Here is a 57,671-nt window from a genome sequence, read left to right as displayed (position 1 = left end):
ACATACTGAAGAAACGCAATTTACTACGATCTGTTTGCGATAATACCATATCCGATATAGCTCTCGCGATACGACCATTTCCATCGTCAAATGGATGAATACATACAAACCACAGATGAGCTATTGCAGACTTCACTAATGATGGAACAATACTTTTATCATTAAACCATATAATGAATTTATCCATTTCATTAAGCACACGTTCCGGTTCCGGCGCACGATAATGGACTCTTTCCCGCCCAAATGCTCCCGATATAACCTCCATAGGCTCATTGCGGTAAGTCCCCACCATAATATCTGAAAACCCACTCTTACCTGTCGGAAAAAGTGCTGCATGCCACCCGAATAATCTATCATGATTCAATGGAGTATCATAATTCATCACGGCATCAAGCATCATTTCCACAACTCCATCAATATAATGTGTCGGTTCTTTTGTATCAGGTACGGCTACACCTAATTTTCGTGCAACGGAAGAACGTACTTCCGCAGTATTTAATGTGATTCCCTCTATTTCTGAAGATGATACCACATCATGCGTCACTGCCTCCACAGTAGCCGCCATCTGGTTATCAAATCCGATGGTACTTAAACGTCCTGCAAGATATCCGATAGCTTTGTTTGTCCGAGCTATCGGCTCCGACAAACGAACAGCATTCCATCTGAACGACGTCCAATTTTCTATTTCATGTATAAACATATCATTGGTTCTTTCCACAAAAATAGCTATTTAATTGGAGTTATAGACAAAGCTGCGGTTAAAATTGGAAGATAAGCCGCAGATTTTGCGGCTTATCTTCCAATTTTAACCGCATAACATACGATTATCTATAAAATGCAGTGATTTAATTACTCATCATATCCCAGTCTTTTATATGTGCCATTTTCCAATGAGCCATCTTTTATCTTTAATACATCTTTTGAAAATAAGCACTCCCACACTCGCTTCTGTCCTTTAAGCTTATTTCCATCATCAGAATAAGTTATTTGGATATTAATTTTATCACCTGAAATTTGATAGGTGAACAAATAGTTAGACACAAAGGTAGCCCCGCTAAGAAGCGCGTAATATCCAGTTCCATCACTCTCAAACTTAATGTATTTATGAGTACCCTCTATACCTGTTGACCAGGTTCCTACAATATCTTCCGGATTCAAATCAATCCAATCATCATCATCGGACGAACAACTACTCAATACGATAGGGAAAAACAAAATCATCAAAAATAAAATCTTTTTCATTTCATGTAATTATTTAGTTTGTAAATTTAGTCTGTGTTTACTGCGCAAAGGTACGGATTATATCAATATAACGTCATATATTATTAGAATTATCAAATTGACAACATGATTTTCATCCCAATAAATCACCACCCCACTTAATAAAAGCAGGGTGTTTTTTTCTACTCCCCATATTCTTCCAGCCCATTTACAAGTTTTCGTTCATTTTTTAATAGAACAAAAGAAATATAAAAACTTATCATTATTAAATATTATCATAAATCCTATTATTTATTCGTTTAATAATGATAATGCATACATTCTATTCGAGTATTGTCCCCACCAACTATCTTCTTTATACATATCTACAGAGGTATCCGGAACATATATTTTGCATTGCTTACTAAAATTATATCCAAAACTATCTCCTTCTACGGTTGGAGGAACTACAGATTTAACCATTAGTATCTCCATTGAATAATCATTAAAAAAAGCATTAGAATAGATGATAGTTACAGTAGATGGTAACGTAACTTTTTTCAAGGCAATACATCTGTTGAAACAACTGGATGGTATTGCAGTAATCCCCTCACCAATCGTTGCTTCTACCAAAGCTTCACATGAACTAAATAATCCGGATGCCAAACCTATATCATAATTTCTAGGAATATCAATACTTGTTAAGTTAGGACATTGATCAAAGGCTCCACTATCTATAGTTATGCCAGATTTACTTGGAAGAACTATAGATTCAATGCCAGCTTTTTGAAATGCGCCACGACCTATTTTAGTGATATTTGTTGGAATATTCACTTCTTTTAAAGAAGTGCAGTTTCTAAAGAAGTAGTCTCCTAACATATTGAAGCTCTCTGACATATGAACTTTTTCCAAAGAGGTGCATCCATCAAAAAACGCTCCAGAATTAGATTCTAAAATAGATGTATCAGGCAAATTTATCTCTACTAAAGAAGTACAGTAGGCCCAAATACTCCATCTCATAAGAAGAGGTTCTATCCTTTCTTCAAAGATTACGCTTTTTAAATTTATATTTTTTTGAAAAGCCGCTTGATATATAGTTGTTACAGTTTTAGGTATTACCAATTCTCTTAAGTCACAACCTGAAAAAGCACTATTGTATATTGCTATGAGATTATTAGGAAATTTTATAGACTTCAAATTGCTACAATTCACAAACAACTCCGAATCAATATTGTACAAAGAGGTTAAATATTGAAACTCATCAAACGAAGTTATCTCTGTATTTCCATTAAAAGGTCTTCCTAATTGAGCCTGTGTAATCGAAGCCATCTGAAGTTTTGTAATCCCAACGCCATCTCCAAATTTAGAAATCATATAATTCCCTGCCACAGAGTCTTTAAATCGAATATAATATTCACCCATTATATTCAAAGACAGTTTAGAAAATACATTTCTCAAAGTTTCTATAGAGTCTTCATAAGCATTTGCATAAATATTTAAAGTGCCGTCAAGTACTGGAAGTTTGTCTTCGCCCGCAATACCCTCGGAACTTAATCCTTCATATGTACCATCTGCCAGTATTGCAAGCTTATCCAACATATCTGAAGTATTATATGTCTCATTGAAACCGACAATACGAATACGCTTCAATGAATGAGTGATTCCCAGATCTGTTTGTGAATTCATAATATCAACTAGAAGCCGAATCGGTTGCATTTTTACACAATCAACAATAAAAAAGTCACTAATAATCTTCTTGCATAAATCTATTTTCACATCTTCGTTAGTCAAAAGAGGATAGTTAGACAAAGATATATATTGATTCAAAGAACTAAATTCCACCAATTCAAGCCCCCCACCCGAAGGCAATTTGATTTGAGACAAAGATGTTCCATCAGCATACACTTCTTTCAAATGCGTACACGCGGTTAGGTTCAGCGCACCACTCAATTGCCGGATATTGGATAATATCAGCTTTTGCAATGAGACACAATTGGATATTGTCAATGATGAAATAGAAATGGTTATCGGTTCTGTTTTATGTCCAAGACGTATTTCACGCAACATCTTACCCTGAATAACCATTGATCCTTGTACATTCTTATCATGCCAGTCACCAATATCCTGCAAATAAGAAGCTCCTTCAATTGTATTTTGCTGATCTCCAGAACCTGAAAGTTCTATTTCCATTTCACATACTTCACCAGCCTTCGTTCGTTTTCCTTTAATAATTGAAGTACCGTTGGAAATAGCCGCATACATATCCATAGCGGGTGTAAGTGCATATTTTATCGTATTTCCGGCAGCACGCACAGTTATAGTATCAGTACCGGCAGCAGAGAATAAACCAAACGAGTATTTACTCATCATATAAAGAATACGCTTCGTAATCCAGCGTTGTTCAGCCAAATAGTGATCGCCTAATGACTGGGTAATTGGATCTGTATCATTTGAATAGATACCTCTATTATATGCAAGCTTACCATTTTCATAGCAATATTTTGCATCAGCATTATAGCCATTTGCAGGGAAATACTCCTGCGCCTGGTCGAAGTAATATTTCTTATAGAAAGCATATATCTTTTCAAGATCATTTCCAGATTTTAAGCCACCGAGTTCCTGCATTGCACTCATAGACTTACGCATACTTGTGATTTTCTCTTCTGGGAAAGCAAGTTCCATCAAGTTAAAGAAGTTATTTGTCTCACCATTCCAAATTGCAGCTCCGGTTTCATCAAGATCATGGGTCTCAACACTATATTCTTTATCCGGAAGACCACGGTTGGTTGTATCAAAACGAGTATCCGCATCATCCACACGCCATCGCCATCTTGAAGTTTCAGTTCCAAAACAGTAAGGATATGTATTCTTTGCACGCTCATCTGTTCCGGCATTAAATTCAACATTATTCATAAAGTACAAACAGTCGTCAATATCCCAGTATTGAGCAGCTTCTTGCCTGAACTTAGCTATACGAGCATTAATAAATAAGGTATTCAATTCATCATTACTCTTTCCTGTCAGATCAGAAATAGAAAGTCCATACCCTTTATCAATAAGTTGGGTCTTCAAATTAATAGTGCCTTCACCGATATCCGAAGGAATGAATTTGCCTTCAGAAGCTTCATAATAATATACGTCAAATTGATTCGGATCACCAGACTTCGCAATCCAAAATTCATAAGGTTGCACACGATATTGAGACATATCTGCATTCAACTCATCTGGAGTGCCCTCAAATGGAAGCAGGCGAGGAGAACACTGATATACATGATTATAGGTTGGTATCCATCTACTTATATTCTCGACTTTGCCAGCTCCAAAATTAATAGAGTTAGCTCCATTATACTGCCATGCCTCTTTGTCTGCATTATATACGATTCTACCACTGTTAGTGTTCCAAGGCACACGAAACAGGGTCAATAATGGTGAGTTATCAGAGCCCTCAATACTTAGCAAACCCGGAAACAGATCCGTATCATAACCAAATGTATTCTTATCTCCTTTATCCGGACCAAATGTATACAAACCTCTGAAGGTATATACAGTTTTCCCTTCATCATTGATGGACTTCTCAAAACAGAAGAAAGGAAGTTCATACACTGATACACGTGCATCAGCATACTTTTCAGTTAACATTGCTTCGTTTCTTAACCCCACCTGTTTATATAAATCCGTATATGAATTGACAGCGCCAATCTTATGAGATTGCATACTTGAAGCAAAGTTTTTCTTTGCAGTAAACTTTTCTCCCGCAGGAATCCAAGGAACCATCTGCCAGGTCTTTTTGCTTGTACTCCCGTCTGCATGAGTAATCACTGAGAGGTTTTTATCAAGCTTATAACTGGTGTTCCATATCCAGTATTTCATAGAAGAGGTTCCCTGACCTTTAGCTGCTACATTACTGATAGCAACATTCCATTCCGGATGGTCATAGTAATAAACCTCCAACGTCCCGACACGTTGTGTTTGATCTGCCATACTCGGAATAATTGTATCAAACACAATAACGTTATACTGATCTACTGTATTGTTAAAATCAATTTCAGAACCATTCGCATCAAGAATATCATTAGCAAGCTTGAACTTATCTTTTTCTTCTGTAGTAGACATCCAGTTCACTAAGTTTGTCTGTACTCCCTGTGAAGTCAGTGCCGAATCATATTCACGAATACCATAGACATCCACGTCAGCAGATTCGGAACCTATTGCAATGATGCCGTTATGAGCAAAGTAATCATTATTTTCATAAGTGAATTCACGATTCTTTATGCCATTAATATATAAGATACAGAGGTTGAATCCTGAATTTCCATAAGCATCAGGCATTACTGTCAGTGTGAGTCGAGTGCGTTTTTCTTCAAATGTGTGAAGACTCTGCACATCCTTATCTTTCAAAGATTGAGAGTACATCACTACATCATCCGGATAAATATTCAGACCAATAAATGAATCATTTATCGGAGTAGATATGGTAATAATAGGTTTCGAAAAATCTGTCACATTTGAAATCTGATAGTCTATTTCAAAGGTTTTACCCGTTCGAGCACATTCTTTTGAGAATGGACTATAGTTAATATTCACACTTGAACCTGCAAGCATTCGGAGAGTTTTGTAGCCAAAGCTATCATCCACCCATCCATCATTTCCCCAGTTAACTCCTGACCATTCAGCTTCAATCAGGGAACCATCTATTTCATTAATCATATATTCACGATTACCTTGCCGGTTTGTTCTCGTCTTAGGATTAATATACACAACAGCTCCCGCAATAGCGGAATAGCCAAGAGAGTTGTTTACCCGGAAAGTCAGAGGGGCTGTTAGCAAGATGTCGCCACTCCTTATTGCAGCAATGATGGAGAAATCCTGATTATCAATAGTATCTATTTCAAGTGGCAATGAAAAAGAATATCTGGTAGAAGTAGAGATATTATCTTCTACTGAATTAAAGACCTCTTCACTATCCTTAGTAATTTGGAATATGGCATTAGTACTCACATTATCACCATCATACATCGTATATTCAAACAATGTGTTTTCAGACCAGTTCGTAGCTTTATCTGCTATATTATTAATTGCAATCAACTTTTCCTGTGTTCCGGACACAGCACAAATAATATTAAATGAGATTGTCTTGGTACGAATACTTCCATCCGCATTGGCTACATAAGCGGAAACTCTGAATACACCAGTCTTTTCAGGGTGCGGTATATTATAATTCAATGCTGTCTCTACAAACACATTTGTGCCAAGTGGCAATTCATAGGCTTCATTATAGTCTTTTCCTGAAACAGTTATAAATAAACCCTTAGAAACATTTCCTCCGATATTAAACGGCATAGTGATATCACCGGTATAAGCGGTCCACCATTTAAAGTTATCAGCACTTATGGATAGTGAAGTAAGTTGCACTGTATATACAAAAGCCGGGGTTGATTCCTCTGTCACTTCTCCGGTAACCTTCACCATGACGTTATTTGCACCCGAAGACAAATACTCTGCAATGTCAACCTTAATCGAAACGGCAGAAGGTATATACATCTCCTTGACTACTACGTACTCGGAATTTACTGTATTTTTAACAGATATTTGTAACAGCCCTCTCTCCCCCGTATTTTCGTAAGGGTCACTAATACTATATCGTTCCTGAGATACGAATGTTAAATCTAAAATACATGGATCTCCTTTACTGGCAGACAGGTTTTTTGAGTCCAAGTTATTTACCACACGAATATTACGTTGCACCTTATCACCTCCTGACATGGAAACAATAAAGCCAACTAAATCATCAAATGTCTTAATAGTAGTACCGTCCGTCATTTCTCCAGTGGGAATAAACATCTCCGATGCGGGAATCCACCTATCATCCTGCTTAACTAAGACAGAACCATTCCGGGGATCTTCTGTAAATTCAACATCCTCCAATTCGCTCAATTTAGCTACTCCTTTGGACTCTTCCCATTCACCATCACCTTTATAATGATACTCTTTACCCTCTGATACTACATACACTTTACAACCTACACGAAGACGCTCTTCAGGAAGAGAATCACGTTCTTCCAACGTTGAGACTTCCTTATATCCTCCCTTACCATATTTACTATCATGGGTTGGATATTTATCTTCATCAGTGCCCGGAACAATAGGAGCATATATATTTGTTCCTTTCAATTCTTCACTCATATCTACTACATTTTTAAGTTTTTCAATTTTACTATCACAATTATAATCATCACCAACATGGCAGTACCTCCAAAATCCAGTTTGAACTGTTGCCATTTAGACAGTTGCTTCTCCACCGGATAAGGAATCTGTATCGAATCTACCTTCATTAAAGTATCTGTTCTGTTTACGTACTGATATCTATACAAATACTTGTATTTATACTCACATACAGTATCTCCTTTCACTATCACATATACACTGTCACGATGATATATGCTGTCATATCGGATACTATCACGAGCCCGGTATTCGGTTCTTATCGTCTCGACAGGAATATATTGGGTTCTACAAGAGCTCAACCATCCCCCCAACGTGATAAGAATAAACAATATGCATGGAAGTAGCTTCATCTCTTATTTTTTTTCAAGTAATCTATTATTCCATCCACATGAATTTGTGTAACCATTAGTTTACCTTCATCAGATAATAAATATTCGACATCCTCCTTATTATCTTGAAAGAAGTTCTCCGTCAGTATAGCCGGACAAACTGTATCCCGACATATAGCAAGATTTTGCATCCAGAATAATTGTCCGGGCATTGGCTGACGAACAAAAACATCTTTTTTAATAGCTGTTTCCCCTAAACATACAGCCAAGCTCTTGCTATTCACTGATGCATTATTAGATACAAATACACTCCATCCATGCGCAGACAGCCAATCTGAGCCGGAACCGGCAGCATTGCAATGGATAGAAACTAATATAGCATTACCTCCGGTTTCTCTATAAATCGTATTTGCACGCCTACATCGTACAGATAAAGGTATATCTACCATTTCTTTAACGATCCTTTCGGCATCTATCCCTTTATTTCTCAATCCGATTATTACCATACCAGCAATCCTTCTTGTATATTCCCATTCTCTCAATCTTCCATCCGGTGAACGCTTACCGGGAGTATTCTCACCATGTCCGTTATCAATCAATACTTTCATTGTTGCACCTCCTTTATTCTATTTTTAAATTTAGGTGGAATTCTTTTCAGACATTCCCATAAATCGCATCTACTCAATTCTGCTTCTTTAAGTTGCAATTCTGCCACATATCTTTTATGTATATCTTCCAAATGAGCAGATTGCTCCTCTCGAAGTTCAACATAAATAGCATCAATCTTCGCATCCCGTTGAGCAATACGTTCCTCCAACCAGGCAACTTGATTACGTTCATTCTCATTCTCTGCCGCATCTGCCGCTGCATCCTCTTTCCTTGCGTCAGTCTTCCGATTAACGTAAAAGTTAACCATCCACTTGATTGCTTCCAAACCTCCTAAAGCTCCGAGTATAGTTAGCCAGTCGTTTAGTTCCATATATACTCTACTAATCTTGCCTGTTTAGTACATCGTACCGAAATCCATCATATTTACTAATAAGAAGCGTGAGAGTATCTCCTTTAACCATTGTTACATTAATCAAATTCGCATTCCAATCATATACGTTATTAATTGTTATGTCATAGGACCAAGGTCTTATATGAAGAGTGAACATTACTGAAAAATCACCAGGGAGTGATGTTAAACCAAAATAAGATGCGACGGTTGATTCGGTTGGAAGGTTTAAACTCATATTGCGATTAGATGCAAGTAAATAAACGCTGTATTTTGAAAAATCAAAATCCTTACCATCGTCAGAGCTGCCATTTATCCAATATATGGGTCTGGCTATTTTCATTCCAATGCACGAAGTAGCAACTATGGGCGCATCTGATTTGATCCCATAATTTCTTTTCGCTCCGCTCACATTTATCATCATACCATAATTAGCACCATTGTATGAATCATTTTTAGTATTATTAGTGAACCTGCACGTTGAAGTGTAAGCTCCACCCGCTGTACCAGGAATTGTATCACCTCCTAATAACGAATAACTATCACTGTTTCCTACACGAATAAGGTTATTATATATCGCAAGCTGTCCGCCGCCATATTCTGTATTCACTTCAGAACCTATGCGACCACTTGTAATTTCAAAACCACCAATAGAGCCTTTTTCCGCAATTATCGTCCCTTTAAAAGTGCCTTTATCAGCATTCACTGTCCCATTAAAAGTTCCGCTATCCGCAATTACCTCTCCCTTAAACTTATACTTCTTATTTATCGGGTCAAGTTCAAAAACGATTTCATCATCCACTAAAGCAAAAATTCCAGAATGTTTATTTCCTTCTTTATCTATAAGACAGTCTTTGCCTTGTACAATGCCAGTCAATTTTCTATCAGAAGAACGTACCCCACTAAACATTTTAGGAGTTACAATATAATCTTCCCCTAACTCTGTTGCATAGCCGTTCCATTTCTCAATCCACGAAAGAAGATTTGCATCCTTTCCAGGCTCCCCTTTAATTTTTATAGCTTCTCCCCATTCTCCATCAGTAACATTCTTCGCTACTTTCTGCGAAATCCAAATAACAGACGCAGTTGCATTGGTATGCCAACCTTCTGTTGTGCCGTCTCCAACTGGTTTTGCCGGTTCCTTTTCACTGTCATTATAGGTTATGTATACCCTCATTCCATCTTCACCGTCCGCACCAGGTTCACCATTCGTACCATCCACCCCGTCGTTGCCATCTGTAACCATTAAAGCCCATACTGCACCAGTATAGATATAAACCTGACCATTATCCGTATCCCGATATGCCCAGTTCTTTTGAGGATTGGCAGGAGGAGTTGAAGAGTCTCCTTTCCAAACAATATCAAGACCATCTTTACCCGGCTCTCCTTTTAGATTTTCTTTTGCATCATTATCCAGATTGTCCCAAGTAAGTACAACACCTTTCATTGTACAAACGTATTCCAGTTCCTCCTCATTCAATTCCCAAGCAATTGCTCCTCCAGCAATATATCCAGACTTATTTGGTTTGAACAAAGCTGATTTATCTCCCAATTCAGCAGTACCATCCGGATATAAGCAATAAGTAGTATGTCCTGATTTATCAATTCCCTTTATCATTCCATTCACACTATAAAATCCTCTCGCTCCATCACCACCTGGAATATCTCCTCCCAAACGAACTTTCAAGCAATCTGACCAATCTTTTGAATAAATTTCATCCAACACATCAATAGCCGGTTGCAATCCTTCGTTAGCATGCATATAAATAGCAGAATGGCGACCTACATATTTCTCATCGTGCGAACTATTACCGAATTGCACAATATCATCTCCCGGAGCCGGTGGGTTCAGCACTATCCCCTCTTCATCCAAATCAAATTCAGATAAAGGAACCCGAATGATTCCATCTGCTACTGATTCTATCTCAACATGATAAACCTTCTGACTTCCGGTAAACTCCTGACAACGGATAAAGTCATGTTCCATAAAACTCATATCAGCATCTTCCAGTGTGATAAGATAAGCAGTTCCATCTTTCGATAATTCAACAGCCTTTACCTTCCCACAACCTTGTGTTATAGCTTGTGCGCCAATAATAGCCCTCACTTTACTGATCAGCATTTCGAATACAGTAAACTGTCCGCGAACACGAATCGAGTCTATTTCCAACATCCATTTGCCTTTGGCATATTCCCATATCTTCCACCCATGCCCTGCAAATCCTGACACAAAATCTTCCACATATTCTTTCACTCCATTTGCTAGTTTCTGCCCGGTTTCTTTAGCAGAACAAAGGAAGCCATAAAACTTACCGTTACTCAATATTGCCATTATTTTATTTCTATATTTAATACACCCGTCTGGATGCTGTTTAACCTAAAAACTGTATAACTCTCCGTATATCCATAAGCATTAGTAATCTCCCGAATCTCCTCTATCCAATCAGAATTACGCAATCCTCCAATCCAAAACTGAATGCCAGCTACCATCGATGTAGGTAAAATGTAATAAGGATATTTACCACCTGTACAATCAAACACAGTAGAAGCTTGCGCACGCCCCGCCCATAGACTGGATAAAGCCAATACTTCTTCATCAGTAAGCATTTCACGAACAGAAACTCCATAATACTTTTTCAATCTAAATTCAACAGAAGTCGATTTCGTATAAGTTTGTCCATCAAATATAGCCGACAAAATATAAGTTGTATCAGTAACAATACCTTCATATTGCTTTGTACGCATATTAACCGCAATCGTTTCTCGATTAATTGATTGAGATATTATATCCCGATCATAACTCCAAGAAAGATTTATCGTTTGCATGCTACCTTTCTCATACGTAGCTCCCCCAGTGAAAGTCATAGTAAATGGAAAGACCTCATCCATCAATTTCGAAACATTTGAAAATAATGTTGTGTTAACCGTCCACTCTGAAGCTCCTGAAAGACGAACTATCAAGTCATTTGTTTCCGATATTTCATCTGCTTCTTTACTCACATTAGTTATTTCCCCAAGAGTCGTAATATCACTCCTTATTGATAATTCTTCTACCAGAGCATCATCTTCTTCCACTAAAGCCATTGGAGAAACTTCTATAATTTCCTGTTTACGAACAACAAGACCGTTGTTAGCTTCTATCAGTTCTTCAGAAATTAATCCTTTAGAAAAACTAATTAACCCGGTAGCTTCATCGTCATTAATTTTACTTAAAGCACGCTCCCCGATCTCATTAATAATTCTTTTTTGAAGAAAATGTATTTCTATCTGATGGCAAAGTTTTATCGTTTACTCCAATCACGTAGACACTAGTTCCACCTCCTCCATTTACACTAATTCCACTATATGTCTGTCCTTTATAAGTCAAAGAATCCACTTTACTTTCAATTGCTCCCAAACGAGAATAGGCAGCAGTCTCACCAACTGTATAAATTGGGTGATCGTAAGGAATATCCAAAGGCCATTCAAATCCGATAACACGGGATTGACGACCATCCTTAAAATATGCCTTATTGATAAGGTTCACTTTGTCTCCAACCTCAAATGTACGGAGATTACCGTTGTTGTAGATAAATTCCGGAACCATCTCACAATTATAAGTAGACGGATCAATCATCGACTTTTTTATATACTTTTTTGCCGTTTCAAACAACCTTTGTTCTGAATTAGGTAGCATCTGTTCAGAAATAAACGCAGTATCAAAGCCACTAAGAATATAGGTATCAGCCGGGACATCTTTTCCGTTTTCAAGATGAATCGCTTGAGGAAAAAGCGTATCATCTGGAAGATAGCGCCCGTAATTATCATTGCGGATAATTTTAAAAGTCGTTCCAGTAGCATCACTTTCTTCGATATTAATCACAAATTCAAGACCTGAAAGTTTACCTGTCTGAAATATTAGTGTAAGGTCTTTGCCCTTAAGTTTAAAGTCATATGTAAATTTCTTAAGTTCTGTATCCTTAAATGTGTAAACTGGATATTTGTTTTCGGTAGACTCCTTAGTTTCTTCATCTTTTTCCTCTATCCATTCAGGGTCAGGAACAACATTGGTATTACCTACATATTTAGGATATTCATCCTCAAAAGTAACAATCTCTTCAACTACTTCTTCTTTTGGCATTTCAACGTTATCCGAATCGTCATAACGTTCATCATCAATGTCCATACGTTCCCCTGTTGGACTATAACGATAGGCGTCAACATAAGGAATCCCTTCTGGTAACATTAATCGTTTCTGAACAATTCCATTTAAGGTCATTTCTTTATCGTCCTTGCTGAAATAACTATCAGGGACTTTGCCTTTGATGATGTTGTTGATGGTATATCTGTCACCTAAGGAAGCCGTTACTCCTTCGGGAAGACGGATAACATTTGAATTATCTCCTGTTAGCAAATCTGGGTTATAAACAGCATAGAATATCTGTCCAGCGTTTGAACCGGAAAGGAATGTCACCGAAGTATTGGTTGAAATTGCTTTATTTTCCAATATTAAATTAAATGAAATACGTGCAGAAACACCACGAGGAGCTATATCAGTTTGTGCATTCACTGTCAGTACTGCTTCCAAACTATCAGCATCTTCCTCTATATCAATAGAAGAGGGAAGATTAAGTGTATCCTTGAAGCCATTTACTGTATTATCAACAATATAGTGCTCTCCACTGATACTATACATAGTATGAGATGTACCAGATTTTATATAACATAAATCCAGCTGATAATTATACGTTCCTTTAGGGGGATAATACGCAGTTGAACCTGTACCAGTTATTCCACTAATCATAAACGGAATAGATGTCGTTAATACTGAATAAGCTCCTTTAGTTAATGAACTTATCACAGTATATTTAAATTGTTGACTTCCATTAGTGATAACTTTATCAATATCAATTTTCCCTTCTACAGTCTTTTTAGGGATTAAATCACGTGACGGAAAAAAAATATATCAAGCGCTCTTTCTGTATCAGATATATCCCGTCCATTAACCTTCTTCACGTCAAATATCAGACTTTTCCGATAGCTAGCGGGAATATTACGTGTAGAACCAAAAGCGTAAATACGAGTCGCATAAGTTGTCTGGCTGTCACTGCGTGTCATGCTGTTGACATTCACATTCTCGGTATCCGTCAGGTTGCCAGCCTTAAAATCAACAGGAGAACTATATTCACAACGCCCGAAACAAATCTCATGATTTTCTATCCACCATTCACACTCCCATGTCTCCGCCATTTGGGTAAGTGCGTCAATCAGATTCGTATTATCATAAGATACGAGTTTGGAAGATTGCTCTACTGTATCATCTATTTTAGAAATAAACTCCTGATCCCTGAATTTATAGCCAAGAGCATTCAAGTTGTCAATAAATACTTTTAAATGAGTTTCAAGAGTAGCTGTCATGTTCCATCCAGCTTCTCTTCCTGTATTCTTTGGAGTATAGAAAAACTTTTTATTCTTCCATTTCCAATAATAAGCATCAAGACGCAGTTCGTAATCATACCCTCCTGTTTCTGCATTATAAACAGGTTTGTAAAGATCTATAAGTTCAAATATCCCCAATTCATTATCTATTCCATCTCCTAAATTGAAATAAACAGGATTATCCAAAGAGAACTTTAAAGTTATATAGTCTTCTTGCATCAACGTGAATTTACGCTTTGATCCCTTGTTTATTGGAGTAGAAAAACGAATATTTCCGGTTACATCTTTAATATCTACTATCATATTGTTCTATCATTAGGATTTGGTTCATAAAGTTTAAGAGTGAACTTGCCAATACCACGCATAAACTGACTAAACTGGCTACACGATTGATATATTGTCCTGTACACAACATTCGGTTGATACTTAGTTCTAACTTCAAGCATTCCTGTAGCCAATTCTTCACAAAAGCTATTGTACCTTTCAAAAAACTGCTGTTCATTGGAAGCTACCAAGTTTATGTTAAGAGTCAAGTTTCTTGTATCCAGTTTAGATTTCGTCACAATAACTTGTTTTCCGTGTTCTAATCTACTTTCATTCTCAATAAACACTTTATTAGAAACAGGTGTCATTAATTCTGACAATGAGGTATCATCCATACTAATTCCCCAAGTAGTGTAGGCATCTTTGCCGTTAAGGTATAATTCATCTTTCATATCTTTATATTTTTTGTGTATTTCTATCTATATTATCCAATTTCTCTCCAAACCCTAGCATCACTTTAGTATATTTTGCAATATCCTCCAAATGCCCATTAGACATGACTGCCAAATTTCTCATTTCCATTAAAAGAATATTTCCATCAGAAGCAGTCGTGCACAAAGAAGATAAACTACCCAAAACAAACAACATCGAATTTTTAATTTCTTCATTTGAAATTTGTAAAGCAGTAAAGCGTCCGTTCAATTCTTCCCCTGTATCCTGTGACATAGCAGCAAAGCCTGTTTGGCTAGAAGATTGCGAAGACGAACTTTCAGAAGCCCAATCAAATTGCTCCATTAAAGCATTGCGTTCAGCCATAGCATCTGAAACGATAGCATTCCAATCACGCTGCAAATTTTCATATTCCGTAGTAGTTATCCCCGCATCATCATCATTAGCTTTAGCAAATGCTTCATACCATGCATTAATTCTAGATTTATACTTATCGACAAGCATCGAATTCAAAATGGCTTTCTGCATATATTTCTCAAAATTATCCGCAAATTCTTCAGAAGAGGTTCCCATATCAGAAAGAGCATCAAGAAAACTACTATAAACATCATCAAAAGACGTTTGTGTCAACGATTGGTTCAACAGATCATGCATTTCTTCGGTCTTATCATTACAAGCAATTATTTGTTCCAAGTAATCACTCACATCCCCATCTAACTTAGCCCAGAATGTTGGAGCTTCCATCTGAAGCTTCTCCAATTGTTCAACAGAGAGATCAAACAATCCGGTCATACGTCCATCCCTTATCTGATTATATGCACTCGTACCAATGGCTTTCTCCGCTTCATTCCATCCCTCTCTGGACATACCATCTTTTATGCGAACCCCAATAGAATGTGAACCGGCACTTGCACCTGCATTCAGACGTTCTTTACCAAGTGTCCGCGCGGCATTTGCCTGTTTCTCTATTAATCCTAATGCACTTTGCGAGGCCTCAACAGCAGCTTTCCCCGTCAATGTTTCTAGTAATTCCTTTTGTTTACCAATAACAACATCAAGGACTTTCACATAATTCTCATAATTCTCTTTTGCTGCATTATAATCAGAGTAATCGGCACCAAACATATTTGCAATCTTCGTAGCTATCTGCAACGCAGCTCCGATTATAGCTAAAATTACAGAAGCCTTCTCTACTGTTTGTATAGATTTCGATGCAGCTTGTGAAGTACTACTCATAGCAGACGCAGATCCTGTTGCCAAAGTCACTATTCCATCTATCATTTGGAGAGTAGATGATGTAATACCACCTGCAGCAGATATAATCTCTCCGGCTGTACCACCAACAGCAGCACCTATTTCATCAAATTCTCTCTCTACCTTACTTAGTGTTTGATATAGATTTTGCCATTCTTCTATACTTCGTTTTCCTGGAGAGGGTTTCGTCTCCCTTTCTCTCTCATTAACTTCATTTTTTAACGAAGTTATCTTTGATCGTTGAACAGCTAAATTGGGATCATTAGGATGTAAAAATTGAGATCGTTGAAGTTCTTGCTCGGCTTGAAACAATGATTTTTTCAGTTCCTCCAAACTGAGATTTGCGATATTATCAGTCCAAGCCTTAAAAGAATCTTCGCGCATTGCAAATTCACTATCAACAGCTTTTAAAGCCTCTTCTTTCTGATAATCATGTTCTCCCAAAGTTTCTTTTGAAGCTCCAGCTTTAACCAGCGAATCTCTTTCTTTCTTGAATTTATCTTCTATAGTCAGACGTTTCTCCGCATAACCTTGATATTTTGACAACAAATCTTTATAATACAAAGAAGTTTCATTTCCTTGTTTTTTTATAGTTTGGTTCTCTAAATTATTAAACATCCTTTCTTCTTCTTGATTCAAAGATATTTTCGACGAATCAAAAGATTGACCTTTATTCTTCTCTGGATTAGCCTCAAATATCGCCTTTTCCGTATCTATTTTCTTTTGAAGATAGTCTGCTTTAAATTTTTTAAGTTCATCTATTTCTTTTTGATGATTAAATTTTAGCTGAGCCAGTTTCTTTTCTTCCCCTTCATCCATAGCATCAATTTCGGCTTGGGCATTTCTATTCTTCATATCCTCCATGAAATTAACTTCATCCAAAGTTTGCTGTTCTCGTATTCGCTTTATTTTACCTTCATTATCATCCGATTGAAAATTCTGATTATATTTCTGTTCATAATCAAAACCTGTTTTAATCCTATAAGATTCTTTTAGTTCACCTAATTCTGTTATTCTCTCTTTCAAACTATTATCATCACCAACTCCCTTTTGAGCATTTTTTCGGAGCTCCATAATACTTTTTCAGTCGTTCGTATATTCCTTATTAGTTCATCAAGTGATTTATTTTTTTCTACTTCTTTTTTATTTGATTTATCGAATAATATTTGAGTTACTTCTTCATCTGTTATTTTAAACTTATCCTTATATTCATCAAGAATTACCTCTGTAGCCTTTGTTTCCTTTTTTATCTCTGAACGTAAATTGAACACATTGTTTTTGAAATCAACAATTCCATCTTCAGCATTATTTCCCCATTTTATCTCCCAAAAAGTTGCCTTTCTTAACTCCTCTGATACATCCGATGACAAAGCAGTTCCATGCATAGTACTATCAAAGAATTGATCATAAAGATTAACTCCTTTAGTTTTACCATACTTTTCAACCAACGTTTCATATGCTTTCTCTAACTTTCCGCTGACAATTATATCTAATGAATCTTGTTCTGCTTTAAAAAAGGATTCAAACTTTCGCTGTCCAATAGATAAACGCATATTTTCCACCAATTGAGAATATACAGTTGAAAGATTACCTACACGCTCTATTTCTTCATCAAGGCCCTTATAATATTGTCCATAATTATCTACTATAGTTTTTTTTATATTATTATATGCCTCAGAGCCTTTTTTCACTTCTACTAATTTCTTCTCCAAAGATGACAATTTTGACATTTCTGAAGAAAGACCTTTTTCTACATTTGTATTAGCATTTCCTAATCTTTTATGTGCTTTTTCCAATTCCGTTTCAGCAGTTGTTACTTTGTAAATTGAGTAACTCAATCCAACAATAGCAGCAGCTACAAATACATAAGGATTCTTTAAAAGTGCCGCTGTATTAGACTTTATAGCCCCTGTGAACAATTTAGTTCCTGCTGCAGACATCGCCTGTGACTTAGTCAGAATCTCTCCTGATCTTGCTGCTAGCACCATCTCTAACCTAGCTTGCTCTACCACAGTTTTATGTAACTTTTCCAATGCAGTTAGAGATATAAGTACCGCTTTATAAGTACCATATACTCCTGCTAACTCTAAGACTGTTCGCCCCAATTGCTCATAATTCTCTAATACATATTTAACTCCATCCAAAGAATTATTAATAACATCTTCTTGTGATTTTCCTACCGTATTGAGCATCGCATCCCATGCACTACTCACACTGTTTAGTTTTCCCGCAATCGTTTTTGATTGTTCATCCACTAATCCATAGAATTGCCCTCCTCCATTCGTTAAAATTTCTACAACTTTTTGTACTTCTGGAAAACCTATTTTTCCAATAGAAACCATTTCGTCTATTTGCTCTATCGTAACTCCTAATATGCTTGCCAAACTTTCAAGCATCGGGATACCCGCCCCTGCAAATTGATTAAGATCGTCACTATATAAATGCCCTTGTTCCACAACCATCCCATAAAGTCCAGCCAAGCGCTCCAATGGAATTCCTACCCCCAATGCAATATCACCTAATCGGAGCAAAGTTTCATTAACCTGCTCAGTCGCAACACCACTTTCAATTAACTGCTTTGCTCCAGCAGACAATGTTTTTAATTCAAATGGAGATTGCGCTGCAACAGCTATCATTTGAGATACCAAAATATCTGCCTTTTCTTTACTTTGCAGTAAACTTGCAAAAGAAATTTCAAGTTGCTGAATTTCAGAGCGTACACGAATTACATCGTCAGCAAAACCTTTTAATGTTTCCATTCCACCTATAACATCAAAAGCTTTTTTCATAGTATTTGTCCATCCATTACTTACGTCACTCGCCTTTTTTGTCTCCGTTGTTATAGCATCAATAGAATTACGCATTTGTTCCGCCTTTTGAATAAAAACAAAACTATTTCCTTCAATATTAAAACTTAAATTTTCCATATTTATTATTTTTCAAATTATTACTAAACAAAATTATGGTAAAGTCTGAATATTATTAAATGAAATCATCATCTATTCATGACTAATCTCTAATAGTCACAGTATTTATCTTTTTACAGATAATTCTCTTATTTCACGACCTCCCAATCATCCATTTCAAAATATATTCCGTACATTTGCAACAAATTCATAAATAAAACAACTATATGAAAAAAATAGCAACAGTACTTATACTTATATTGCTTATAATTAGCTGCAATCATAAAAATAAAGGACTAATAAATCCTCAAGATTCAGATTCTATTATAAGAGTGGAAAAAAGAAATCAAGAAATACAAGACTCGCTGAACCAAATCAGAACTGACTCCTTGTCGTTAATAGCATGGGGAGACGCTAAATTCGGAATGAGCATTAAAGAAGTTTTAGCAACAGAATCTTTCAAAAACGGATACAAATATTCCTCCAAGGACTTTAATTCAATTTCTATGGATTTTGATAAAATATGGAAGCTAAAAAGAAATCTTCAATTTAAATCTATCAGTAGGCCAATTAGAGGCTTATTTTCAAGAAGACGAATTGACTAAAATAGAAATTGAATCATACAAATTAACAGCTGATAAAATTAAGGAGTTAGTAGCAGATTGTGATATTTTCATTAATAATTTCACTAATAAATACGGGAATCCATCTTATCAATGCAGCAGAGTCAATATTTTAAATTTCGAAGCTGGCACAGTATTTACATATGCAAGATTCCGAATAGGGAGCAAAAGTATTACTATTAAACTAGGAGAAAGAAGTTCTGGGCATAAATATTATTACATCATATATATAGAAAATGATAAATTCCCCAAAAAGAAACACATTCAAACAGAGAAAGAAAAAAGGGAAGAACAAAAACGTATGGAAGAAACTGAAAAAATAAGAAATAATTCATTCTAAATAAAGTATTAGAAAAACAAAAGAACAATTATGTTTCAATATTGGTCATATGTTGTTCTTATTTAATAATGAAATCATGAAAAAAATATTATTACTACTTACAACGATACTACTAACAATTGGTTGTAACCAAAAGCAAAAAGAACAAGTAGTATCTCAAGAATCAAATCCACAGCTCACAGCAGCAGAAATAAGGAATCAAGAAATACAAGACTCTTTAAAGAAAGTAAGAAACGACTCGCTTGCCCTAATTGCATGGGGAGATGCTAAATTTGGGATGAGCATGAAAGAGGTATTAGCTACTGAAACGTTTAAAGGGGGAAAAAAATACGATGACAGTATTGCAATGGAATTCAGTCGCGAACAAAATTTTAAAAAAGCTTTTGGATTAGAAAATCCTTCAGGTGTTTGGGCTGAATTCAAGGATAAGGAATTATACAGAATATATATCAAATCAAAATATCTAACAGCGAGTAGAATTGATGATTTAGTGAAGGATTGTGATATATTTATCAAAAAGTTCACAGAAAAGTATGGAGCTCCTTCATATAAAAATAGTAAGATTGATATCTCTGAATTCAATCCCGAAGAAAATTTTGTATATGCTAAATTTCAAATAGGAGATAAGATGATAGCAATAGAATTAGGAGAACTAAGAAGTGACGTCAGATTCTATTACCATATATATATAGACAATAGCAAGTTCCCCAAAAAGAAGCATGTTATGACAGAGAAAGAAAAAAGAGAAGAACAAAAACAAAAAGAAGAAACTGAAAAAATAAGAAATAATTCATTCTAAATAAAGTATTAGAAAAACAAAAGAACAATCATGATTATACTCCATTATTATAACTATAAATAAATAATTCCATGAAAAAAGTATCATTATTGCTTTTAACAATATTACTAACAATTGGTTGTAACCAAAAGCCAAAAGAACAAGTAGTATCTCAAGAATCAAATCCACAGCTCACAGCAGCAGAAATAAGGAATCAAGAAATACAAGACTCTTTAAAGAAAGTAAGAAACGACTCGCTTGCCCTAATTGCATGGGGAGATGTTAAATTTGGGATGAGCATGAGAGAAGCATTGGCTACCGAAATATTCAAAGGGGGAAATAAGTATGATGACAGTATTAGTATGGAATTCGAACGCGAACGAAATTTTAAAAGAGCTTTTGGATTAAATAATCTGGCAGCTTTTTGGGGTGAATTCAAAGAAAATGAATTATATAGAATATACATCGACTCATATAATCCAACAGCAAATAGCATTAATGATCTAGTGAGTGATTGTGATATATTTATCAAAAAATTCACAGAAAAATATGGAGAACCTTCATATAAGAAGAGTAAAGTCAATATCTCCGAATTTAATTCCGGTGAAGAATTTGAATACGCCAAATTTCAAATAGGAGATAAGACGATAACAATAGTATTAGGAGAATTAAGCAGTGAAGTCAAATTCTACTACCATGTATATATAGACAATAGCAAGTTCCCCCAAAAGCAGCATGTCATGACAGACAAAGAAAAAAGAGAAGAACAAAAACAAAAAGAAGAAACTGAAAAAATAAGAAATAATTCATTCTAAATAAAGTATTATAAAAACAAAAGAACAATTATGTGTATGTCTCATCACCATAACTCTGAAAATAAATAATTCCATGAAAAAAGTATTTTTTCTTCTATTTATAGCTACTATAGTCTCTTTAGTTGGCAATGCCCAAAGCAGAACTAATAGTGATCCTACAGCGCTATCTTATAAATCTAAAGAAATAAAATCTGCCCTATATTGGCAACAAAACAGTAAAACGGGACGCTGGGAAAGTCGCAAAAACACAAAACGCATATATCTTGGCGAAGGAGTAGCTATCGAAAATTTCAACAGCATATTCATAGGAGAATATAATAATAAGCGTTATCTTTTTTTGGACTTTTATAGATATTCTTGGCGCTATCCTGCATTGAAAAAAGAATGGATGTATTCACGAACAATAATGGCAGCATTACTTTCTGATGATGATTATAGCCATTTATCATCGCTTGCTACCAATCAGACACTCTCAATTATACCACGCTTCTACCATAGTATGTATAAAGGACACGCAGAATACTCATTTCCATTCTTTTTGAGTTTAGGAGAAACGCTTCTCTCTGCCACAGAAACACTATATAAATCCAATAAAAGAGCATACGGAGAAGAATATGCTAACAAAGAATGGAAAAAAGACTATCCACCTATTAATTTTATAGTTTTGAAACGTATCACAGATTCTGACGGTCAGGACGTTGTACGATTCATTTTATATCCTAAGGCCTTACCAGAGCTAATAGACTACACATATTTCGAAGTTGATTATTCCGTTTATAAGAACCTACTCACAAAGGACAAGAAGGTAAGCTACAAGTAAAAACAAATAAGACAAACGAAATCGATAAAATAACTAAAAGTTATGGCATCAATCTATTTAGAAAGCACTGTTCATAATTTTGTGTAAATGAAAAACAGGATTCTGATATTTTGGGGACTATCCATTACATCATTAACTTTGAACATACTGCGCATATATGTCCAACGTATTGGACATATATATCCAGCACGTTGTGTATATATAGCCAATATCTTGGACATATATACACAACAAACACCTATCACTTATACAAAAGTGGAAGATTTAATATATTTTTTTTCAATAACGACTAAATTAGAAAATATATCACTACCTTTGTCTCAGGAAATAATTACATAATTATTAATACAATAAAACAAACAGATTTATACTCCAAAACTAAAAAAAATATTACTCAAACAAAACTAATTTCAAATATAAAACAATGAAAAAAGAACTCTTCCTATTGGCTCTATTGCCTATATTGATAACTAATTATTCAAAAGATGACGAATTAACTAAATAAAAAAATCACGTAAACATGTACACTAAATGGAAAAATTACGAAAAAGAAATATCAAAACAAGCTTTGTATATATCTTCGTGAATGAAAACAAGAGTATCGACAATAGCAAAAGTGCTGAATCTGTTACAGATGACGGAGTAATCACTTACACGGATGGCAATAAATCTTCAAAGCCTAAATATGGAAGAAGCTGTAAAATGGATTTGTTAGTAATGAATCTGATATAACTTCTTTATATAGAATCGTTTTAATAAAATTATTATTTACAAATAAAAACATAAAAACATGAGAAAAGTATTATTTTTATTACCTGTATTGGCATTTCTGTTCTTGTATGGATGTAGCAGCGATGATGATAACGCTAAACTATCATTGAACAAATCCACTGTCACACTGAATTATAAAACAACTGAACAGCTAAAAGCATCAGGGAAAGTTGAATGGACTTCAGAAAATGATTTTGTTGCCAGCGTAAATGAAAATGGAGTAATTGAAGGGAAGCATGTAGGAAAAACATTTATTGTAGCTTCTAACGGTACTGAAGAAGTAAAATGTGCAGTAGAAGTTGCTCCTAAATATAACACCTATAGCGAACCCATTTTAGATTTCGGAATAACAAAAGCAGAATTAAAAGGAAGAGAAAATAGAGAATTACTATCCGAAACAAGCACAACAATCAAATATCGTGGTAATAGCGGAAGCGCAGCAAGCGAAATAGCATATGCTTTCAAGGATGGCAAAATGAACGGAGCTGGAGCATTAGTGAAATCCTCATACAGTTCTGTTATTATGGATTTTTTGATAGAAAGATACCAGGCTGCATTTCAAAAGGAAGATGTTTTCTATTTTATTGATGGAAATAGCAGCAATTATAATAAATTTGTTTCATTATCAATCGGAGCGTCTGGCATTATCATAATGTATACACCGAAAAACTAAAAATGCATATAATCTACATCTCAAGTATTAATACTCAATGTGTAGACTATTAATACTTGAGATGTAGGCTATAATATCCAAGACATCATTCACTAATCATCTTCCTAATCAAATCCCTATTCTTAGGATCATCTGCATCAACCATTCTCCCATCACCACGTCCCAGTTTTTTTCGTTCTTCATCACTTAGATACACGGTGGTGATAGCATCTGCAAACAGCATATTTAGATTCACATAACTAATTCCCCAAAGCACATAATCCATTGTCCAGCCATAACGCTGGCAAGCAAAGTCAATTAATAGTCCATAGATACTTTTTCCTCCGAAAGTGATACTACGTAAGCATCCGATAAAGTACACTATAAAAAATGGCTGTATCTCCTTTCCTGGTAAGCAGCCATCTATCGTTGTATCTCCATCATTCTTTATTCTTTTCCTTCCATTTGTGTGGCGTAAGCATCCGATAAAGTACACTATAAAAAATGGCTGTATCTCCTTTCCTGGTAAGCAGCCATCTATCGTTGTATCTCCATCATTCTTTATTCTTTTCCTTCCATTTGTGTGGCAACATTTGTAGCAGTTCCTCATAATTTGCCTTCTGCATATATGGCATTCTTGCTATAACGTCATTCAGATAAGTGCGCGGATTTACTTTATGCGCTTTGCACGTAGCCAGTAACGAACAGACGACACTCATGCTGACGGCCGCCTGATGGTCTCCACAGAACAAGTAGTTCTTTCTACCCAATGTGATTGGTCGGATGGCATTTTCCGCCAGATTGTTATCAATATGGATACGTCCATCCTGCAGATACCTCATCATATTCTCCCAGCGGGTATAGGCATAGGTTATCGCCTTTCCGGTCAGGCTGTTTGGGCTGTATTTTATCCCTTCTGTTTCCATCCATAGCTTCAAGGCATCCATAATAGGTCCGGCAAGTTCCTGACGTTTTCCCATTCGTTCATTTTCTGTAAGCTGCTTCTGGTCACAGTCATGTTCTATGCGATATAGAAGCTGTATTTCTTTTAAGGCATGTTCCGCCATCTGCCTGTTTTCAGCAAGTGCCTGCTCAAAATACCTGCGTATATGAGCCATGCAGTTAACAAGGCGCACATTCGGGTTGACCTTGAAAGCCGATTCGTAACCCTCAAAGCCGTCACATTGGAAATAACCCTTGAAGTCTTTAGCCAGTTGCCCTATCACCGTACCTGACCGTGATCCTTTGTCATAATGGAAAAGCACCAGTCGTTCGACTACCGCCCTGACCATCCACAAGTATTCCTTGTTGGTCTGATGTCCTGCCTTGTCCAGTACAGGTACGGTCGTTTCATCCCCCTGTATGTAGTCGGATTTCATGATTTCCTGCCTGAGTACCTCGTAAAGTGGCTTGAGAAGTTCAACCGCAGGCTTGAACCATCCGTCTATGGTACTTTCACTAGCTTTGAAGCCCAGGTGATGCAACTGTTTCACCTGGCGGTAGAAGGGAAGATGATACTCATATTTCTGCAGGAGTATCTCCGCCAAAAGTGTAGGTCCCGCTATTCCTTTGTATATAGGCAACAGCGGCATGGCGGCTATCTCCACTCCTTTTCTGCCGACCGGTGGAAGTGAAGTGTTGTCTTTAAGGGCATATTTGGGCCGTACAATCTCCTTTATATAAAGTTGTCCGGGCTTATGTTCCACCACACGGGTCACTTCCTCACCAATCTTCCTGTACAGTTCCAGGTCAATGTCTTCCGGCTCGATGATTACCCTTTCAAGTACGGGAAGACCTTCCATTATCCTGCGGTTATTCCGTTCCCGTTTCTTGCTCTCCACCGTTTCTTTTGTGATTGTCTGCACCGCTACTTCACGCGCTTTTTCCAGTTCAGCCGCGTTATCAGGAAGAAAGTCACCGAACAGGTCAGGCTGGTTGGAATCAAGAGACGGGAGTTTCTCTGACTTGTGACCGAAAAGCTGGCGGTTCAGCCATGCGACTTGAGCCGTCAGCTCATTGAGACGGTTCTGTAAGGATTCATTCTGCCGGGTAAGCCTGATAATGGTCTCAGCCTGGGATGCGTTCACCTGCTGCAGGGACTGCAGCATTGAGTTCATCTGTGAAAGCATCTCTTCCTGAGTCATAATCCGTTTCTTTTAATTACACTATAAATGTACAAAATATATCCCGGACAGACAAGGAATACGACATCTATTTTTATACAGTATATACATTTCGTTCCGCCCTCAGACGTCTCAAACGCTGCCCGGGAGATTCACGGATTCCTTCCACCATAATGACAAGATCGCGCCATTCCATCGGATAGCTGCGCGATTTCTCGTCATATTCGGGAATCTTGAAATGACCGGCTTCAAGGCGCTTGACATACATCACCAGACCGCCATCCTCGGCATGGAGAAGCTTCATCAATTTACGGCTGCTGCCAATGAAGATGAATACATCACCGTTCCTGACACTGCAGCCCATACGCTCGTGTACCACACCGCAGAGAGAACTGATACCCTTGCGCATATCAGTCCTGCCGGGGCAGAGAAAATACCGCATCGTATCATTCAGGCAGAACATGGCAACAGGCGTATTGGTTAATCAAACGGGAAGCGGCCTCTTCCATACCGGCACCCAAATGGGCACGGACGCCATTAGGAAACAACAGGGTCATTCCGGAAACAGAAGAGGAGGAAGCAATACAGGGGGACGTCAGGCTGATGGGGGCTAAGACTGATTGGGGAGCAGATGTCTCGTGATCGGGAACACTGGAAGATTTACGTTTCCAATAATTGTACGTGGAGTAACTGACATGTTCACGTTGCAGAAATTTCAGAAGACTCAGACCGCTTAAACGATGCAGTTCCTGTAAAGAGGTAAATTGTTCTTTTGTCATAATGAAAATATGTTAGAAGTTCATGCAATATTGCACAGGCAAAGGTGCTATGAAAATATGACAGAGAAAACGGGTACTTTATCGGATGCTTACGATACTACTACCTTCCCCTTTAATCCGACTGATTTGAGTCTTCATTTCCCGGTCGGCATCTATCCCAAAATACTGAATAAACTCTTCAATCTTGTCATTTGAAAGAATAATAGTCAGAATCGTAGCCATGTCCTCCACCGATATATTATCCTCAAAAAACTTGGCACGATGAAGAATTTTCTCTATATCTAAAACACTTTTCTTACCATCGGACGTAGAATAAGCTATAATTTGACAAACTATATCTGATTTCTCCGTACAGACTCTCAACGTTTCAGCCAATGGATTAATTGACAAAAGCTTCATATTCACATCCATAGAAAAATACAGATTCTTCAATATTTGCATCTTTCCAAGCGTGGGCGGATAAAGGCATAATTTAGACTTGCCAACACTAAAACGAATAGGTTTCTCAATAATAGCATCGGATATACTTAATTCCATCTCTTTATTAAAACTCATAGCAATATATTTATATAAAAAAGAGCGCTGTGGCCAGCACTAGCGCTCTTCGTTAACAAAAAAAAATAAAATTACTTTCCTTCTTCAGCAGAAGGTGTGTAAGGTTTCACCTGATCGCCTTCGTTAGGTTTCAACACGTCTACGGTATATTTCCATTTCTTACCCTCGGCAGTGTCATAAGATTCCTCGAGAGAAACTACAGAGCGCTCTATCAGAATACCTTCGCAAGTTGCATCTTCCGGAGTAAGGCGGAAAGCGTATTCGCCCTCAACTACTCCATCTGAATCTTCGATCGGTTTCTGACGGCCTTTCGCTGCACGGATTTCAAACTCGAATGCATAGGTGTTTCTTGCATACTTAACAGCTTCATTTTCGCCTCCTTCTACCTTAGCTTCCTTCTTTTCACCTTTGGTAGGAGTTAGTTTGGTTGAACTTTCAACCGGGTCGTACGCAAGTTCTGTCCATGTTGTAGGTGCAGCTCCATTAGCTCCACATTTTCCAAACTCAATTGTGGGTTTTCCCCAAGATAATTGTGCCATAATTCAAATTGTTTAAATTTTTAATTAAATAAATTATATATAAAAAAGCTAGCTTTTGATCTTTCCTTTTTTGCAGTTTCTGCAGAAACCTCGTTTTCTAATTCGATGGTAAAAGTACTGCCATTATTAACAACGGAGCTATTTTCAGTCCTCCTAGCCGTGACATCTCAACAAAAGTCACAAAATAAGAATGTAAGGCAGCATTCCCCGATCTTCTAAACGACTCCGTATACTGGCATAAAGAAGATCTACCTCTTCTCTAAACATTCTATAATTATCATAAGTGGGTACCAGATTTTTTAAATGATTGGACACTGCGGACTTAGACTTATAACCTAATAATTCCGTCAATATATCCCGGATGCCATTTGGTATTCTATGCCCGGTCAAGCTAATAGGGGAATAAAAGAACATAATGATAATAAGAAATTGCATTTTTCTATCAGTATTAAGTTTACCTCCATCTCCACTATCACCAGATAATTCGCAGAACCATTCGAATATCTGCGGAATATGTTCCAAGTCAGTAAGCATTGGAGTAGCCAGCTCTGCTTCTTTCCTCTCTAATTCAGATTTCTGTATATGTACAGATATCAATTCTCCTATTCTAAAAAAGTCATTAATCATCATATTAGTTTTTAGTGTTATTACTTCATTAACTTGTCATTTTGCAGGGCTTCTTTTTCTTTCTCTTCAATACGTTTGCCCCAACCCCACATCATAGCAGAATAAATCGCAGTCGTGTACAAATGCAATTCTCTTCCATTTGTTATAAAATCAACCCGAAATGCCGCGTTTCTCGCTATTGCCCATATTTTTTCATTGTTTGCCATAATTCAATCATTTCTATTTTTTAATATTAAATTTCGCTCATCACATTCTTCCATTAGATTAGCTTTTATTCCGCCAATCCACACATGTATAGATTATTCAATGAAAGTACTACGAATATTTATGATTAAGAGGAATCTATCTGATCAAGACTTGACATTAGAGAGAAAGTCACAAAATTGACAAAACAATTATAAGAATGACACTTATTATGAAGAGTATTGTTTAAAAATATAATGAAGATATAGACAATGGTACTATTCTTGATGACAGAAAATGTGAAAACGAGATAGATAGGAAGAGGACATAAATTAGCATATCCCTCTAAAAAGAGTATAATAATATAATCTGCATATTTCTTACGAATGAAGAACAATATTGTTTGTATTTCTTATATTATCTACTAATATATAAATTTCTATACTTCTTTAAATAGAATAAACATTATTATCCCTATCTTTGTACTGTCTTAATCGACAAGATGTTTTTACCAATTCATAAGGAAGATGTAATTAGTTCTACTCGATATATTAATAATTCCCCCTTATCTTTTAGCAAATTCATCCGCATGAATTAATCTGTTGCACTTGAGCAACCATTCAGCTATACTTGTGCAACCACCCAGTTACACAAGTCCATTTCTGGATTTACTCAACTGCAATACATAATAGTCATCTAAAAGAAATTAGATTTATGAGCATACTTTATAAAACCACTCGTTTTGCGGATACTTTTACCGGCGACAAAGAAACGAATGTACGGGTACAACTATTATCATGGGACACTTTGGATACCAAAGCTTTTGTTGAATACTTAGCTGACAAAAACAATATCACCAAAGGCGACGCATACAAAAATCTAAGTATGGTACTGGAGGGAATAGAGGCCATTCTGAAAGATGGAAATATTGTCAATCTGGATGATTTCGGCAGTTTTTCTCTGAACGGCAGTTTCTGCGAAGACAAAGAACCAGGTGAAAACCACCGTGCAGAATCCATAGAGGTGAAGAATGTTGTATTCAAAGCCGAAAAACGTTTGAAAAAAGCGATAACAGCAGCCGGATTCGAGAAATATAATCCGGGAAGACACAACAAACGAAAATACTAAAACAACATGGAATACGATAGAATCTACTCCATCCGAAAAGGTGAATACTTTGCGGATGCATTGAAACGTGCCGGCAAAGACTTCATCCCGACCAATTGTATCATTAATAAACTCCTTCCCGGATTGGGAGCTACACACTGCGAATTGACGGCACCCCGAAAGTCTATCATTATTGAGCCCAACGTACCTGTTATTGAGTCTAAAGCAAAGGTACACAAAAATTCATTGGCTATCTATAAAGGAGTCAGCGTCCGGCAAATCACAGACTTTCTGGAGAAGAACCAAGACAAACATTACAAACTGTTGACTACTCCCGAAGGCTTCACCAAAATCAAAGAAGCCATGCTGGCTGTAAATATAGATATGTATACAGAGTGTTTCATCTTGTTTGATGAATGTGAAAAGCTAGTGCAGGACGTGCATTACCGTGATTCTATCCGCGAACCGATGAATGATTTTTTCCATTTTCAGCATAAGGCATTGATTTCGGCCACTCCCATCGTACCCGAAAAAGACAATCGCTTCGACAGTTTCATGCGGGTACTGATTCAGCCGGATTACGAATATCGTCAAAAGCTGAAACTAATCACTACCAACAATGTTCTGGAAACGTTGCAGGAGGTGATTGAAGCGAAGCGCGGCACGGTCTGCATCTTCTGCAACAGTATTGATTCGATAGATAGTTTCTACCGATTGATTCCCGAATTGAACAATGCCTGCACTTTCTGTAGTGAAGACGGACAATACAAACTATGGAAAGGCAACCGACGCAAAAAATCAATGATGATTACTGAACTGGAACGTTACAACTTCTTCACTTCACGTTTCTACTCCGCGGTGGATATCATATGTAAAAACCCGCCACATGTGATTCTCATCAGTGATTTGCATGGCGCAACCCAATCGGTTATCGATCCTACTACCGAAGCCATTCAAATCATCGGACGATTCCGAGGAGGAGTAAATACCGTGACACATATCGCTTCCATCCGCCCGGATCTGGAATGTATGTCAACCAATGAGATTGATAGTTGGATACAAGGCGCTTCCCATATCTTCAACGGATGGAAAACTCAACTGGCACAAACGTCCAATATTGGTGAACGTACTTTGTTGCAGGAAGCTATCGGAGAAAATTCATATCTCCCCTATCTGGATGCGAATGGAAAACCTGATCCGTTTCTAATAGCAAATTTATATGAGAAAGAGCAAGTGAAGCGACTATACACATCCACCGATCTGCTTTGCAGTGTCTATCAACAGACCGATTATTTTATATTCTCTCATGAGGAACGTCTCATGCCGGTTTCGGATAATGAACGTATGGCAATCCAGCATCGCCTGGCAAAAAGAAACGGGCAGAACTTATCGTCCGCAAACTGGAAGAAATGGAAAAAATGAGCCGCACTACTGACAAGAAAGTACAAAAACGCTACCAACGTATGCTGGGAAATCTGCTTACTACGACCAATGACAGGTATATATACGATTGTTTCTGCCGATTTGGAGGAGATTTCATTCGTGAATCTGACTATAATGAGAATAAATTACGGACTGCATTGAATGTAAGCAGTGAGCATACGATTAAACAATCAGGGCAGATGCGTAGCTCTATCCAACGTACTTTTCCCATAGGTTCGGAGCTTTCCGTTCAGGAAGTGAAAAGTATGCTGAAACAAGTATATAAAAAGATGGGACTGAATACGGGACGAGGAATCACAACCAAAGAACTGGAACAATATGCAGAAATAGAAAAAGGATGGAAACACGACAATAGAACAATCAAAATACTGAAATTCAAATAATTGGCAATAAAATGCAGTTTTCCTTCCGAAAAAAGCAGAAACTCCGTATATGTTTCCTGTAAACTTCTCTTATTTTCGGCTATTTTCAGAGATAAGTCATTGATTATATGATCTGCCACATTTTTGTTTCTCCCCGTATAATACTTAAAAGAAAGACGAAAATGTGGCAGAGAGTTTCTTTAAACGTCTGCGGGCAAACAACGCCAAAACAAGTACGAGGCATACACCCAATCCCCATATCCACAACAAGAAATCTCCTCCTTCGGTTTTTCCATAAGAATGCAGACCGCTCAAATAGTAGTTCACCCCAAACCAAGTCATTATAACCGAAAGGACGGCAACAACGGAAAGCAGATTAAAACACCAGGTGGTCTTTCCTTTCAGGAGAGGAATAAAGCGGATATGAAGCACCAATGCATAGACAACGATTGAAATCAATGCCCAAGTTTCTTTAGGGTCCCATCCCCAATATCTACCCCAAGAGACATTGGCCCAGATAGCTCCAAGAAATGTTCCGGCGGTCATAAAGAACAGACCGAGAATCATTGCCATTTCATTCAGTAGCGTCAGTTCACGGATACGGAACAAGAGTTTCACCCGGTTGGTGGCGGAAAGCAAACTCATCAATACAAGATTAAACAACCCTGTCAGCGCACAAAGAGCAAAAAAGACGTAACCGATCATAATGATAGCGACGTGAGACATCAGCCAATAAGATTGAAGTACCGGGACTAAAGGAGTAATTTCCGGATTCAGGTGATTTAGTCCTGCTACAAAAAGCATGATTCCGCCCAATAGTCCCGCCAATGCGGGAAGAATACGGAATCGGCGGGCAAACAGGAGTCCGCTACCTACCAGCATCCAGGAAGTACATATCATCGACTCGTAAGCATTCGCCCAAGGGGCATGTCCGCAAATATACCAACGTAACAAGACACCTGCCGTATGTGTGAGAAAAGCGATTGCCAGAAGAGCAATCAGAATACTGCTAATTTTTCTTCCCCATTTAAAGTCCGCAATCATCTCTCCGCAGGCAATGAAAAGTAGGATACCACCCAAAATCAAGTAAGCCAGACGACACCAGAAAAATAAATCCAGTTGATTATAGAGAAGTTCGGCTTTCACTTTCCGGTTGTCAATAGCAGGAACTTTAGCCTTTGCTTGTTGGTAGACATTCATCATTTCAACTACCTTGTCCGCTTCCTTCCAGTTGTTGGAACGAACTCCATTTCCTAGCTCATAGATATACCAGTCCATGATTTTAGTTACAAATAGAGAATCTTTCCCATGAAAAGCGCTCAAGTCATCACCTGGTGAATACCATTTTCCCTGCAAATCGTTTCCATCCGGAAAAAGCGGTAACAATTGGTGTTGCATGATGCGATATACGATGTTTACCGATTCATCCAGTTTTAATAAATCCGAGTCCAATCGTTTGCGCTCCGTAGCCGGTTTAGCGTAAATTGTGTTCAGTTCATTCGTCAGGATATAGTTACCGTCTGCATTAAATACATCTTGCCAGGCGATGTATTTGCCATCTCTGCCGAAGCGTTGAAGAAGTTCTTTATTATCAACTTTGATAAAAGGAAAAGCTCCCCATTCATCGGGAAAAGAAAGTAGATTCAAAAAGAATTGATCTGAATTAATGCCATTCAGTTTATCGGCTCCATACAATTTGCGTAAAATGGCAGATGTGTAACTGTTGACGGGTTCGAGACGTCCGTTAGGGTTAAGCACTACCAGATTGCCAAACTTTTCGGCATGTAAGGAAGAAACACAAGGTAATTGTGAAGCGACGAGAGATTGTTGTGAAGAGACAGCCGGTTGTTGTGCACGCAATGCCTGCATATTGGAGATGCCGGATAAAGCCAGAAAGAGCAATAAGCAGAAAGGGGTATTCTTTTTCATTTCTCCCAATTCTCTGCGCAACCGCCCGAAACGGGATTTCTTACTGAACAATGTCAAGACAAAACCTACCAGTAAAAGGAAATATCCCGTATATGTAAGCTGCATACCGGGACGGTCATAGCTCACAGATAACACAGTGCCTTGTTCGTCAGAATCGAATGAAGACTGAAACAGACGGTAACCATCCACATCAACCACTTTATTCATTCGTATGGTTGCCTGTAAAGGAGATTCATTTTCTCTTTTAATCACCAGGTCACTTTCATAAGACATCGGGCTATGAGAACCCGGATAGCGCTGCAACCGGAAATCATTCAGAGTTACAGAGAAAGGCAGGGAAGCATTTTCCATCCCTGTTCCTTCCTCTTTCATCATGCTATTTGCCGTTTCCCCTTCACGGATATGCATGATACCCGTCACCCCTACATAGTGAGTGACAGCAGCCCCCAACCAGATAAAAAGAAAAGCTCCATGAAAAATCAGACTGCCTTTACTAATTCTCTTAAAATAGTTTCCCTGAAGAAACATAGCCAATAAATTGACTGCCTGCAACAACTGCAACAGTATAAACCAGGGAGCATAATAAAAAGATTCACGGGCAACGGCAGGACCATAAGAGTTTTCCACCAAAGTGGCTACCGCCAATATCAGGGCATAAAGTCCCGCTAATATGTACATCAATACCGGTGAAGCGATCAGTCGAATCAATTTCATCTGTTTTTCTTTTATAATAAACAATGCTTTTATAAATGAGGCAGTTATAAATAAGCAATTCCTTCAATTTCTACCAGCAATTCCTCTCTGCATACATCCGCATAAAGATATATGATAGGAATATCCGGGCAGAGTTTATCCAAGTCTGCTTTCACAGCTGGCGCATCCTCTTCATTCTTGAGATATACACGAAGAAGTCCCAACTTACCGGAATGTTCCGGTAGTTTCTCCCCTACCCTCTTCCAAGCCGATCAAATGCTGGATATTTTCAAGAGTGATTTCCGTTTGAGAGAGAACATCTCCGGTCGTTACACTTTCCTCGCCACGGATAGCAGCCGTGCCGGAAATATAAATCACCTCCTGCCGACGGTCGGACAGCGACTTTCCTCTTTCAAATTTAGGAGTTCCCTTCTTCCCATCCGCCCGATGGCTAATCAACACCTCATCCGAATAGACATGAGCAGCCCGTTGCCAGTCGTTATCTAAAGGAGCAATATTCACTTCTCCACTGACAGCATTGAAATCAATCAGAACACCGCCATGCTGTGTGCCAATCCCCGTTGCTGCCGGATATCCCGATTCCCATTCCGAAGAAGCATAGAACAGAGTACGCACATCATTGAAATCCTGATAACACTGATTGCCATGTGCAATATCCGTGATATTTTCCAGATAATTCCACTGACGGACAATGTTGCCAAAATTCATCTGTTCCGCCTTTAAGATCTCTTCTGCCTTCCTGAAAGCTTGTTCCGATTGTTCGCGAACAGGCAGATTCAAATCATCCGCGTAAAGTCCCCCCACTATTATTTCCCGATAGTGAGGAGTCATGATCCGCAGGTAGCGGACAGAGAAAGAACTAATTTGTTCCTCTATGGTGACTGCCTCATCCGTAATCTCCACCAACGAATGTACCTCCAATACCAAGTCTGCTACCAAAGGCTTTTGAGCCACCAGCGAAACCACCGGACGGGGAGAAACGAAATGCCGCTCCACCCATTGTTCCAGAAAGGAACGCTGAAACTTGTATTCCTGATTATCCGTACAGCGTGTAAAGAGTACAAGACGGAGCACCCTCTCTTCGCGGACAGCGGATGAAAGTAATTCCTCCGCCATCTGTTCCCAACTGTTTCCTGTCGTTTTATACAAATTACATATGATTCGATGATACTTCATACTGCAAATTTCAATGTTTTTTCTGATGAACTATACTTATTAATGATAGGAGGTAACACCTGCCGGAACGTCCATGCTATAGACAGATGACATCGTCTTCAGCCCCGGAGTATTCTCCAAAGAATAAAGCACTTTCTTTTGACGGTCTACCAACAACATGTGTACTTTCTCTTTCGGATTCACATGTCCCGTCCAGTTCGTTATCAGGATGCGTCCGTCAGAAAAATACTGAAAACCTCCCAGAAACTTCAACGGTTTTCCGGGAATATCCGCATTCGATAATTCCCAAACAGTCTTTCCATCTGCCGTTACTTCGATAATTCTCGGATTCTGGTCTTTATCTGCTACGGCAATCAGCGTATGTCCGTTGGGCAAACGAGTCAGAGAATGCGGTCCGCCGGGAACATCCAGTTTCCACACCTCTTTGCCGTTCGTGTCATATTCCGTCACACATTGCGGTCCGTAATGTGCTACCAGAAAATGCCCGTTATCCAAGCGACGTGCATTACGCATAAACGCAAAACCTTTCTCTTTCACTCCCTCCGGCAGGATGCAGACTTCTTTCACAATCTTACCTTTAGGAGAGATTTCCAGCATACGTCCCGTGGTACATTCGCCCACAAACGTATTGCCGTTCTTCAACCGCTGACAGGCAAAGACCGGACTTTTAGACTCGTAATGGAAGATTGTATCGTTCTGACGGGTCATTTCGAGTACCCCGTGCCCAGTGGTGAAAAGGATATTGCCATTAGGCAATACCCATAAATCATTAGAGTCGGGAGCTTTGTGCTGCCATACAATCTGATTGTTTTCCATCACAAAGACGATTCCCTGTGAATAATCTGTTCCTGCAAACGTCCGGGTCTGTGCCAACAGAGATGCAGAGAACAGAAATATCAAAATCGCACTATATATTCTTGTCATAACTAATCATTCAAAATTACAAAGACAATACATATTCCTCCAACTCTTCCAGTTCTTTATCAGAAACAGGCTTATGAGGTCCGTGTACCTTTAACATATCTTTCATCGAATAGCTACGACCGTCATACAGATAAGGAGCCGTACGCCAACATTCATTCAGAGCAGGAACGTCCATAGCCAGTCCTTTATCAGGTCCGGTAGTCCAATCCACTTTATATTGCTTCTGATCCGTATAGTATTCTCCGGAATGGCAACTCGCGCAGTTTTCTTCAAATATCTTCTTCCCTCTTTTCGCTTTCGCAGAAAGTTTACCATTCTCAAGATAAGGGCTTGGCAGAGGCTTCAGAGATTTCAGATATTCGTCGATAGATTCGTAGATCTCATCATTTCCCTCCATAAACAGGATATATTTCACTCCCGAACGAACGGCTACTTCGGCATTTTTACGAATACCGGTCGCCATACAAGGCGGAGTCTGATGGGAAAGCAAGAGTGTTTTCGTATTCTTCGGATTACCCATGCCATCATTCAGCAAGTCCCAGTTAAGCCCGTCCATGCGTGCATCATTCGGATGACAGGTTGCACAACTTTGCCAGTTCTGGAAACAAATGGTTGCATCATGGAAGTACATATCTCCCTTACCAACTTTAGTGAATGCCAATGGAACACCCAAAATCTGCTTCTGCACATTCTTACCGTTCAAATCCATAGACACCAATTCCGACGTATAATAGTTGGCAGTATAAATTTTACCTCCCGTAGCTACGACCGAACGCGGCCCTTTTCCCTGTGTAGGAATGAAGTCACGGATGCCATACAAGAATCCCGCATCATTAGGTATATTGCCCCACGCTTTCATGGAAGGAGTAACCATTTCCCCTTGTTTCGCTTTCCCAAGACGTTCATGCAAAGCAATGCGATCGATACGCACCAATTCCTGACTACCGGCAGCAGCTACTATGATCTGCTTATCATCCGGGGTAACAATTACCGACCACGGATTGGCTGCTCCTTTCTGTGGAGTGTCCAAGATGACGGAAGTGAGCCACTTTCTTGCCTTCAAATCAATGATGGATAATGTATTTGTAGCCATCCATCCTCTATCCAGCTGATTGGTAGGCAACTGATAGCGGGAGATTAAATGAGTGACATACGCAAAAGTATGATTCTCATCCACCGCTACCGACTTCACATCCGTAGAACCGTTCGGCAACATAACACGTCCCGAAACCTTTTTCGAAAGCACATCTACCATATCGAGCTGTACTGCAATCGGATAAGCCGTAGAAGGCATTTCCGGCAGATTATTGGCTATCAGCAGACAGGAATCACCTGCAAAAGCAGCCATCGACACCGGTTCGCGGCCGACAGCTATTTTAGTTTTCACCTTACGGGTGGCCGGATCAATCTCCCAAAGTTCGTTGTTGAACCGCTGCGTCACCCAAAGAGATTTAGACAACGGATTATATAGAATGTCCGAAGGAGTAGCTCCGCTTTTTGTTTTGGATTGTACGGAGAGTTTCTTTCCATCCAGTTCGTACATGGTGCCGTAGTTTCCGTCACATACTACCCAGAGTTTACCATTCGCATCCTGCGTCATGGCATTGACAGGAGACGAGAAAGAGACTTTCTTTTCCATTTTCTGTCCGTCGGACGACATCTTGATGAGTTCACAGCCTGCCCTGTTTGTTACAAACAAGGATTTCCCATTGTCTGCCAGAAACAAACGGTCCGGTGAAACCGTCGTTTCCGCTTCTTGCCAAGCCGCACAAAGAAATATGGCAGCCATACCAACAGGTATCAATATCTTCTTTTTCATTTTTTCTCTTGTTTAGTTTGAAGGGATTGAATGTATTGACGAATATTCTCCTGATCTTCCGCACGGGCTGCTTCCCGCTTCTTATCGTAATAGTTATAGAAGTCGAGATCCTTTTGCGACCAGTTGTTCGCTTCACGGTAGTCTCCGATAAAGGGCACAAGCAAGTCAATCCAGAGAGCTACTTTTCGTATTTCCTGAGGAGTCAGTTTGGTTCCTCCATGTCCGCTTTCCAGACGTTTAATCAGATTACTCTTGTTGGAACCTGCAAAATAAGGCGGCAGCAACGTAGGTTCGGACAAAGCGCTGATCCAGTTTACTTCCAGATGGTGTGCGTTGCCTCGCCATGCTCCTTCGTCTTTTTTCTTAGTGGCATGCGTCAGGCTCAAATAAGAATCGGTATATTTTCTTTTACTTTGTTTATCCATTACCTTCAATTCACCTTTCAGGCTCATCGGTTGCTTCACTCCATCGTGACAAGAGATACAATGTCTGTCCCAGATAGGTTGAATTTCTTTCAGGTAACTGAAATTGCGTTCGCCCATCTCATCTTCCGGAGCCAATACTTTGACACCTTTGTCCATTGCCATAGATACCGGATGCCCTGCTACGGGAACCGTGTTCTTATGTTCGTGGCATCCTACACAACTCTGCACTTCGTTCGGCTGCAAAGTAGACCAACTACGCATTGTTTGCACTACACGCCCGTTTTCGTCCAATGCCTGGAAATAAAGCGGCCGGCGTGCAGGAACTTTAAAGAATGCGGAACCGTCAGGATATACTTCCGTCACTCCCAACACTCTCTTCACATCCCAGGCGGCATTGCCCACTCCTACCGGAGAACTCATGATAGCTCCTCCACCTTTATCATTACCGTTCACTTCACCTACACCTGCTGCACGGAACTGGATTTCCACCACACGCAACTGTTTGATAGTTCCTGGTTTCACACCTTTCAATCCATTACCCTCGTAGATATTCTGCATATAATATACGCCTTCATTCTTTGTATAATCTACCGAAGATGAACGGCGGAACGGACGTTTACGGGGAGCGACCAACACAGGCTGGTTGCAGGATATGCGTGCGTCGGATACGAGTAATTCACGTTCTCCGTCCGCATTCATCCAATAAACACCAAATTCCATCGGATGTCCGACGTAATAACCCAACGGAGTATACGATATTAAAAATTCCATCTCGCTCAATGGAAAAGGATGCTGGAACTGATCGGTAAACTTTCCATAACCGTCAATACGTTCCGGTTCCGGTTTGTGAACCGGAGCTACGAACATAACACCTTCATTCTCATCACGTCCGGCTTCAGGATCTATGATACCCAGTTTGCCATGTTGAGGAGTATGGTGACCCATAAAAACTCCCATCAACTTACGAGTACCGGGAATCTGACGAATCTGTGCCACCGTTGTCGGAAACCAGCTATTCATTCCGTAATATTCAGCCTGTCCTGTTCCATCGGGATTCATTTGGAACAAAGGCTGCGCCCATATCTGGCCGCGGTCATTGTAATCCCAGCGAGTATAGACCACCCGACCATCATCCAACAAAGTCGGTGTTACCGTATGCACCTGGTCGAAACCGACCTGACGCATATAACGCCCCTCCCTGTCGCAGAGATACATATTGCTGACTTCTGTAAACCAGCAGTCTACCGTACTTCCGCAACGGGTAGAGTTGAACAGGATATTGTCATCCGGCAAGTAAATGCCTTCAATGTCGGCATGTCCTTTTCCGAAAGTCAGCTGCTTGATTTCCCGTGTCTTTAAATCCATTTCATACAGATGGAAGTCATCTTCCTTGCGGGATTTCTTCCAGGAGAAAAGCAGATGCTGACCATCAAAATGAAGATTCGGATCACGCACTACTCCTTCTTCATCTGTCAGCATGGTTTCTACTTCCGCCCAAATTCCATTCATCTTCAATTTCGCCAACGCACCGCCCGCAATGTAGTTGCATTCAGCACGGGCATCCGACACTCCTTCGGTATAAGCAAAGAAAGAGGGACGCAACGTTCTGTACTTTGTAAAAACAATCTCCGGTTTATCTGCAGTGAAGGCTTCCAAACGCTTGATACGTCTTTGTTCACACGCTTTCAGATAAGACAGGAAAGCTGATTCGATGCTTTCCGGAGCATTAGTCACGGCAGCTTTGATGTTCAGCTTCTGTAAACGCACGGAAAGTTCCTGATTAAAACTCTTGTTAAACCAGTCTACATCACCCGTTGTTCCATCCTGTAGCCACCAATCGTAATAGACCGGATAGGCACGCATCAATCTCCGGTGCACGGCTTTTATCTTGTTTTCTGTTTCTTCCTGATTACCTTTCTGTTTTATCGCCTGAATTTCCGCGTATTTCTTCTGAATCTCGACGATAAAACCTTTCGCATCGGTAGGCTGAAGGGAAGTGTCTTTCGTCTGCCATGCTACGATGGAGAGGAACACACAGCATGCCATCCCACACTTCAACAGCTTCATTAATTTCGATCTTATCATTTTATCTTCTTATTTACCTTAAATTTACCTTCCTGAAAAGAGAACGATTACAAACCTTTCTTCAGTTCCTTATAGGATTCTATAATCTGAATACCGCTTGATGTACCAATACGGGTAGCGCCCGCCTGAATCAATGCCAACGCAGAATCCAGATCGCGAATACCACCTGCTGCTTTCACTCCGATAGTAGGTCCTACCACACGACGCATCAATGCTACATCCTGCACCGTTGCTCCTGCTGTACCAAATCCGGTAGAGGTTTTCACAAAATCCACTCCGGCTTCTTTAGCTATACGACATACGGTTTCTTTCTCTTCATCCGTCAGATAACAAGTTTCAAGAATGACTTTACAGATCACACCGGCAGGTTTGCAGATAGAAACCATGTCTTCAATCTCTTTCTTTACAATTTCAATCTGTCCTTTCTGTAAAGCACGAACATTGATGACTGTATCTATTTCAGTAGCACCTTTGGCAATGGCATCACGGGTTTCAAATGCTTTGCACTCTACAGTGTTCTGTCCCAACGGAAAACCGATAGCGGCTCCTACACGCACTCCTGATCCTTCAAGCAACTTCACACAAATTTCTACTTCCGCAGGATTGATGGCTACCATTGCAAACTGATACTGACGGGCTTCCGCACAAAGTTTCTCAATAGGTGATGCATCACCGAAAGGTTTCAGGAATGTATGGTCGATCATACCAGCCAACTGCTCTACTGATAATTCTGCAATCACTTCGTTTATATTCTTCTTTTCCATTATTTTGAGTCGTTTAATAAGTTATTATAAATATACAGTTTCTTAAAAAATCAATACGCATTTCAATACTTCACCCCGCTTCACGGCAGCAAAGGCTTCTTCTATTTCTTCTATCGCAAAGCGATGCGTGATAAAGTCGGATGCAGAAAGTCTGCCCTCTTCAATCCATTGTGCCAATGTGGTCATTGCCGCCTTTTCTTCGGAACGGGTAGGCCATTGATGCATGTGCAGGTCGAAGTTATAAGGAGCTTTCGATAAGTCGAAGGTTGGATTCTTAGTCATAACGCCATAGACACACACATCTCCACCCATCTTCACCAATGGTAATACGGAATTTACGACTACATCCAGTCCTACCGCATCAATGACAGCATCATAAGAGCGATTAGCCGCGGCAATAAATTCCGGAGTACTGATTTCGGCGGGTGTATATCCGTTGTCTGCTCCCATCCGGCGGGCAACTTCCAGTTTAGCGGGAAGCATATCGACAATGTCAATCTGTCCCAGACCGAACAATTTACCCAACTTCACAAAGCTCAATCCTACAGGACCGGAGCCTACTACAATCACCTTTTTCCCCGGAGTCAGATTGAAATCCTTGAAAGCTCCCAACACTTCGCGCCAGGTACAAGAGATGACCGCTTCTTCCGGTTGCACATGAGAAGGAACTGTGTTCTGAATCTCAAAACTGTCCCAGCATCCCTGTTCGGGGGTAGCCAGTCCCTCTTCTTTCAGTACCTCAAAGTCGTTCACTACCACATATTCGCTGAAACCACCCCAGCCGCTATTGACACCTTGCGCGCCAAAATCGGAAATAAGACCGCCAATAGCACGGTCGCCTACCTTAAAGTTACGTACTTTTTCACCGACAGCCACTACAATTCCGGCATTTTCATGCCCCAAAGCCAATGGATAAGTATCCACTCCGGGGAATTTTCCGGCTATCAGTTTACTGTCAGTCGCATTACACAAAGCGACCATTTCCGTTTTCACCAATGCCTGATAAGCATTGATAACAGGAGTTTCCACCTGTCGTATTTCTATTTTGCCAGGAGCCGGCACTATTACTGTTTTCATTCGATTATTAGGTTTTATACAGATTATAATTCAGTTTTTGCAATTTCAGTATACATATCGCACAAGGCGTGATAAGCTTTATCAAAAACAGGCATCCAAGTCTCATACTTCTTCACGTTTTCCTGAATCGGCTGCACGGTCTGTTCAATACGGACAAAGCGGTCTATCACAGAGAAGTCTTTAAAGACTCCCGCACCGATACCTGCCAGAATAGCTGCTCCCATCGAAGTAGCCTCTTCCAGATAATTAGGTACACGGATTTCCGCCTGATAAATATCTGCCATCATCTGACGCCATACAGGGTTTTGCGCACATCCTCCAATCACCGTCACCTGGTCGATGGGAACGTGTTTGCGGAAGATATTGACGATAAATCCCAGATTGAGAGTAATTCCCTCCATCACAGCACGTAGCATATCACCATGTGTATGCCCCAGCGTCAGACCGATAAATGCTCCTTTGGCATCTACATTCCAACGGGGAGTACGTTCACCAAGCATATAAGGTAAGAATAGGAGTTTATTGGCTCCTATCGGAGAGGAAAGGATCTGTTCGTCAATCAGTTCGAACACGCTACGTCCGAGTTGAGCAGCCAATGCCTGCTCGTGCTGGCAGAGTTGGTTAATCATCCAGTTGTAGGAAGAGCCTGCCGCCTGCATCGTTCCCGACGGATGCAGCATGCCCGGCACTACGTGCGCCCAATTCATGGTGCGGCGTTGTTCGTCTACAATCGGCTTTTCTACTGTCAGAGCTACCCAAGAGGAAGACCCCAGATAGTTGTATGCGCTACCCGGAGCCACACAGCCGACGCCTACTCCGGCACAACTACCATCGCCTCCACCACAGATTACGGGTGTTCCGGCAAGCAGTCCTGTTTCACGGGCAGCTTCGTTGGTCACTTCACCGATCACGTCAATAGACGAACGGACTTCCGGGAATAAGGAAAGATCGAGTCCGGCAGCTTCTATGATTTCTTCACTCCATTGCCAACGGTTCAGGTCGTATGCATTGGTACCCGAAGCATCCGAGGGATCTGTGGCTAGAGTGCCGCAGAGGCGGAAGTTGATATAATCCTTGGCATTCAATATCTTGGCTGTCTGTGCAAAGATTTCCGGTTCGTGCTTCTTTACCCACATCAGTTTCTCGATGGAATAGGAAGCGCTGATCCGGTGTCCCGTGATTTCATAGAAATGAAGCGGGTCTATCTTTTCGGAAAGAATAGTCTCTTCTTCCTGCGAACGCTGGTCGCAATAAAGCATGTGAGGACGAAGCGGGTGACCGTTTTTATCCACACAAAGACAACCCATCATTTGTCCGCTAAGTGCCACACCGGCAATATCATTGGGAGATACCAGTTGGAGAAGTGTCTGCGTGGTATCTACAATCGCTTTCCACCAATGGAGCGGATTCTGTTCCGCCCGGTTGCCGGAAGCGTAATCTGTAGGGTATGCGGCTGTACGTGAAGCAATCAACAATCCCGATTCGTCGAATAAGGTTGCTTTATTACCGCTGGTACCCAAGTCATGTGCTAATATATACATATATGTTCTTTCTTCTTTTCAGTTAATTGATTCAGAGTGCCGCATTCGTGTATCCGGTAAGTCCGACGAAAATACCACCGACGATACCGCCCAGGATAATCACCAGCCAACGGGGAAATGCTTCTTTCATTAGTCCCCCACGCGTGCCTTTCGGTGCGCAAAGTACATCGGCCAGAATGAAGCCCATCGCAATCGCCCATCCCATATCTACCCAGGGAGCACTGCCGCGATTTCCCTGATGAATCAAACTGAATTGCATCGGCAGACCTTCAGCATCATTTAAGAGTCCGGTGGAAAAACCAAATCCGGGCAGTTTGTGATTGACTATCCAAAAAGTACCGATAATAAGGGCGGCCGCCATAAATCCACCTATCGGACCAAAGTCCTTTACTAATTTAGGCCAACTCATCAACACGGTAAAGGTGACGGCAAAAGCTCCGAAAATAGATGTGATGATTCCGGCATGATGCATGCCGAAGAATTCATTATAAGTCTGTAACCATTCGCTCATTGTTCTTTCCTCCTTAGTTTATCTTCCGGGCACAATCGCACGAACGGATTTTCCATACTAATATTCCTGCCAAGGCACCTCCTATCAGACAACAGATTAAGGTAGGCACTGCATAAAAGAAATTGGTGATGTCGCCTTGAAAGCGGACAATTCCCCAGGCAATCCCGGCAGAACCGATACACCAGCCCTGATCCAGCCATATTTTTCCCGGAGGATTCAGAATAGCTCCATGATAATGGTTCATATACCACATAATGCCGATAATCAGTGTGGCTGCCAACCAGCCTCCCATCAGACCGTATGTCTTCCAAAGTTCCGGCCAAATGCCAAACGCAAATCCGCCACAGATAGCAGAGCCGGCAAAGGTCGATAGATATTGTTTCATATAATTGATAATGTGTTTTTTAGGTTTATAATAGTAGTTCGGGGTTGTTTATTTATTCCAAAGACAACTTAGCCAGTGTGAAAGGCTTGTCGTGTTTCGTGTTTACCTTATCCGGTCCGGTCACCAAGTCGAAGCAGGATACAATCACCTGTCCGTTCCATACGATAGGTTCACCCGGCTGATCCAGACCTCCGTCGCTTCCGTCACAGTCAGGACTTTGAGCAATACGCTGAATTTTTCCGTCTTTATCAATACGTGCAACTGCATTTGCCGAGAAATCCGCTACCCAGATATTACCTTTATCGTCTATACACATTCCGTCCGTGGTACGTAACTGGGTGGTATCTTGCGCCCATACATCATTACTAAGTACATTCCCTTCCACATCCATCTTTATGCGATGAACAGCTCCATCACCGAAGTTCCCTACAAAGAGGTCGCCCGCTTCGTTGAAAACAATTCCATCCAGTCCATATTGCACTTCCGGGTTCTTTGTGATAACGGTGGTAATAAGGTTTTTATCTTCTAATGTATTAGTCACTGCCACATCACGGTCATTCATATCAAAGCAATATACCCCGCTGACCAACAATCCCGAAGGATCTTTTATCTGTGATAATGAACTCTGGGTGACGTACAATTTCCCGTTACGGATACGCAGTCCGTTAGGATGCTCCATACCGGATGCCACAGTGATTGTTTCCTTTAATTGGTCGTTTTCAAACTTCAGACGAAGAACACGTCCTTTATTCTGTGCTTTCTCTGTTCCGCTCCAACCCTGATTGTCGCAAATAAACAGATCACCCTCTTCATTAAAGGCAATCCCCATCGGAGAAGCCCAGCCGGTTTCTTCCAACACCGGAACATCCATCCATTTCGCAATCTCGCCATTTTTAGTGATGCGCATCAGACAAGCAGGCTGCGTGATATCTGCAAAATTCGGACAGGCCAGAATCAAATCTCCATTAGGAGCGATAGCCATTCCATCCGGAGTCGGACAACAATCCGGTAATTTTGCAAACAATTCACTCTTCTGCGGAAGAGCATTCTCACCACTTTTTTGTTTCGGAGAAGTACATTGAATACAAGTTGCTCCCATCAAAGAAGCTGCCACAAGAGATAGTAAATAATACTTTTTCATGGTTAGATAATACAAATGTTTATGTTTATAATTTGAGCCCGTCAGTTCGGTACGCAAACATACTGGTATTTATCAGCAAAGAAGGAAAATGACAAATCAATAAAGGACAAAAATTGTTCAAAATGCTGGGAAAAGAGCCGGTTTGAGCTGTAAATAGAGAGATTACCAATCAATCTCTATTTTTTCAGGCACGGATAACACGGATTACACGGTCTTTAGTGTTGTCATTGCCGCGAAGCAACCGCGTTAATCCGTGTAATCCGTGCCTAAATTATTATATAGACTAATTATGAACACATACTTATATATACCTTATATTATAAAAGCAGTCGGCACTTACTTCCTATGCAATACTCTACTTTCCCCTCCGTTCATGGCTAATTTAGGCTAAAAAGAACATTTTCTCATAAAAAGTTTTTGTAATATCAGAGTTAATCGTATTTTTGTGTACAATTTTGGTGTAGTGATGACAGAAGAAGAAAAAAAGTTATTGAATTCCTTTGAAACGCAACTCCGGCATTTGATTTATTTACACGATGAACTAAAGCGTGAAAATGCCGAGTTGAAGAAGCTTCTCGATAATGAAAAGCTGAAAAACGAGAAGGTACAAGCTCAATACAATGAATTGGAAGTCAGCTATACAAACCTAAAAACAGCTACGGCAATCAGCCTTAACGGCAGCGACGTAAAAGAGACGAAGCTGCGATTGTCAAAATTAGTGCGTGAAGTCGATAAATGCATCGCTTTGTTGAATGAATAAGAAGAAGATGTATGAACGATAAAATAAAGATAAACCTGCAGATAGCAGATTCAAACTATCCGCTAACCATCAACCGTGAGGAAGAAGAAATGGTACGGGAAGCCGCCAAGCAGGTAAATATCAGGCTTAATAAGTATCGGGAGGTTTATAAGAACCTGGAACCGGAGAAAATTATTGCCATGGTAGCCTATCAGTTCTCGTTAGAGAGACTGCAATTGATGCAACGTAATGATACCAGCCCCTATGTGGAGAAGGTAAAAGAACTGACAGAATTGCTGGAGGATTATTTTAAGGAGGAATGAATCCTGACCGGCTATTCACTGATAAGAGATAAAACAACCACGCACTGCACAATATCCAAGCAAAAGTATATGCTTTGATATTTGGCGGTGCGTTTTTATTTATATACTTAAATTAAATGTAGAATGATAGCAATAATAGCAACAGCAATTGCCTGCTTCATCGTAGGAGGAATCCTTTCATATATACTATTCCGGTATGTACTGAAATCCAAATACGATAATGTCCTGAAAGAAGCGGAGACGGAAGCGGAAGTAATTAAGAAAAACAAGCTGCTTGAAGTAAAGGAGAAATTCCTGAATAAAAAAGCAGATCTTGAAAAGGAGGTAGCATTGCGGAATCAGAAGATTCAGCAAGCGGAAAACAAACTGAAACAACGCGAAATGGTTCTTAGCCAGCGTCAGGAAGAAATCCAACGTAAAAAGATGGAAGCCGAAGCTGTAAAAGAGAATCTGGAAGCGCAACTTGTCATTGTCGATAAGAAAAAAGATGAACTCGACAGACTGCAACAACAGGAAATCGAGAAACTGGAAGCAATCTCCGGATTGTCTGCCGAGGAAGCTAAAGAACGTTTGGTAGAATCACTGAAAGAAGAAGCTAAAACGCAGGCACAATCATTCATCAACGACATTATGGATGATGCCAAGTTAACTGCCAGCAAAGAAGCGAAACGGATCGTTATCCAGTCTATCCAACGGGTAGCTACGGAAACTGCCATCGAAAACTCTGTTACGGTATTCCATATTGAATCAGATGAAATCAAAGGACGTATTATCGGACGTGAAGGACGTAATATCCGTGCTTTGGAAGCTGCTACCGGCGTTGAAATCGTTGTTGACGACACTCCGGAAGCAATCGTTCTTTCTGCTTTCGACCCGGTTCGCCGTGAAATTGCCCGCTTGGCACTGCATCAGCTTGTGACCGACGGACGTATCCATCCGGCCCGTATCGAGGAAGTGGTAGCTAAAGTTCGCAAACAGGTGGAAGAAGAAATTATCGAAACCGGTAAACGCACAACCATCGACTTGGGTATCCATGGTCTGCATCCTGAATTGATCCGTATCATCGGTAAGATGAAATATCGTTCTTCTTATGGTCAGAACTTGTTGCAGCATGCACGTGAAACAGCCAATCTTTGTGCAGTGATGGCATCTGAACTGGGATTGAACCCGAAGAAAGCGAAACGTGCAGGTTTGCTGCATGATATCGGTAAAGTGCCTGATGAAGAACCGGAATTGCCGCACGCATTGCTGGGTATGAAACTTGCCGAGAAATACAAAGAAAAACCGGATATCTGCAACGCTATCGGTGCTCACCACGACGAGACGGAAATGACCAGCTTACTGGCTCCTATCGTACAGGTATGTGACGCCATCTCCGGTGCACGTCCGGGTGCACGTCGCGAAATCGTAGAGGCTTACATCAAGCGTCTGAACGATCTCGAACAATTGGCAATGGCTTATCCGGGTGTAACAAAGACTTATGCTATCCAGGCAGGACGCGAACTCCGCGTGATCGTTGGTGCGGATAAGATTGACGACAAGCAGACAGAAAGCCTGTCAGGCGAAATCGCTAAGAAGATCCAGGATGAAATGACTTATCCGGGACAAGTGAAAATTACCGTCATTCGTGAAACACGTGCGGTTAGTTTCGCTAAATAAAGCAACTATTCAAAAGAAGATTCATATAAGGGCGAAGAAATTCGCCCTTTTTTAGTACACGACTATGGAAGAGTATCAAATTGAGATTTGTACCAATTCAGTGGAAAGCTGTCTGGCTGCACAGGAAGGTGGTGCCAACCGCGTGGAATTATGTGCCGGAATACCGGAAGGCGGGACAACCCCTTCCTATGGTGAAATAGCCATTGCAAGAGAAGTATTGGCTCATACCCGCCTGCATGTTATTATCCGGCCACGTGGAGGAGATTTTCTTTATTCGGAGATGGAAATCAGAACAATGCTGAAAGACATCGAAATCGCACGAAAATTGGGAGCGGACGGAGTTGTATTCGGTTGCCTGACAGCAGACGGCGAAGTAGACTTAACATCAATGCAGATTCTAATGGAAGCCTCTAAAGGGCTGTCAGTCACCTTCCACCGGGCATTCGACGTATGTCGTAATCCTCAAAAAGCATTGGAGGAGATCATCGAGCTGGGATGCAACCGTATTCTGACTTCCGGTCAGCAACCTACGGCTGAACAAGGTATCGGTCTTTTAAAAGAATTGCAAGGACTGGCTGCGGGAAGAATTACGTTACTTGCCGGCTGTGGAGTAAATGAAAATAATATTGCGCGGATTGCGGCAGGAACCGGAATCAATGAGTTTCATTTCTCGGCACGTGAAAGTATTCAAAGTGAAATGAAATTCAGAAATGAAGTTGTATCAATGGGAGGAACAGTACATATCAACGAGTACGAACGAAATGTGACTTCCGTGCGAAGAGTCAAAGAGACAGTGGAGGCTTTATATAAAGGAATGTAAATTATCGCCTCTCTACTATATACTAAGAAATGGTGAACATACAGCTTTAAACCTTTTGTTCACCATTTCTGTTTTGCATTACCACCAGCGGTATCAAGAAAAACTGCTATACCTTTATTTATAAATAAGGAATCACCGTAATATAAATACCTGTAATAATAGCCGAAGTAATTACTCCCGAGATATTAGCTCCCAAGGCATCTCCCAAGACGAATGAGTCCGGATTATCTTTGCTTACAATCTTTTGTGCAACCTTTGCGGTAGTCGGCACACAGCTAACTGCTGCAATACCGATGACCGGATTGTAATTACCCCGTTTAATAATATACATGATATATCCTCCGATTATTCCTCCGATACCGGAAAGTAATAATGCTACAATGCCTAATACTAATAGTTTCAATATCTTCGGATCGAGCAGCAGATGTGCATCACAAAGTACACCCAGCAACACGCCCAACATAAAAGTCGATCCATAAAGCAACGGACCGCTCACAAAATCATAGATGTGTTTCATACCCGACTCACGAACAGCAACCCCCAGGAACAAAGAGAAAAACAAAGGAGAAGCTACCGGGAATAAGAAACAGAGAATAGCACAAAGAACAGCAGAGAAAGCCAGTTTTACTTTAGCATCGTAATTCTTCGGAGCTTTCTTTGTCACCATCTTAATAGCACGGAAACGTTTGGGAACCAACAGCTTCACAAGGTAAGGATAGCCTCCATATGTCAATCCTAAATAAAGATAGGCAACCACCGTAATAGGCACAAACAAATGCTTTGCCAATGCCAGTGAAGTAAACAAGACCATCGGTCCGTCTGCTCCACCTACCATCGCCACTGATGCACTTTCTTTGAGAGTCAGGCCGAGAGCGGAAGCAATAGGAACCGTCAGGAAAGTACCCAGTTCTGCACACAGAGCAAGGAATATACTTGCAAATGGTTTCTGAAGCAAGAATCCGACATCCAGAAGCGCCCCGATACCCATAAAGACAAAGCAGGCTATGAGCCCATTACTAAACGTCAGGGTGTAAACAGGTTGCAGGAAATCTATCTGCATGGTATTCATTAATTGATCCGTATCTGAAAGCATCGGATCGAGAAAGAGGTTACCTAGTGTGCCGTCGGGCATCATCAGTGTTCCGCAGTTGATAGCCACCATTCCGAGTCCCATCGGAATCATCACCATAGGTTCGAGGATACCTTTCCAGCCCAAATAGATCAGTAACAGACCGAGAAGTACCAGAAAAACTCTTGCAGAAGCAAGCACCCATCCGCTTGCCATCATTGTACCAATACCTTGAAATAAGGTAGCAAAATCTATATTTTCCATAAATTAGTTTTCTTTCATTGTTTGTTGTTAGTCAGTTTCTTTGAGTTCTTCTTATTGGCATGTACCTGCTCTTCTTCCCGAAGAAAAAATTCACGGGTATCCTGCGAATAATAATAATTAACCAGATTATTTTCCGAAGCTCCCGGACTCACTCCATGATAATAGCCGGGATAACCAGTAAAGTTCCTGTCAATCCCCCTACTATAGTCTTCACGAGAATCTCCTAAAGCATCTTCATCTACAATAGGTATTTGCCGGACTAATCTTTCCACCTTCTGCCGATGCTGCCGCCAGCGTCGTAGCCGGAGTAGCTCCAAACGGTGGGAACTATAAAAATCAAATGAATCAGCCGCATAGGCAATCAACTTGATGACCGCAGCGACAAAAAAACCGATGAGGAAAGTAAGCCCCATCATCGCAAGAGTAGATAGTAATAAATGAATCATAGTAATATAAAAATTAGGTTGTACAATCATATTCAAAATAAAGAAGAGGCGCCCAATGGTGAAACCATTATAAAATTTAGACACACATGAAAGTTAATCCCACTGGGCATTCCTCATCACCATATAAAAACAATCGGCGGATATTATTTGCCTGAAATCACTTCGGTATATATCCTTGCTTTTATACGACGTAACTCCCGTTTCACAACGGAAAACACAATATTTTAATCCTTAAACACCTTATCATTAGTATTCAGGAGGTATATCATTCAACTGGGCTTTGGTAAATACGGGACCGTCTTTACAGACATACAACTTCCCGACATTACACCGTCCACATTTTCCAACACCACATTTCATCCGGTTCTCCAGGGTGGTATAAATATTCTCATCGGCAAAGCCTAACTTCTCCAATACAGGAAAAGTGAACTTTATCATCACCGGAGGTCCGCAAACTATTGCCACAGTATCTGCACTGGCGGGTGCAGCAGCCTCAAGCACCGAAGGTACAAAACCGACTTTTCCTGTCCAGTCGGGAGTCTCCCCCCGGGATCAACCGTAGTTATCAGATTGACATCCGGACGGTTTTCCCATTCTTTCAGCTCTTCTTTATATACCAGGTCGTTAACAGACTTGGCTCCGTAAACAATCGTTATATCTTTAAAATCTTCCCGCCTGTCCAATGCATTCCAGATGACGCAACGCATCGGCGGAAGTGCTATACCACCTGCAACGAACAACAGATTCTTTCCTTTCCACTCGTCCAACGGAAATGTGTTTCCGAAAGGTCCGCGAAAACCGACGGTAGCTCCTTCTTCCAGTTTGGCAAGTCCGGTAGTCACCCGTCCTGCCTGGCGGAATGTACACTCGATATATCCTTTACGAGTAGGCGACGAAGCAATACAGAAAGTTGACTCTCCTTCACCAAACGCAGAGTATTCACCGAACTGTCCGGCTTTGAAGTGAAAGGCTTCTCCTTCCTTCTCGTCTTTAAATCTTAACCGGAAAGTCTTCACTCCCGGAGCTTCATGGGTTATCTTCTCAATCACCATCAGGTGCGGAAGATATATATTCGACTGCTCATTCATGGCTTGATATCGATATTAAGTGTTCAAGTATATTCATATCTACCGGGCAGGCACGTGAACAACGTCCGCATCCGGTACAACCGGTTTCCTGTATCCGTTCAGGCATATAGGAGAACTTATGCAAAATGCGCTGACGCCAACGGGCGCTTTGTGTCGGACGCGGATTATGTCCTGACGTATGGAGGGTAAACAGCGAAAAGCCGCAAGAATCCCAACAACGGACACGATGACCGGACGAACCTTTGGCATCTTCCTGAATATCAAAACAGGCACAGGTTGGACAAACATAAGCGCATGCGCCACATCCCAAACAGCGTTCGGACTGTTGTTTCCAAACAGGACTGTCGAATGCTCCCGCCAACTTCTCCCGTACATTATCAACATTGAAACGAATGGGAACGGATGCCAGATATTGTTCCTTATCTATTTCTTCGGCAGGTGTATATTCTTTCACAAAGAATTTAACTAATGCTTTGCCTTTTGCTGTCAAGACTTCCACCAATGCACTCTGATCCGGCAACTCCGTAATCTGGATATCACTGCCGGCAGTATTACCGGGCCCCCCGTGAACGGAAGTACAGAAACATGATTCATCGCATTGTGCACAACTGAAGCTGATTAATGTCATTTTCTCCCGCCGGGCATTATATAGTTTATCTTTATAATCCCAATTAAAAATACCGGAAAGGGGTGCAAACCCTGCCGCATCACAAGGACGGATTTTCCAGAGAATCGTTTCGGGAATTGCATTAATATCCGCTTCCTGCAAAGTAGCTTCTTTCCTGTCTTTCTGATAAGAGAACAGCACTTCTGTTTTCGGGAACGCAAAGCGTTTAGCCGACTGGGTAGTCTGCACATAGTCCGTCGCTACCTCATCGTAAGAAGTCACTCTTTTGAAGTCTACTTTATCTCCTGAATGCACAGGAGCAAAAATATGCATTTCCTTTTTCACCATCTGGTGAAACCATTCTTGCAGACTGCTTTTACTGATATGTAGATTTTCCATTACTTTCTTTTAATGTATAAAGTTCTCTTTATCTTCTGCCTTGAAGGTAGAAAGTACATTTCCCGCAGGATTGATAGCACCGGGAGCAACCCCGAACTCGCCCTGAATGTCTTCCATCATACTTTGTGTCATCAAATGAAGAGGAATACCCACCGGACAGGCTTGCTTACAAGCGCCACAACCAATGCAGCGTCCTGCCATGTGCATCACGCGGTTAATCTGCCATTCCATATTTGTCAGCGGAGCAGACCAGGGTTGTACCCACTGTGGACAATTGACCTCCACAATACACCGGCTGCAATAACACAACGGACAGGCAGCCCGGCAAGCATAACATTTGATGCATTTCGACATTTCCCCCATCCAATATTTCCACCGCTCTTCACGACTCATCTTTTTCAGACGATCAATCAGTTGAAGATTCTCCTCACTAATAGTCAAGGGAAAGTCTGCCAGATATGTTTTTATTTCATCGAATCCTTTAAACTGGATAAGTTCTCCATGTCCGTCAACGGTCAGTACCAGAAGATTATCTTCTTTCAACTGGTTTTCGAATGCCAATTGAACAATCGTCCGTAATGCCGGAACCGCAGCTGTTATAGCCACTTTGCCTGTTCCTGTTAATTCCCGTTTTGTCAGATAGACTGCGATATTATTCGTGCAACGGTCGTCCAGTATCAGTCTGTCGGCATTTTCTGCCTGCCGGCAAAAGAGAGGACGTGTTCCGTGATTTCCTTCTTCATAGCCTATCACAAGATTCACTTCTCCTTCTTGTAACAAAGCAACTGCTTTTTCTGTCAGTTTACTCATAGATAGCCTCCTTTTCCAAATAGTCCGAAGCTTTCTGATACTCCAGATAAGGTCCCAGTTCACGGATTCCGGCAACTGTTTCATTCACCAGATCAGCCCACTTGGCTCCCTCCGCCGCCGACACCCATGAATAACGGATACGACGTACATCAATTCCCAAGAAGTCGAGCAGTCCGCGGAATACAATCCAACGACGACGTGCGTGGAAGTTTCCGGATGTATAATGACAGTCATTCGGATGACAACCTGAAACGATAATTCCATCAGCACCTCCGGCAAAGGCTTTCAACAGTAACATAAAGTCAATTCTTCCTGTACAGGGGAAGCGGACAATTTCTACATTAGTCGCATACTTCAACCTGCTCGTACCTGTCAGGTCTGCCCCGGCATACGTGCACCAATTACAGACAAAAGCTACAATGCGCGGTTCAAATTCCTGATTATTCTCGATCTTATTTTCGTTCATAGCTTACTCTCTTTTTAATGGTTCAGCAATGCCATCACTTCGGCATAGACCTGTTCATTGGAATATCCTTGTATATCAATAGATTTGGAACGGCAGAAAGCAACACAGGTACCACAACCCTGACAAAGTCCGGGATTTACTTTAGCAACTGTCTTTATTACATTTCCATTCCTGTCTTTTATTTCTTCACGTTCGATGGCCTGATAAGGACAAGCTGTCTGACACATGAAGCATCCTACGCAAGTACTGAATAACGGAGGGGCAGTACGATTGACAACGGCTATCAACGGCTCACGAACCAGATTTGCCTGTGAAAACAATCCTGCTACTTTCACAGCGGCTCCCGAAGCCATTCCCACTGTTTCGGGAATATCTTTCGGTGCCTGACAGGCTCCTGCCAGATAGATTCCGGCTGTATTCGTTTCCACCGGTTTCAGTTTGGGGTGAGATTCGGCAAAGAACTGATAAGGGTCATAGGAAATGTGCATCTTCTGCGCCAGTTCTTCCGCTCCCTTGTTGGCGACTCCCGCTGTGGCAAGCACTACCATGTCAGCTTCTATCTCGACAGGTGATGCTCCCAACAGGGTGTCTACTCCTTTAACAATCAATTTACCGTTCTTCTCATATATGCGGGCGACGCGACCACGGACGTAATTCACTCCATCCTCTTCAATGGCACGGCGCACAAATTCTTCATAATTCTTTCCTCCGGCACGAATATCCATGTAGAACACGTACGATTCGCCACCATGTACCTTGTGCTGATAAAGCATCGCATGTTTGGCAGTGTACATACAGCATATCTTAGAGCAATAAGGAATTCCTTTGGCCGGATCACGGGAACCGGCACAGGCTACAAATACAATCTTTTGAGGAATCTGTCCGTCAGACGGACGGCGAATCTCTCCGAATGTAGGACCGGAAGCCGATGCCAGACGCTCAAACTGCAATCCGGTAATGACATCTTTGTATTTTCCATATCCATATTCGGGGAAGAAGTCGGTATTTAATACATTGAATCCCGTAGTCACTACAATTGCTCCGACTTCTTCAGTGATAATACGATCCTCCTGTCCGAAACGGATAGCCCCCCGTAGGACATAGCTTTTCACAAACTCCGCATTTACCATTGCGATAATGGGTACAATGTTCTTTATCAATCACCGGTTTATTGGGCACTGCTTGCGGAAAAGGAACATAAATAGCTGTACGCATTCCCAAACCGGCATTAAATTCGCTCGGTATCTTCTTGTTGGGACATTTAGTCGTACAAAGTCCGCAACCGGTACATAATTTCTCATCAATGCTCTTCGCTTTCAGGCGTATACTGGCTTTAAAATTACCGATAAAGCCTTCCACATGCTCCAGTTCGGCATACGTATAAAGAGTGATATTCGGATGCTGCGCTACTTCCACCATTCGGGGAGTAAGAATACACTGCGAACAGTCTAATGTAGGAAAAGTTTCCGAAAGCTGTGACATATGTCCGCCGATAGACGGTTCTTTCTCTACCAGAATGACCCGATGTCCGCAATTGGCGATGTCCAGACTTGCCTGAATTCCGGCAATTCCTCCTCCAATCACCAGTGCTTTTTTGGTGATAGGAACCTGAATGGGGACCAAAGGATGATTCCGCTTTACTTTTTCAACCAGACTTTTGACAATATCGACAGCCTTACGGGTAGTTGCCTCCCCTTTCTCATGTACCCAAGAGCAATGCTCACGAATATTAGCTATCTCGCACAGATAAGGATTCAATCCGGCTTCCGCACATGCCCTCCGAAAGGTAGGTTCATGCATTCGCGGAGAACAGGCAGCAACGACAACGCCATCCAATCCATATTCTTTAATGGCGTTCTTAATCAATGTCTGTCCCGGATCGGAACACATATATTTATAATCGATGGCATAGGCAACGCCTTCCATTTCTTTTGCCGCCTCGGCCACTTTTTCGCAGTCGACAGTTGCACTGATATTTTCACCGCAATGGCAGATAAAAACTCCTATTTTAGACATACTTCCGCCTCCTTCAAATTTACAGCTACAAAATGACGTCCCAGTCCCAATTCCTTGGGAGTCAGTCCGACAGCCAGTCCGATAGCCTGTGTGATATAAAGAACCGGTATGGTAACAGGTTTTGCCAGATAGTGGTTGATAGCAGGGCGACGCATATCCAAATTAGAATGACACATCGGACAAGCCACAATCACGGCTTCCGCTCCCCGGTCGTCAGCATCTTTCAGAATATTTCCCGAGAGACGTCCTACAAGGTCTGTGCGAGAAACGGACAAGCCCGCACCGCAACACTCCGTTTTGAAAGCCCAGTCAATAGGAGTGGCACCAATCAGAGACATGATTTTGTCCATGCTTTGCGGATCTTCCAAACGGTCGAAGTTTAATATTTTATGGGGACGCACCAGCAAGCAGCCATAGTAACAAGCCACTTGATGAGCAAAAGGACGTACTATTTTCTCTTTTAATGCATCCAGCATATATTTCTCTATCATCTGGATGACATTCAATATTTTCACATGACCGAGGTAGCGCATTCCAACTGTAGTCAGTATTTCATCCTTCAATGCTTCATTGTGCATTAATTCGTATTGAGCCACACTCAACCGATTGTAACAGGAAGCGCAGGGGACAACGATTTCTTGAAATCCCTGTTGTTCTGCCAAAGCCAACACACGGGTAGGTAAGGCAAGAGACAATTGTTTGCTCATGGAGTGAGCAGCCGTTGCACCGCAACAGTTCCAGTCTTTCAACTCGATCAGTTCGAGTCCCATCGCCTGTGCCAGTGCTTTGACTGATTCATTATATTCACGAGAAGTTCCATTTAGCGAACATCCCGGATAGAAACCGATTCTCATAGTTACTTTTGAGTCTTTTCAATGGTTTGTGCAAATATCTTTTTGATCATATTCTCATCT

At 40.4% G+C, this 57,671-nt stretch carries 56 protein-coding genes and 1 pseudogene (2 of these 57 running past the window's edge); 14 read left to right on the top strand and 43 right to left on the bottom strand.

Annotated features, from left to right (window positions below; translation table 11 throughout):
- The 13 genes from NXX38_RS13700 to NXX38_RS13640 all read right to left on the bottom strand — a co-directional run.
- Nucleotides 1-718, bottom strand: the 5' portion of a protein-coding gene (locus tag NXX38_RS13700; protein WP_258979794.1) for a Fic family protein. Its footprint begins 587 nt before the window's first position; 718 of the gene's 1,305 nt are visible here — the first part of the coding sequence; its start codon is at nt 716-718; the stop codon falls past the left edge of the window.
- Between the two features lie 131 nt (nt 719-849).
- Nucleotides 850-1,242, bottom strand: a complete 393-nt coding sequence (locus NXX38_RS13695) for a DUF5640 domain-containing protein (RefSeq protein ID WP_258979793.1) — start codon at nt 1,240-1,242, stop codon at nt 850-852.
- Nucleotides 1,243-1,512: 270 nt separating this feature from the next.
- Nucleotides 1,513-7,383: a leucine-rich repeat domain-containing protein gene (locus NXX38_RS13690; protein WP_258979791.1), complete on the bottom strand. Its 5,871-nt coding sequence runs from the start codon at nt 7,381-7,383 to the stop codon at nt 1,513-1,515.
- Between the two features lie 5 nt (nt 7,384-7,388).
- The gene (locus tag NXX38_RS13685; RefSeq protein ID WP_258979785.1) at nt 7,389-7,775 is read right to left on the bottom strand and encodes a hypothetical protein; all 387 of its coding nucleotides are present in this window, start codon (nt 7,773-7,775) and stop codon (nt 7,389-7,391) included.
- The gene (locus NXX38_RS13680) at nt 7,772-8,362 is read right to left on the bottom strand and encodes an N-acetylmuramoyl-L-alanine amidase (RefSeq protein ID WP_148364450.1); all 591 of its coding nucleotides are present in this window, start codon (nt 8,360-8,362) and stop codon (nt 7,772-7,774) included. Before NXX38_RS13680 ends, NXX38_RS13685 begins: the two co-directional genes overlap by 4 nt.
- Nucleotides 8,359-8,733, bottom strand: a complete 375-nt coding sequence (locus NXX38_RS13675) for a hypothetical protein (RefSeq protein ID WP_148364449.1) — start codon at nt 8,731-8,733, stop codon at nt 8,359-8,361. The genes NXX38_RS13680 and NXX38_RS13675 overlap by 4 nt, the downstream gene beginning before the upstream one ends.
- Nucleotides 8,734-8,743: 10 nt before the next feature.
- Entirely contained in the window at nt 8,744-11,083 is a 2,340-nt protein-coding gene (locus NXX38_RS13670; RefSeq protein WP_258979783.1) for a DUF3672 domain-containing protein, read from the bottom strand.
- Nucleotides 11,083-11,835: a hypothetical protein gene (locus NXX38_RS13665; protein WP_258979781.1), complete on the bottom strand. Its 753-nt coding sequence runs from the start codon at nt 11,833-11,835 to the stop codon at nt 11,083-11,085. The genes NXX38_RS13670 and NXX38_RS13665 overlap by 1 nt, the downstream gene beginning before the upstream one ends.
- 148 nt (nt 11,836-11,983) lie before the next feature.
- Complete coding sequence (locus tag NXX38_RS13660; RefSeq protein ID WP_258979779.1) at nt 11,984-13,591, bottom strand: hypothetical protein; 1,608 nt, start codon at nt 13,589-13,591, stop codon at nt 11,984-11,986.
- Nucleotides 13,592-13,668: 77 nt separating this feature from the next.
- Complete coding sequence (locus NXX38_RS13655; protein ID WP_258979777.1) at nt 13,669-14,472, bottom strand: hypothetical protein; 804 nt, start codon at nt 14,470-14,472, stop codon at nt 13,669-13,671.
- Nucleotides 14,469-14,885 carry a phage tail domain-containing protein gene (locus NXX38_RS13650; RefSeq protein ID WP_148364448.1) on the bottom strand — a complete coding sequence of 139 codons (417 nt, stop codon included), beginning with the start codon at nt 14,883-14,885 and terminating at the stop codon, nt 14,469-14,471. Before NXX38_RS13650 ends, NXX38_RS13655 begins: the two co-directional genes overlap by 4 nt.
- Before the next feature lie 4 nt (nt 14,886-14,889).
- Complete coding sequence (locus tag NXX38_RS13645; RefSeq protein ID WP_258979775.1) at nt 14,890-17,211, bottom strand: hypothetical protein; 2,322 nt, start codon at nt 17,209-17,211, stop codon at nt 14,890-14,892.
- Nucleotides 17,160-19,064, bottom strand: coding sequence for a tape measure protein (locus NXX38_RS13640; RefSeq protein ID WP_258979774.1), 1,905 nt, complete (start codon nt 19,062-19,064; stop codon nt 17,160-17,162). Before NXX38_RS13640 ends, NXX38_RS13645 begins: the two co-directional genes overlap by 52 nt.
- 206 nt (nt 19,065-19,270) lie before the next feature.
- Between NXX38_RS13640 and NXX38_RS13635 the strand changes: the two genes are divergently transcribed.
- From NXX38_RS13635 to NXX38_RS13605, 7 genes are all read left to right on the top strand, one after another.
- Entirely contained in the window at nt 19,271-19,648 is a 378-nt protein-coding gene (locus NXX38_RS13635) for a hypothetical protein (RefSeq protein ID WP_258979772.1), read from the top strand.
- Nucleotides 19,641-20,006 carry a hypothetical protein gene (locus tag NXX38_RS13630; protein ID WP_258979770.1) on the top strand — a complete coding sequence of 122 codons (366 nt, stop codon included), beginning with the start codon at nt 19,641-19,643 and terminating at the stop codon, nt 20,004-20,006. Before NXX38_RS13635 ends, NXX38_RS13630 begins: the two co-directional genes overlap by 8 nt.
- Nucleotides 20,007-20,082: 76 nt before the next feature.
- A complete protein-coding gene (locus NXX38_RS13625; protein WP_258979768.1) occupies nt 20,083-20,805 on the top strand; it encodes a hypothetical protein in 723 nt (240 codons plus the stop codon).
- Nucleotides 20,806-20,876: 71 nt separating this feature from the next.
- Nucleotides 20,877-21,599 (top strand): hypothetical protein, encoded by a 723-nt coding sequence (locus tag NXX38_RS13620; RefSeq protein ID WP_217723172.1) that lies wholly within the window; start codon nt 20,877-20,879, stop codon nt 21,597-21,599.
- A 73-nt stretch (nt 21,600-21,672) separates the two neighbouring features.
- The gene (locus NXX38_RS13615) at nt 21,673-22,419 is read left to right on the top strand and encodes a hypothetical protein (RefSeq protein WP_148364442.1); all 747 of its coding nucleotides are present in this window, start codon (nt 21,673-21,675) and stop codon (nt 22,417-22,419) included.
- 531 nt (nt 22,420-22,950) lie between these two features.
- Entirely contained in the window at nt 22,951-23,151 is a 201-nt protein-coding gene (locus tag NXX38_RS13610) for a hypothetical protein (protein ID WP_148364441.1), read from the top strand.
- Nucleotides 23,152-23,209: 58 nt separating this feature from the next.
- Nucleotides 23,210-23,863 carry an Ig-like domain-containing protein gene (locus tag NXX38_RS13605; RefSeq protein WP_148364440.1) on the top strand — a complete coding sequence of 218 codons (654 nt, stop codon included), beginning with the start codon at nt 23,210-23,212 and terminating at the stop codon, nt 23,861-23,863.
- 85 nt (nt 23,864-23,948) lie between these two features.
- Here the strand turns inward: NXX38_RS13605 and NXX38_RS13600 are convergent, their stop codons facing one another.
- The 8 genes from NXX38_RS13600 to NXX38_RS13565 all read right to left on the bottom strand — a co-directional run bounded on the left by NXX38_RS13600 (nt 23,949) and on the right by NXX38_RS13565 (nt 28,671).
- On the bottom strand, nt 23,949-24,452 hold the full coding sequence (locus tag NXX38_RS13600; protein WP_258979766.1) for a hypothetical protein: 504 nt from the start codon (nt 24,450-24,452) through the stop codon (nt 23,949-23,951).
- Nucleotides 24,397-25,986 carry an IS66 family transposase gene (tnpC, locus tag NXX38_RS13595; protein WP_195650751.1) on the bottom strand — a complete coding sequence of 530 codons (1,590 nt, stop codon included), beginning with the start codon at nt 25,984-25,986 and terminating at the stop codon, nt 24,397-24,399. The genes NXX38_RS13600 and tnpC overlap by 56 nt, the downstream gene beginning before the upstream one ends.
- 73 nt (nt 25,987-26,059) lie before the next feature.
- Nucleotides 26,060-26,428 carry an IS66 family insertion sequence element accessory protein TnpB gene (gene tnpB / locus NXX38_RS13590; protein WP_167511782.1) on the bottom strand — a complete coding sequence of 123 codons (369 nt, stop codon included), beginning with the start codon at nt 26,426-26,428 and terminating at the stop codon, nt 26,060-26,062.
- Nucleotides 26,412-26,744: an IS66 family insertion sequence element accessory protein TnpA gene (gene tnpA / locus NXX38_RS13585; protein WP_217723764.1), complete on the bottom strand. Its 333-nt coding sequence runs from the start codon at nt 26,742-26,744 to the stop codon at nt 26,412-26,414. The genes tnpB and tnpA overlap by 17 nt, the downstream gene beginning before the upstream one ends.
- A 78-nt stretch (nt 26,745-26,822) precedes the next feature.
- Nucleotides 26,823-27,299, bottom strand: a complete 477-nt coding sequence (locus NXX38_RS13580; protein WP_258979765.1) for a hypothetical protein — start codon at nt 27,297-27,299, stop codon at nt 26,823-26,825.
- Between the two features lie 71 nt (nt 27,300-27,370).
- Nucleotides 27,371-27,838, bottom strand: a complete 468-nt coding sequence (locus NXX38_RS13575) for a hypothetical protein (RefSeq protein ID WP_217721635.1) — start codon at nt 27,836-27,838, stop codon at nt 27,371-27,373.
- 177 nt (nt 27,839-28,015) lie between these two features.
- Nucleotides 28,016-28,468, bottom strand: coding sequence for a hypothetical protein (locus tag NXX38_RS13570; protein WP_148364437.1), 453 nt, complete (start codon nt 28,466-28,468; stop codon nt 28,016-28,018).
- A gap of 17 nt (nt 28,469-28,485) precedes the next feature.
- Nucleotides 28,486-28,671: a hypothetical protein gene (locus NXX38_RS13565; protein WP_148364436.1), complete on the bottom strand. Its 186-nt coding sequence runs from the start codon at nt 28,669-28,671 to the stop codon at nt 28,486-28,488.
- 691 nt (nt 28,672-29,362) lie between these two features.
- Here NXX38_RS13565 and NXX38_RS13560 point away from each other — a divergent pair.
- The 3 genes from NXX38_RS13560 to NXX38_RS13550 are packed head-to-tail and all read left to right on the top strand — an operon-like array spanning nt 29,363 to nt 31,581.
- Entirely contained in the window at nt 29,363-29,776 is a 414-nt protein-coding gene (locus NXX38_RS13560; protein WP_195650458.1) for an HU family DNA-binding protein, read from the top strand.
- A gap of 6 nt (nt 29,777-29,782) precedes the next feature.
- Complete coding sequence (locus NXX38_RS13555; RefSeq protein ID WP_258979763.1) at nt 29,783-31,177, top strand: hypothetical protein; 1,395 nt, start codon at nt 29,783-29,785, stop codon at nt 31,175-31,177.
- Nucleotides 31,165-31,581, top strand: coding sequence for a hypothetical protein (locus NXX38_RS13550; RefSeq protein ID WP_258979762.1), 417 nt, complete (start codon nt 31,165-31,167; stop codon nt 31,579-31,581). Before NXX38_RS13555 ends, NXX38_RS13550 begins: the two co-directional genes overlap by 13 nt.
- A gap of 144 nt (nt 31,582-31,725) precedes the next feature.
- Here the strand turns inward: NXX38_RS13550 and ccsA are convergent, their stop codons facing one another.
- Genes ccsA through NXX38_RS13490 form a run of 12 tightly spaced genes read right to left on the bottom strand, consistent with a single transcriptional unit; the run spans nt 31,726 to nt 46,051 of the window.
- On the bottom strand, nt 31,726-34,203 hold the full coding sequence (gene ccsA, locus NXX38_RS13545; protein WP_258979761.1) for a cytochrome c biogenesis protein CcsA: 2,478 nt from the start codon (nt 34,201-34,203) through the stop codon (nt 31,726-31,728).
- A 44-nt stretch (nt 34,204-34,247) separates the two neighbouring features.
- Nucleotides 34,248-34,406 (bottom strand): hypothetical protein, encoded by a 159-nt coding sequence (locus NXX38_RS13540; RefSeq protein ID WP_258979756.1) that lies wholly within the window; start codon nt 34,404-34,406, stop codon nt 34,248-34,250.
- Between the two features lies 1 nt (nt 34,407).
- Nucleotides 34,408-35,379 (bottom strand): PTS cellobiose transporter subunit IIC, encoded by a 972-nt coding sequence (locus NXX38_RS13535; RefSeq protein ID WP_258979755.1) that lies wholly within the window; start codon nt 35,377-35,379, stop codon nt 34,408-34,410.
- A 39-nt stretch (nt 35,380-35,418) separates the two neighbouring features.
- Nucleotides 35,419-36,303 carry an aryl-sulfate sulfotransferase gene (locus NXX38_RS13530; protein WP_258979753.1) on the bottom strand — a complete coding sequence of 295 codons (885 nt, stop codon included), beginning with the start codon at nt 36,301-36,303 and terminating at the stop codon, nt 35,419-35,421.
- Nucleotides 36,304-36,319: 16 nt separating this feature from the next.
- The gene (locus NXX38_RS13525; RefSeq protein WP_258979752.1) at nt 36,320-38,122 is read right to left on the bottom strand and encodes a c-type cytochrome; all 1,803 of its coding nucleotides are present in this window, start codon (nt 38,120-38,122) and stop codon (nt 36,320-36,322) included.
- Nucleotides 38,119-40,632 (bottom strand): hypothetical protein, encoded by a 2,514-nt coding sequence (locus tag NXX38_RS13520; RefSeq protein WP_258979750.1) that lies wholly within the window; start codon nt 40,630-40,632, stop codon nt 38,119-38,121. The genes NXX38_RS13525 and NXX38_RS13520 overlap by 4 nt, the downstream gene beginning before the upstream one ends.
- Before the next feature lie 47 nt (nt 40,633-40,679).
- Nucleotides 40,680-41,396, bottom strand: coding sequence for a deoxyribose-phosphate aldolase (gene deoC / locus NXX38_RS13515; RefSeq protein WP_148364428.1), 717 nt, complete (start codon nt 41,394-41,396; stop codon nt 40,680-40,682).
- A 42-nt stretch (nt 41,397-41,438) separates the two neighbouring features.
- Entirely contained in the window at nt 41,439-42,473 is a 1,035-nt protein-coding gene (locus NXX38_RS13510) for a zinc-binding dehydrogenase (RefSeq protein ID WP_258979742.1), read from the bottom strand.
- A gap of 23 nt (nt 42,474-42,496) precedes the next feature.
- Nucleotides 42,497-44,014 (bottom strand): xylulokinase, encoded by a 1,518-nt coding sequence (gene xylB / locus NXX38_RS13505; RefSeq protein WP_258979740.1) that lies wholly within the window; start codon nt 44,012-44,014, stop codon nt 42,497-42,499.
- A 31-nt stretch (nt 44,015-44,045) separates the two neighbouring features.
- Nucleotides 44,046-44,525: a Lin0368 family putative glycerol transporter subunit gene (locus NXX38_RS13500; protein ID WP_258979738.1), complete on the bottom strand. Its 480-nt coding sequence runs from the start codon at nt 44,523-44,525 to the stop codon at nt 44,046-44,048.
- A 13-nt stretch (nt 44,526-44,538) separates the two neighbouring features.
- On the bottom strand, nt 44,539-44,910 hold the full coding sequence (locus tag NXX38_RS13495) for a Lin0368 family putative glycerol transporter subunit (protein WP_004325051.1): 372 nt from the start codon (nt 44,908-44,910) through the stop codon (nt 44,539-44,541).
- A gap of 52 nt (nt 44,911-44,962) precedes the next feature.
- Nucleotides 44,963-46,051: an SMP-30/gluconolactonase/LRE family protein gene (locus NXX38_RS13490; protein WP_258979730.1), complete on the bottom strand. Its 1,089-nt coding sequence runs from the start codon at nt 46,049-46,051 to the stop codon at nt 44,963-44,965.
- A 466-nt stretch (nt 46,052-46,517) separates the two neighbouring features.
- On the opposite strand from NXX38_RS13490, the gene NXX38_RS13485 reads away from it, so the two are divergent.
- The 4 genes from NXX38_RS13485 to NXX38_RS13470 all read left to right on the top strand — a co-directional run bounded on the left by NXX38_RS13485 (nt 46,518) and on the right by NXX38_RS13470 (nt 49,592).
- Complete coding sequence (locus tag NXX38_RS13485; RefSeq protein WP_074557927.1) at nt 46,518-46,811, top strand: hypothetical protein; 294 nt, start codon at nt 46,518-46,520, stop codon at nt 46,809-46,811.
- Nucleotides 46,812-46,822: 11 nt separating this feature from the next.
- Nucleotides 46,823-47,113, top strand: coding sequence for a cell division protein ZapA (locus NXX38_RS13480; protein WP_074557855.1), 291 nt, complete (start codon nt 46,823-46,825; stop codon nt 47,111-47,113).
- Nucleotides 47,114-47,236: 123 nt separating this feature from the next.
- On the top strand, nt 47,237-48,772 hold the full coding sequence (gene rny / locus NXX38_RS13475) for a ribonuclease Y (RefSeq protein ID WP_074557854.1): 1,536 nt from the start codon (nt 47,237-47,239) through the stop codon (nt 48,770-48,772).
- Between the two features lie 64 nt (nt 48,773-48,836).
- On the top strand, nt 48,837-49,592 hold the full coding sequence (locus tag NXX38_RS13470; protein ID WP_258979728.1) for a copper homeostasis protein CutC: 756 nt from the start codon (nt 48,837-48,839) through the stop codon (nt 49,590-49,592).
- 118 nt (nt 49,593-49,710) lie between these two features.
- Here NXX38_RS13470 and NXX38_RS13465 read toward each other — a convergent pair whose 3' ends face one another.
- From NXX38_RS13465 to NXX38_RS13420, 10 genes and pseudogenes are all read right to left on the bottom strand, one after another.
- Complete coding sequence (locus NXX38_RS13465; RefSeq protein WP_258979727.1) at nt 49,711-50,925, bottom strand: sodium ion-translocating decarboxylase subunit beta; 1,215 nt, start codon at nt 50,923-50,925, stop codon at nt 49,711-49,713.
- Nucleotides 50,926-50,939: 14 nt separating this feature from the next.
- Entirely contained in the window at nt 50,940-51,371 is a 432-nt protein-coding gene (locus tag NXX38_RS13460; protein ID WP_074557926.1) for a hypothetical protein, read from the bottom strand.
- Nucleotides 51,372-51,617: 246 nt separating this feature from the next.
- A complete protein-coding gene (locus NXX38_RS13455) occupies nt 51,618-51,836 on the bottom strand; it encodes a hypothetical protein (RefSeq protein WP_258979724.1) in 219 nt (72 codons plus the stop codon).
- Complete coding sequence (locus tag NXX38_RS13450) at nt 51,827-52,459, bottom strand: FAD/NAD(P)-binding protein (RefSeq protein ID WP_258979723.1); 633 nt, start codon at nt 52,457-52,459, stop codon at nt 51,827-51,829. The genes NXX38_RS13455 and NXX38_RS13450 overlap by 10 nt, the downstream gene beginning before the upstream one ends.
- Nucleotides 52,452-53,465, bottom strand: coding sequence for a 4Fe-4S dicluster domain-containing protein (locus NXX38_RS13445; protein ID WP_258979721.1), 1,014 nt, complete (start codon nt 53,463-53,465; stop codon nt 52,452-52,454). Before NXX38_RS13445 ends, NXX38_RS13450 begins: the two co-directional genes overlap by 8 nt.
- A gap of 9 nt (nt 53,466-53,474) precedes the next feature.
- Nucleotides 53,475-54,275 carry a 4Fe-4S binding protein gene (locus NXX38_RS13440; protein WP_258979720.1) on the bottom strand — a complete coding sequence of 267 codons (801 nt, stop codon included), beginning with the start codon at nt 54,273-54,275 and terminating at the stop codon, nt 53,475-53,477.
- The gene (locus NXX38_RS13435; RefSeq protein ID WP_004301922.1) at nt 54,268-54,741 is read right to left on the bottom strand and encodes a hydrogenase iron-sulfur subunit; all 474 of its coding nucleotides are present in this window, start codon (nt 54,739-54,741) and stop codon (nt 54,268-54,270) included. The genes NXX38_RS13440 and NXX38_RS13435 overlap by 8 nt, the downstream gene beginning before the upstream one ends.
- Before the next feature lie 14 nt (nt 54,742-54,755).
- Nucleotides 54,756-56,757: pseudogene (locus NXX38_RS13430) on the bottom strand (4Fe-4S binding protein).
- Nucleotides 56,745-57,611 carry a CoB--CoM heterodisulfide reductase iron-sulfur subunit B family protein gene (locus NXX38_RS13425; protein WP_148364419.1) on the bottom strand — a complete coding sequence of 289 codons (867 nt, stop codon included), beginning with the start codon at nt 57,609-57,611 and terminating at the stop codon, nt 56,745-56,747. The pseudogene NXX38_RS13430 and the gene NXX38_RS13425 overlap by 13 nt, the downstream one beginning before the upstream one ends.
- 2 nt (nt 57,612-57,613) lie before the next feature.
- On the bottom strand, nt 57,614-57,671 hold the end of the coding sequence (locus tag NXX38_RS13420; RefSeq protein ID WP_195650471.1) for a 4Fe-4S dicluster domain-containing protein. It continues 497 nt past the right edge of the window; only the last 58 of its 555 coding nucleotides appear in the window; the start codon falls outside the window, past its right edge; its stop codon occupies nt 57,614-57,616.

Origin of the sequence: Bacteroides sp. BFG-637, from assembly GCF_024793605.1 — a bacterium.
GTDB classification, from domain to species: Bacteria; Bacteroidota; Bacteroidia; order Bacteroidales; family Bacteroidaceae; genus Bacteroides; species Bacteroides vicugnae.
Note: the sequence above shows the minus strand (reverse complement) of the source record. Positions and strands in the feature narration are given on the sequence as shown.

Excerpts from the sequence above, each read along its gene's own strand:
- NXX38_RS13695 (WP_258979793.1), bottom strand. The coding sequence starts at position 1,242 with ATGAAAAAGATTTTATTTTTGATGATTTTGTTTTTCCCTATCGTATTG.
- NXX38_RS13690 (WP_258979791.1), bottom strand. The coding sequence starts at position 7,383 with ATGAGTGAAGAATTGAAAGGAACAAATATATATGCTCCTATTGTTCCG.
- NXX38_RS13685 (WP_258979785.1), bottom strand. The coding sequence starts at position 7,775 with ATGAAGCTACTTCCATGCATATTGTTTATTCTTATCACGTTGGGGGGA.
- NXX38_RS13680 (WP_148364450.1), bottom strand. The coding sequence starts at position 8,362 with ATGAAAGTATTGATTGATAACGGACATGGTGAGAATACTCCCGGTAAG.
- NXX38_RS13675 (WP_148364449.1), bottom strand. The coding sequence starts at position 8,733 with ATGGAACTAAACGACTGGCTAACTATACTCGGAGCTTTAGGAGGTTTG.
- NXX38_RS13670 (WP_258979783.1), bottom strand. The coding sequence starts at position 11,083 with ATGGCAATATTGAGTAACGGTAAGTTTTATGGCTTCCTTTGTTCTGCT.
- NXX38_RS13665 (WP_258979781.1), bottom strand. The coding sequence starts at position 11,835 with ATGGCTTTAGTGGAAGAAGATGATGCTCTGGTAGAAGAATTATCAATA.
- NXX38_RS13655 (WP_258979777.1), bottom strand. The coding sequence starts at position 14,472 with ATGATAGTAGATATTAAAGATGTAACCGGAAATATTCGTTTTTCTACT.
- NXX38_RS13650 (WP_148364448.1), bottom strand. The coding sequence starts at position 14,885 with ATGAAAGATGAATTATACCTTAACGGCAAAGATGCCTACACTACTTGG.
- NXX38_RS13645 (WP_258979775.1), bottom strand. The coding sequence starts at position 17,211 with ATGGAGCTCCGAAAAAATGCTCAAAAGGGAGTTGGTGATGATAATAGT.
- NXX38_RS13640 (WP_258979774.1), bottom strand. The coding sequence starts at position 19,064 with ATGGAAAATTTAAGTTTTAATATTGAAGGAAATAGTTTTGTTTTTATT.
- NXX38_RS13635 (WP_258979772.1), top strand. The coding sequence starts at position 19,271 with ATGAAAAAAATAGCAACAGTACTTATACTTATATTGCTTATAATTAGC.
- NXX38_RS13625 (WP_258979768.1), top strand. The coding sequence starts at position 20,083 with ATGAAAAAAATATTATTACTACTTACAACGATACTACTAACAATTGGT.
- NXX38_RS13620 (WP_217723172.1), top strand. The coding sequence starts at position 20,877 with ATGAAAAAAGTATCATTATTGCTTTTAACAATATTACTAACAATTGGT.
- NXX38_RS13615 (WP_148364442.1), top strand. The coding sequence starts at position 21,673 with ATGAAAAAAGTATTTTTTCTTCTATTTATAGCTACTATAGTCTCTTTA.
- NXX38_RS13610 (WP_148364441.1), top strand. The coding sequence starts at position 22,951 with ATGGAAAAATTACGAAAAAGAAATATCAAAACAAGCTTTGTATATATC.
- NXX38_RS13605 (WP_148364440.1), top strand. The coding sequence starts at position 23,210 with ATGAGAAAAGTATTATTTTTATTACCTGTATTGGCATTTCTGTTCTTG.
- NXX38_RS13600 (WP_258979766.1), bottom strand. The coding sequence starts at position 24,452 with ATGAGGAACTGCTACAAATGTTGCCACACAAATGGAAGGAAAAGAATA.
- tnpC (WP_195650751.1), bottom strand. The coding sequence starts at position 25,986 with ATGACTCAGGAAGAGATGCTTTCACAGATGAACTCAATGCTGCAGTCC.
- tnpB (WP_167511782.1), bottom strand. The coding sequence starts at position 26,428 with ATGTTCTGCCTGAATGATACGATGCGGTATTTTCTCTGCCCCGGCAGG.
- tnpA (WP_217723764.1), bottom strand. The coding sequence starts at position 26,744 with ATGACAAAAGAACAATTTACCTCTTTACAGGAACTGCATCGTTTAAGC.
- NXX38_RS13580 (WP_258979765.1), bottom strand. The coding sequence starts at position 27,299 with ATGAGTTTTAATAAAGAGATGGAATTAAGTATATCCGATGCTATTATT.
- NXX38_RS13575 (WP_217721635.1), bottom strand. The coding sequence starts at position 27,838 with ATGGCACAATTATCTTGGGGAAAACCCACAATTGAGTTTGGAAAATGT.
- NXX38_RS13570 (WP_148364437.1), bottom strand. The coding sequence starts at position 28,468 with ATGATGATTAATGACTTTTTTAGAATAGGAGAATTGATATCTGTACAT.
- NXX38_RS13565 (WP_148364436.1), bottom strand. The coding sequence starts at position 28,671 with ATGGCAAACAATGAAAAAATATGGGCAATAGCGAGAAACGCGGCATTT.
- NXX38_RS13560 (WP_195650458.1), top strand. The coding sequence starts at position 29,363 with ATGAGCATACTTTATAAAACCACTCGTTTTGCGGATACTTTTACCGGC.
- NXX38_RS13555 (WP_258979763.1), top strand. The coding sequence starts at position 29,783 with ATGGAATACGATAGAATCTACTCCATCCGAAAAGGTGAATACTTTGCG.
- NXX38_RS13550 (WP_258979762.1), top strand. The coding sequence starts at position 31,165 with ATGGAAAAAATGAGCCGCACTACTGACAAGAAAGTACAAAAACGCTAC.
- ccsA (WP_258979761.1), bottom strand. The coding sequence starts at position 34,203 with ATGAAATTGATTCGACTGATCGCTTCACCGGTATTGATGTACATATTA.
- NXX38_RS13535 (WP_258979755.1), bottom strand. The coding sequence starts at position 35,379 with ATGAAGTATCATCGAATCATATGTAATTTGTATAAAACGACAGGAAAC.
- NXX38_RS13530 (WP_258979753.1), bottom strand. The coding sequence starts at position 36,303 with ATGACAAGAATATATAGTGCGATTTTGATATTTCTGTTCTCTGCATCT.
- NXX38_RS13525 (WP_258979752.1), bottom strand. The coding sequence starts at position 38,122 with ATGAAAAAGAAGATATTGATACCTGTTGGTATGGCTGCCATATTTCTT.
- NXX38_RS13520 (WP_258979750.1), bottom strand. The coding sequence starts at position 40,632 with ATGATAAGATCGAAATTAATGAAGCTGTTGAAGTGTGGGATGGCATGC.
- deoC (WP_148364428.1), bottom strand. The coding sequence starts at position 41,396 with ATGGAAAAGAAGAATATAAACGAAGTGATTGCAGAATTATCAGTAGAG.
- NXX38_RS13510 (WP_258979742.1), bottom strand. The coding sequence starts at position 42,473 with ATGAAAACAGTAATAGTGCCGGCTCCTGGCAAAATAGAAATACGACAG.
- xylB (WP_258979740.1), bottom strand. The coding sequence starts at position 44,014 with ATGTATATATTAGCACATGACTTGGGTACCAGCGGTAATAAAGCAACC.
- NXX38_RS13500 (WP_258979738.1), bottom strand. The coding sequence starts at position 44,525 with ATGAGCGAATGGTTACAGACTTATAATGAATTCTTCGGCATGCATCAT.
- NXX38_RS13495 (WP_004325051.1), bottom strand. The coding sequence starts at position 44,910 with ATGAAACAATATCTATCGACCTTTGCCGGCTCTGCTATCTGTGGCGGA.
- NXX38_RS13490 (WP_258979730.1), bottom strand. The coding sequence starts at position 46,051 with ATGAAAAAGTATTATTTACTATCTCTTGTGGCAGCTTCTTTGATGGGA.
- NXX38_RS13485 (WP_074557927.1), top strand. The coding sequence starts at position 46,518 with ATGACAGAAGAAGAAAAAAAGTTATTGAATTCCTTTGAAACGCAACTC.
- NXX38_RS13480 (WP_074557855.1), top strand. The coding sequence starts at position 46,823 with ATGAACGATAAAATAAAGATAAACCTGCAGATAGCAGATTCAAACTAT.
- rny (WP_074557854.1), top strand. The coding sequence starts at position 47,237 with ATGATAGCAATAATAGCAACAGCAATTGCCTGCTTCATCGTAGGAGGA.
- NXX38_RS13470 (WP_258979728.1), top strand. The coding sequence starts at position 48,837 with ATGGAAGAGTATCAAATTGAGATTTGTACCAATTCAGTGGAAAGCTGT.
- NXX38_RS13465 (WP_258979727.1), bottom strand. The coding sequence starts at position 50,925 with ATGGAAAATATAGATTTTGCTACCTTATTTCAAGGTATTGGTACAATG.
- NXX38_RS13460 (WP_074557926.1), bottom strand. The coding sequence starts at position 51,371 with ATGATTCATTTATTACTATCTACTCTTGCGATGATGGGGCTTACTTTC.
- NXX38_RS13450 (WP_258979723.1), bottom strand. The coding sequence starts at position 52,459 with ATGAATGAGCAGTCGAATATATATCTTCCGCACCTGATGGTGATTGAG.
- NXX38_RS13445 (WP_258979721.1), bottom strand. The coding sequence starts at position 53,465 with ATGGAAAATCTACATATCAGTAAAAGCAGTCTGCAAGAATGGTTTCAC.
- NXX38_RS13440 (WP_258979720.1), bottom strand. The coding sequence starts at position 54,275 with ATGAGTAAACTGACAGAAAAAGCAGTTGCTTTGTTACAAGAAGGAGAA.
- NXX38_RS13435 (WP_004301922.1), bottom strand. The coding sequence starts at position 54,741 with ATGAACGAAAATAAGATCGAGAATAATCAGGAATTTGAACCGCGCATT.
- NXX38_RS13425 (WP_148364419.1), bottom strand. The coding sequence starts at position 57,611 with ATGAGAATCGGTTTCTATCCGGGATGTTCGCTAAATGGAACTTCTCGT.